Source organism: Halopseudomonas yangmingensis, assembly GCF_900114825.1.
Classification (GTDB): domain Bacteria; phylum Pseudomonadota; class Gammaproteobacteria; order Pseudomonadales; family Pseudomonadaceae; genus Halopseudomonas; species Halopseudomonas yangmingensis.
This window is the reverse complement of record NZ_FOUI01000013.1, coordinates 56,551-102,993: the sequence shown is the minus strand read 5'-3', so window position 1 is coordinate 102,993 and position 46,443 is coordinate 56,551. Positions and strand designations below refer to the sequence as shown.

Here is a 46,443-nt window from a genome sequence, read left to right as displayed (position 1 = left end):
TGTTGTGGCATCCGGCACGCTTTCGATGGAGAGATCGATACCAACGAAATCACGCATCGCCTGACTGTCGTAAATCGCATCCTCAAGGGCCTCATCAGCCAGGCCGTACCACTGCTGCAAGAAGTAGATTCGCAGCATGCGTGCCAGTGGAGTCGGTGGACGGCCACGCTTGCCGGCAGCGTCTGGGTAATACGAGGGCGACAGGGCATCCAGCAGGCGCTGCCAGGGCAGCAGTACATTCATCTCGGCCAGGAAGCGTTCCCGGCGGGTAACCTTTTTCTTGTTCTGATGCTCGGCTTGGGCGAAGGTAATCTGCTTCATCTAATTGCTTGGCTGAGGCAGTGGCAGTGTCTGGTGATTATACTCAGGGCTGCGTAATCAGGCAGAGGGCTGATTTGTGCAGCGTTTCCATAATGGTCACATATATGGCCCATCAAAAATGTTGCCCTGGCTAAGGAAATAGGAAGTCATATGACAGAGTGGATTAATGTTCGGTCAACTGCTATTCGGCGCATTGGCTACGATGCCAGCACCATGCGCATGTACATAGATTTTGAGGATAGTGACCCTGTTTACACTTTTTGTCGGGTCCCAGAGAGAGTCTTCCGCGATTTTGTTAGGGCTCGCTCTATTGGCCAGTACTACCATCAACACATAAAGAATCGTTACGATTGTTGAGCGCAAGGGCGTTTAACAATCGGCTGTTGTCGCCCCTTCGGGGCTGGGACGGCCTTTCCGCCGCTGCGCGGCTACAAGTCCGCCCCAAAGCCGGGCGTTATGTTTCTTGACAGCACCTGTTAACCGGTGCTATTAATAGCATCGAATCGTTGGCTAGGTAATCACTATGCAAGTGAAATTTTCCGAGGATGTCATTCCTCTATCAGACCTGAAGATCAATCCTGGCAAGGTGGTTGGTCGAGCGCAGGATACGCATCGCCCGATCCTGCTTACCAGTCGTGGCCGTGGTGTGGCTGTTGTGCAGGGGCTCGAGGATTATGAGAGAGCTGCCGAGGAGATGCGGTTTGTAAAGGCGGTGGCGCAGGGGCTTTTGGATGTTCGCGAGGGCAACACCATATCGTTGGAGGATGCTAGGAAATCGTTGGGTATAAAGTAAATGGAATTACGCATCTCACAGTCTGCTCTTGAGGACTTACAGGCTATTCAGGGCTATTACAAAGAGCAGGATGTGCCACACATCGGTGATGATTTCGTGGCTGCTATCCTGGAGCACAGTGAAATGCTTCGAGTCCACCCTGATGCTGGCCGAGTTGTTCCTGAATTCAATATGGATCATATTCGCGAATTGATTCATGCGCCGTTTCGAGTTGTCTATCTCAGGCAGGCTAAAGAGGTTGTGCTCATACGAGTCTGGCGTAGTGAGAGGCAGCTCGAATTACCAGTAAACGAAACATAACCAAGCCATGCACCGGATGCCAAACCCTCCGCTTCGCTGCGGTTTTGTCACCGGTGATGGCGAGCGTTAGGGCTGGTCGTAGTGCCCCCCGATGGCGAATATGTAAATGGACTTCTCGTCGAATCGATATATAAGCCGATCTTTCTGTGAAATCCGTTTTGACCAGAGGCTAGTGAGGTTGTGCTTGAGTGGCTCGGGCTTACCCAATCCCGATGACGGATCATCAGACCGGAGCATGTCTTTGAGAAGTTTGCATAAGGCTTTGTGTAGACGCTTGTCCTTTTCACGCATAGCCTCATACGCTTCCCAGGTATTGCCCTCAAATACCAGTGATCTCATTCATTTGCTCGTCAGTCGGTTTGTATCCTTGTCCTTGGGCATGGGTTTCAAGGGAGTCGGCAATCTGCTGCATGAGGCTCTTGCTTTGAAGAACGTGAAGGGTTTCCTGCTCGCGCTCCCAGTCTTCGGCGCTCAATACGACAAATGCCTCACCTGCTCGTCGAGTCACCTTGAGGGGCTCATGCCTGCTAACTGCTTGCTCTACAAGGGTTTTCAGGTTGTCCCTGAATTGGTTTACGCTGACTGTATCCATGGTCGTTCTCTTCTGTACGGAAATCCCGTACCATTTTATAGCAAAGGCCCTAACAAGGCCAAGCACGGCGACAGCTTCTCCGTTGCGGCTTCGCCACTACTACAAAGCTGCGCGTGTTGGCATCTTGCCTGCCCTTATGAGATGTCGTACTCTTTGATGTACATTAAAGAGTACATAGGTGGTTGCCATGTCTAGAGTTCGTGTCGATGAAGATATCCGCCCTCTGTCTGAATTCCGGGCAGGCGTAGCCACGTTTGTAAAACAGATCCATGAAACCGGTCGTCCTATGGTTCTGACACAGAGAGGGCGCGGAGTTGCTGTACTGGTGAATGTTCACGAGTACGAGAAGATGCAGCAACGTCTGGAGATACTGGAAGAAGTATATAAGGCGGAAGAGCAGATAGCCTCAGGGGATGGCATTGCGCATGAGGACGCGAAGGCTCGGGTTCTGAGCGGTCTGGCCCTATGAGGATAGTTTGGTCCCCGCTTGCGCTCGAGCGTGTCGAGGATATTGCTCGGTATATTTCAGAAGACAACCCGGATGCTGCGGTACAGCGGGTCGATGATTTATTTTCCACGGTCGAGCGGCTAGCTGATTTCCCTAAAAGTGGACGTATGGTTCCCGAGGTGGGGTCGCCTCGCATCAGGGAGCTGATATTCGGAACGTATCGGGTTATTTACAGCGCCAAAGATCAGGTAGATATCCTGACTGTGCGTCGCAGTCGTCAATTGCTGCGGATGTCCGAGCTCGGTGATGACGAAACATAACCATCGGCTGCACGGCGACCGATTTTCCGCCGCTCGGTGGCTCGAAACCGGCGCGTGAGCCGGGCGTTATGCAGTCATTGTCACGCCTCGTTGACAAGCGTCACGTGACGCAATACACTTTGTTTCATGATCAAATCCTTCGCTGACAAACGAACCCAAGAACTCTACTCCAAGGGCAAGTCAAAGAAATTTCCTGCGGATGTTGCACCGAGAGCCGCTAGAAAACTTGAATACGTGGACCTGGCCTTACAGCTTGAGGATTTGAAAGTGCCGCCCGGCAACCGCCTTCACCCACTGTCGGGAAACAGGCAGGGGCAGCACGCAATTTCAATCAATGATCAGTGGCGTATCTGTTTTCGTTTTGAAGATGGCGATGCATATGAAGTCGAAGTGTGTGACTACCACTGAGTGAGGTGATGACTATGGCTATTCTTAATACTGCCGGTATGCAGCGCAAACCGACTCATCCTGGCGAAATGCTGAGGGAAGACTTTCTTCCGGACTATGGCCTTACCGTTTCGGGGTTGGCTGAATCTCTGGGTGTCTCTCGTCAGTCAGTTAATGAGTTACTACGCGAGCGCCGTGCTGTAAGTCCTGAAATGGCGCTCCGGCTTGCGCGTTTGTTTGGTAATTCGCCGGAATTCTGGCTCAACGCACAGCGGTCTGTTGATCTTTGGGCTGCGGCGCAGTCAGTCAAGGAAGAAGTGGATCGAATCAAGCCGCTACATGCTGCATAACCAAGCCGTGCACCGGATGCTAAAACCTCCGCTTCGCTCCGGCTTTATCACCGGTGACGGCAGGCGTTACGCGAAAACGTCCGTCTTGACGTACGTTCCTGAAGGCGTACACTTGGTTAAAAGCTAAATACGCAAGAGGTTCGTCATGGCCGGAATCACCGCCACTGAGGCGCGCAGTAACCTTTACCGATTGATTGACGAGACTGCTGAGTCCCATCAACCAATCGTCATCATGGGCAAGCGAAACAAGGCTGTTCTGATCTCCGAGGATGACTGGTCCGCTATTCAGGAAACGCTTTACCTACTCTCCGTACCGGGTATGCGAGAGTCTATTCGTGAGGGTATGGATACTCCCGTGGATGAGTGCGATGAGGAGCTTAACTGGTGACATGGATGTTGGTTTACACCAAACAAGCCCAGAAGGATGCAAAGAAGCTGGCCTCCAGCGGCCTCAAGCAAAAAGCCCAAGAGTTGTTAGCACTCATTGCAGAAGATCCGTACCGCAAGCCACCCCCGTTTGAGAAGCTGATTGGTGATCTTGCGGGTGCGTATTCACGCCGCATCAATATCCAGCACCGTCTGGTGTACCAGGTACTCGAAGACGAGAAATTGGTAAAAGTCATCCGTCTCTGGAGCCACTATGAATGATGCATAACCAGGCGCTGTTGCCGGACAGTTTCTCCACCGCTTTGCGGTTACAAAATTGCCTCAAAGCTCTACGTTGAGGCTGTAGAAAAACTCCCCCCTGCTAGGATGGCAGCAGACCAACAAGGAGTGTTGCATGGCTCGCTTCAAGCCCTACGTTTCACGTCAGCACAGCCTGCTGGTGATTAACTACTGTCAATGGCTGTGGATGTGCCCGGGAAATGGGTTTTTCTACAGCCTCGTTAGGGCTGATCGTAGTGACCGCCGATGGCGAATATGTAAACGGACTTCTCGTCGAATCGATATATAAGTCGATCTTTCTGTGAAATCCGTTTTGACCAGTGGCCATTAAGGTTGTGCTTAAGTGGCTCGGGCTTACCCAATCCCGGTGACTGATCATCAGACCCGAGCAGGTCTTTGAGAGGTCTGCATAAGGCCACTACAGTTGGCCTCTTGACTATAGAGTTATCTCTACAGTTTAGCATCTCTCATGGTGATCACATTATCGAGAGAGGGGCGATGCCATGAGAGTATTTGTGACCGGCGCGACCGGTTTTGTGGGGGGGTATGTGCTTACGGCGCTGACACGTGAGCAGCATGAGGTGGTCGTTCTGATGCGCCGACCAGCAGCGCTGGAGCAGCTGCGGACCAGGGTGTACCGGCGTGCGGGAGCTTACGAAGCCAGTAAGCTGGAAGGGGCGCTTAAAGTAGGATCACTGGCGGCGCGGGATGGGTTGGATTATGTGGAAGTACAGTCGGGCACCGTCGCCGGCCACAGCCTGAGCGGGGAGCTGGCAGCAGGTCAGTCTCTGCGCGGCCTGATTGATAACCTGGTGGCTGGTCGGCTGGCTCGGGTACCGGGTATGCCCCAGTTGATGCGGACAGCGCCGGAATCACTTCATTTCATCCAGACTGCACGTTTTGATACGAGCGTTCTTGAGGGCTTTGTGCGGAGCCAGAATTTGCCCTGGCCTGACATGCAGGATGTAATCAGGCGAACGGCTGAATACTGGCTCAGAACTCCCCCTTCCTGTGCCTGAAGGGATCATCCCGAGCAGATTTTTGTCAGGCACTCAGGCTGTCGATCGCCGGTAACTGCCCGTGCATGGCCGCCACCACCTCGCCAATCACCAGCACCGCCGGGCTTTGCAGGTTGAAGGCGCTGGCTGCCGTGCATAGCTGATCCAGCCGGCAGCTGTGCTGACGCTGCTGCGGCAGGCTGGCGCGCTCGATCATCGCCACCGGGGTGGCTGCCGGCATGCCACCTTGCAGCAGTCCCTGCTGGATTTCCGCAAGGCGTGCCACGCCCATATAGACCACCAGGGTGGTGCCGCCCTGGGCCAGTGCCTGCCAGTTCAGCGAGCTGTCGTCACGGGTATGCGCGGTGACCAGGGTCACGCCACGGCTGATGTCGCGCAGGGTCAGCGGAATACCGCACTGGGTGGCGCCGGCCAGCCCGGCGGTGATGCCGTTGACTATTTCGCAGCCGACGCTGCGCTCGATCAGCCACGCGGCCTCTTCACCGGCACGGCCGAAGATGCACGGGTCGCCGCCCTTCAGGCGCACCAGTCGCTTGCCCTGGCGGGCGTAACGCAGCATCAGCCGGTTGATGAACGCCTGCGGGGTAGAGCGGCAGCCGCCGCGCTTGCCGACGCGGATGATGCGCGCCTGCGGGCAGTGTTCGAGCAATTGCGGGTTGACCAGATCATCCAGCAGGACCACTTCGGCCTGCGCCAGCAGGCGTGCGGCTTTCAGGGTGATCAGTTCGGGGTCGCCGGGGCCGGCGCCGAGCAGCCATACCTGGGTATTCATGGTGCCTCCTGGGTGGCGGCCTGTGCCGCCTGCTGATGTCTGTCTACCAGCTGGCGGATTTCCGCCAGGCAGGAACCGCAGCCGTTGCCACAGCGCAGTTCGCGTTGCAGGCCGGGCAGGTCAAGGCCGCGCTGCAGGCCGGCGTGAATGGCGCTCTGGCGCACGTCCATGCAGCTGCACAGGGTGCGATCTGGCTCTGTGCGGGCGCCACCGGGTGGGCTGGAGAAGGGCGCGAGGAACCAGCGGCGCAGTTCGCTATCGGCCTCGCCGCTCTGCCAGGCGGCCAGCAGCCAGTCGGCGGCCAGGGTTTCGCCGCTCAGACGAATGGCCTGGATGCGCTGCTGCTCGATGCGGACCCGTTTGCCGATAGCTCGTCGCGGATCGTCATAGGCGAGTACCGGGCCCTGGTCAACCCCCAGCAGCCGGTCGATCTGCTCCAGCCAGTCGCTGTCTGCGGCGCTGGCATGCGCGGCGCGGACCACCAGTGCCGGGCGTTCGTTGCCACTTAGGGCAAAGGCGGCGTAGTCGAGGGAGTCGAACAGCGGGCGCAGGGCGCTGAAGCGCTGCTGCACATCGCCCTCGACCAGCAGAAAGCACGACCAGGGCAAGTCAACCGGGTCCAGGCGAATGGCACTCTGCTTGAGTTCCGGCTGTTTTGACAGCGGGTCAAAGGCTGGCTGGGTCAGCACATTGATACCGAGGCCCTTGAGAAAACGGTCGCCCCAGTGCATCGGCAGGAATGCCTGCCCGGAGGCCACGGCGGGGTCGCCGTGCAGTGGCAGGACCAGATTGCCGCGACGGCTGCTGACCCGCATCAGTTGGCCTTCACGCAGGCGGCGGCTGGTCATGTCCGCCGGATTCAGGTGCAGCTGCGCGCGGTCAACGCTGCCGAACAGCCGGGCGACGGTGCCGGTGCGGGTCATGCCGTGCCACTGGTCGCGCAGGCGTCCGGTATTCAGCAGCAGCGGATAGCGTGCTTCGCGCTTTTCCCGTGGTGGCTGGTAGTGTTCGGCCACAAAGCGGGCACGGCCATCGGCACTGGGGAACTGTGCATCCGTGTACAGCCTAGGTTTGCCTGCTTCGGCACCCGCCGGGAATGGCCATTGCTGCGGGCCGAGGCGGTCGATCAGTGCATGGCTGATGCCGCTGCAGTCGAGGTCGCGGCCGGCGGTAAGGCCCTTGTATTCGTCGTAGATCTGCGCCGGGTTGTCGAAGGCAAACAGGCTGCGCTGGCCGGGGCGCAACTGCTTTTCCAGGCGTTGCGCCAGGTCGCCGGCAATCCGCCAGTCCGGGCGGGCTTCGCCGGGGGGCGCGATGGCAGCGCGCACATGGCTGATACGGCGCTCGGAATTGGTCACCATGCCGTCCTTCTCGCCCCAGCTGGCGGCGGGCAGCAGCAGGTCGGCAAACTGGCAGGTTTCGCTGGTGGCGAAGGCTTCCTGCACCACCACAAAGGGGCAAATGGCCAGCGCCTGTTGCACCAGCTGCTGGTCCGGCAGTGACTGCGCCGGGTTGCTGCAGGCGATCCACAGGGCCTTGATACGCCCGTTGCGCACCGCCTCAAACAGTTCTATGGCGCTGAGTCCCGGGCGCTCCGGCAGTGCCGGGATACCCCAGTAGTCAGCTACTTCGTGCAGGTGCTGGAGGTTGCCGGCGTCGCGGTGGCCGGGCAGCAGGTTGGCCAGGGTGCCGGTTTCGCGGCCACCCATGGCGTTGGGCTGGCCGGTCAGGGAGAACGGGCCGCTGCCGGGTTTGCCGATCTGTCCGGTGGCCAGGTGCAGGTTGATCAGGGCATTGTTCTTGGCGCTGCCGGCGGTCGACTGGTTGAGCCCCATGCACCACAGCGAGAGCAGGCGCGGGGCGCTGCCGATCAGCCGTGCGGCCTGTTGCAGGTCGTCCTGGTGAATTCCGCACAACTCGCTGACCATGGTCGGGGTGTAGTCGCGCACCAGTGCCTTGAGGGCGTCAAAGCCCTCTGTGTGTTGCTCGATAAACTCACGGTCGATCCAGCCTTCCCACAGCAGTATGTGCAGGATGCCGTGGAACAGCGCGACATCGGTGCCCGGTTGCAGTGCCAGGTGCAGGTCGGCCAGTTCGCAGGTTTCGCTGCGCCGTGGATCAATCACGATCACGCGCATCTCAGGGCGGCTGGATTTGGCCTCGCGCAGACGGCCAAACAGCACCGGATGGGCATTCGCCATGTTGCTGCCGGCAATCAGTACGCAGTCGCTCTGTTCGATGTCCTCGTAGCTGCACGGCGGAGCGTCGGCACCCAGGCTGCGCTTGTAGCCGACCACCGCGCTGGACATGCACAGCCGCGAGTTGCTGTCGATGTTGTGGGTGCCTACCAGTGCCCGTGCCAGCTTGTTGAATACGTAGTAGTCCTCGGTCAGCAACTGGCCGGAGACGTAGAAGGCCACGCTGTCAGGGCCGTGCTCGGCAATGCTGCGACCTATCACCTCGGCGGCGTGGTCGAGGGCGCTGTCCCAGTCGATGCGGCTGCGCGCCAGGCCCTTGCCCAGGCGCAGTTGCGGATGCAGCAGGCGCGCCGCCGGGTCGCTGCTCTGGTGCAGGCTGGCGCCCTTGCTGCACAGCCGGCCAAGGTTGGCCGGGTGCTGCGGGTCACCGCTGACGCCGAGAATGCGCTGCTGGTCATGCTCGATCAGCACGCCGCAACCGACGCCGCAGTAACAGCAGGTGGAGGCAGTGGTTTGGGTCATGGCCGGCTCCCCGGGCAGGTGTATCGGTCAGGCGGTTTTGCGGATGCGTTCCAGTACCAGCTGCACCCGACCGTTCTCCACCCGGGTCGGGTAGCGGTGGGCGCAGCCGACATCCGGTGCCACTGCCTCGCCACTTTCCAGCTGGATCTGCCAGTTGTGCAGCGGGCAGGTCACCTGCCGGCCGTGAACTATGCCCTGGGACAGCGGCCCGCCCTTGTGCGGGCAGCGATCCTGCAGGGCAAACACCCCGTCATCGGCACTGCGAAACAGCGCTATGTCACCCAGCGGGCTGTCGATCACCCGCGAACCCAGTTGCGGAATATCTTCCAGGGCACAGACATCCAGCCAGTTCATACGCTTGCCTCCTCAATCTGCTTGACCGCAATGCGGCGGAATTCCTGTTTCAGTTCTGCTTTCTCGATGCGCTCTTTCCACGGGTCCTGTTCGAACGACAGGGCGTACAGCAGGCGCTCGTGCAGGGCCTTGCGCTGTGCCGCATCGGCCAGTACGGCGGCCTTGATGTGCTCCATGCCGACCCGCTGCATGTAGTGCACGGTGCGTTCCAGGTAGAAGGCTTCCTCGCGGTACAGCTGCAGGAAGGCCAGGCTGTACTCCATCACCTCTTCAGCGGTCTGCACCTTGACGAAGAATTCACCGGCCTCGGTCTTGATGCCCCCATTGCCGCCGATGTACAGCTCCCAGCCGGAGTCCACACCGATGATGCCGACATCCTTGATACCCGCTTCGGCGCAGTTGCGCGGGCAGCCGGAAACCGCCAGCTTGACCTTGTGCGGTGACCACATGTTGAACAGCGCGTGTTCCAGGTCGATGCCCATCTGCGTCGAGTTCTGCGTGCCAAAGCGGCAGAACTCGCTGCCGACGCAGGTTTTCACAGTGCGGATGGATTTGCCGTAGGCATGTCCGGAGGGCATGTCCAGATCCTTCCAGACGCTCGGCAGGTCTTCCTTTTTGATGCCCAGCAGGTCGATGCGCTGACCGCCGGTGACCTTGACCATCGGCACCTGGTACTTGTCGGCGACATCGGCAATGCGGCGCAGCTCGGCGGCGTTGGTAATGCCGCCCCACATGCGCGGGATTACCGAGTAGGTGCCGTCCTTCTGGATGTTGGCGTGGGCGCGCTCGTTGATGAAACGCGACTGCGGATCATCCCTGGCCTCACCGGGCCAGGTGGAGATCAGGTAGTAGTTGAGTGCCGGGCGGCAGGTGGCACAGCCATTCGGCGTGCGCCAGTCCATAAAGGCCATGGCCTGCGGGATGCTGGTCAGATGGTGTTCGCGAATTGCCTTGCGCACCTGGCCGTGATTCAGGTCGGTGCAGCCACACACGGGCTTTTCGCTCTTTGGCTTGACGTCGGCGGCGCCGCCCACGGTATTGATCAGGATCTGTTCGACCAGTCCCACGCAGGAGCCGCAGGAGCTGCCGGCCTTGGTGTGCTTCTTGATGTCGTCGACGCTGAACAGTCCCTGTTCCTGGATGGCCTTGACGATGGTGCCCTTGCACACGCCGTTGCAGCCACAGACTTCCATGCTGTCGGGCATGTTGGCGGTCTTGCTCTGGCCCTGGTGGCCGACATCGCCAATGCTGTTTTCACCAAACATCAGGTGATCACGGATTTCGCGCACATTCTGGCGTTCCTTGACCATGCGGAAATACCAGCCGCCATCGGCGGTGTCGCCATACAGGCAGGCGCCGACCAGCACGTCATCCTTGATCACCAGTTTCTTGTAGACGCCGCCGATCGGGTCGGACAGGGTGATCAGCTCGCTGCCGTCATCGCCCATAAACTCGCCGGCGGAGAACAGGTCGATGCCGGTGACCTTGAGCTTGGTCGAGGTGACCGAGCCGAGGTAGCGGCCATAGCCGAGCATCGCCAGGTGATTGGCACAGACCTTGGCCTGTTCAAACAGCGGAGCCACCAGGCCGTAGGCAGTGCCACGGTGGTTGACGCACTCGCCAACCGCATAGATGCGCGGGTCGAAGGTCTGCAGGGTGTCGTTGACCAGGATGCCGCGGTTGCAGGCCAGACCGGCGCTCTCTGCCAGTTCGGTATTCGGGCGGATGCCGGCGGCCATTACCACCAGATCGGCGGGGATCACGTTGCCGTCATTGAATTTCACCGCGCACACGCGGCCATCGCCATTGTCCAGCAGTTCGCTGGTGAACTGCGGCAGCAGGAACTTCAGGCCACGCTCCTCCAGGGATTGCTGCAGCAGCTGGCCGGCGGTGCGGTCGAGCTGGCGTTCCAGCAGCCACTCGCCGATATGCACCACGGTCACGTCCATGCCGCGCAGCTTGAGGCCGTTGGCAGCCTCCAGGCCGAGCAGGCCGCCGCCGATGACTACCGCATGCTTGTGGGTTTTGGCGGTTTCCATCATGGTTTCGGTGTCGGCGATGTCGCGGTAACCGATCACCCCGTCCAGGTCCTTGCCGGGAATCGGCAGGATGAACGGGTTGGAGCCGGTGGCCAGCAGCAGGCGATCATACTCGGCCTCGGTGCCGTCATCGGCAATCACCTTGCGGGCACGGCGGTCTACCTTCACCACCTTGCGACCGGTATGCAGGGTGATGTGGTTTTCCTCGTACCAGGACAGCGGGTTGAGGATGATTTCCTCGAAGGCCTGCTCGCCGGCCAGTACCGGCGACAGCAGGATGCGGTTGTAGTTGGGATGCGGCTCGGCGCCGAATACCGTGATGTCGTACATGTCCGGTGCCAGCTTGAGCAGCTCTTCCAGGGTGCGTACCCCGGCCATGCCGTTACCTACCATTACCAGTTTGAGTTTTTGCATCCTGGGCTCCATCGTCTTGGGCGTTTGACCTGCGCGTCAGCCGTTGCTGACTGCTCTGTGCGGGGCTGCGCGACGCGCGTTGTCTTGCCTGTAGCAGAAACCGTGCCATAAAAAAATAGTCTTGTATTTCAGGTGGTTACGCGAGTGCTGGATGGAGGTGTGCACCTGTCTGCAGCATGCCCGCACCCTGTTGGTGCGGCTCAGTAGAGCAATGCAACCAGCAGTAGCAGGTTGAGCAGCAGTGCCAGCATTGCAATGCTGCGCCAGAGCGTCAAAGGATCGCGCTCGATCAACGGGCGAGGGGTGTCGATGGATGAATGCTCGGCACGCTGCAGATCCAGCAGCCATTCTTCGCAGGTCTGGTAGCGGCGCTCGGGGTTCGGGTCGATGGCTCGCAGCAAGGAGCGTGACAACCAGTCAGGCAGATCCGGTCGGTAGCGCCCGGGGGGCTTGGGCAGGCCGAAGCGGGGGCGCTGGAAGGGCTCTATGTCGCCATGCGGGAAGTGTCCGACCAGCAGCCGGTACAGGGTTACGCCGAGGGCGTGGATGTCCTGCTGTGGCTGTGGTTCGACGCCGCTATATTGCTCAGGCGCATGGTAGCCGGGGGTGCCGGGCAGGCCGCCGGAATCAACCGGCGACAGACCGGGACAGAAGGCCAGACCAAAGTCCAGCAGGCGCAGTACGCCGTCCTCTCCCAGATGCAGGTTTTCCGGTTTCAGGTCTCGATGCAGCAGGTTGCGGCGGTGCAGATGCGCAACGGCGCTAATCAGCGGCGGCGCCAGTTGCCGGAATTCGGCAAGCGACCAGAGTCCTTGCCTGGCCATGCGCTCGGCCAGTGTGCAGCCGGCATACTCGCGCTGAACAAAGTACAGGTGCTGGCGGTCGGGAAGAGTGGCCAGTTCCGGCACGGTCGGCCCCTGAACCCGGCGCATGAACCACTCTTCAAGCAGCAGTGCCCGGGCGGCACTGGTGTCGCCGGCCAGCGCTGGCGGCAATGTCTTCAGTAGCCACCGCACGCCCTCGGCATCGCTGACCCGGTAGATCAGTGACTGCCTGGACTGGTGCATTAGGTGCAGAACCCCCCAGCCTTCGAACACGTGTCCTTCGCGCAATGCCGGTGCTACCGGGAGTTGCGCGGCCTGCAGGGTGGCGTCATCGGCCAGCGTCTGCGGTACTTGTTCGACCTGCACCAGCAAGGCACTCAGATTATCGTCACTGCCGGCCTGCAGGGCTTCGTCAAGCAGTGTCTGGCAGCAGCCACTGACTGGGTGTGTGGTTAGCAGCTGTCTGATCCGGCTGTCAGGCAGCCAGCCCCAGACTCCGTCGCTGAGTAGCAGCAGGCGGTCATTGGTGGCCAGCTCCAGGCATTGATAATCGGCCAGCGGCTGTTCATCCAGCCCCAGTGCCCGTTTCAGCACATGACGCATGCCTGCCTGTTGCCAGACGTGCTCGCTGGTGAGTCGCTGCAACTGCCCTTCGCGCAGCAGATAGGCCCGGCAGTCGCCAATATGGGTCAGCCAGACGTGCCGGCCGCGCAGCACCAGTGCTGTGAGGGTCGTCAGCAGTGATTGACCGTGGGCCTGGCTGCGCAGCCAGCGGTTATGTGCCGCCAGCAGGCGGTCCATGGCCTGTTGTGGTGTCCAGGTTTCCGGGGTGGCGTAGTAATCCATCGCCAGCGCCTGCAGGGTCGAGCGTGCCGCCAGACCACCATCGGCACACTGGCTTACGCCGTCGGCAATCGCCAGTAAATGCCCCTTGCTGGCCGCCAGCCAGGGCGCCGGAGTAACCACCCGTATGGCGTCCTGGTTATCAGGTCGACGGCCGGTGCTGCTGGCTTCATCGATGGTCAGTTGCAGGGGCATGTTCAGACGCGCGCCGAGGTCATGGCAGCCGACCCCCAGGTGGTACGCCAGCGCTGTTTGACGCTGCCAAGGCCGAACAGTGCGAGCAGGCCGAGCAGGGCAAACAGCCAGAGCCCCAACTGATAGTCACCGGTCTGCTGCTTGATGGTGCCAAGGCCGGCGGCCAGCAGAAAGCCGCCAATCCCGCCAGCCATACCGATCAGGCCGGTCATTACTCCGATTTCCTGGCGAAAGCGTTGCGGCACCAACTGGAATACCGACCCATTGCCGGTGCCCAGCGCCAGCATGGCGGCAACAAACAGGGTTAGTGCCAGCACCGGGCTGGGCAGGTTGAAGCCGACCAGGGCAATGCACAGGGCAGCAATACAGTACATCCATAGCAGCGAGCGGATGCCGCCAATACGGTCGGCCAAGGCACCACCCAGCGGGCGCATCACGCTGCCGGCCAGTACGCAGGCGGCAGTGTAGTAACCGGCCATCACCGGATCCAGGGCGTACTGGTCGCTGAAGTAGCCGGGAAGGGCGCTGGCCAGTCCGATAAAACCGCCGAAGGTGATGCTGTAAAAAAACATGAACCACCAGCTGTCACGGTCATTCAGGGCTGTCAGATAGTCACGTGGCGATTTTGGCTTGGCACGCTGTGGTGCATTGCGTGCCAGCAGGATGAAAATCAGCAGGGTCGCGACCAGGGGTATCAGCGCCAGCCCGAAGACATTTTGCCAGCCAAACAGGTAAGCCAGTCCCGGCGCGAACAGTGCTGCCAGTACCGTGCCTGAATTACCGGCACCGGCAATACCCATCGCCTTGCCCTGGTGTTCCGGCGGATACCATTGCGAGGCCAATGGCAGCGACACCGCAAAGGCAGCACCGGCAAAGCCCAGCCCCAAGCCCAGCAGCAAGGTGTGCTGATAGCTGTTGATGCCCAGTTGCCAGGCCAGCAGCAGGGTCACAATAACTATTAGCTGGCCAATAATGCCGGCGGTTTTCGGGGACAGCAGATCAGCAACAAAGCCCATCAGCAGACGCAGGATGGCACCGGCGAGGATCGGTGTGGCGACCATCATGCCCCGTTCCTGTGCAGTCAGGTCCAGATCGGTGGCAATCTGCACCGCAAGAGGGCCAAGCACGTACCAAACCATAAAGCTGAGATCAAAGTAGAGAAAGGCGGCAAACAGGGTGGGCGTGTGCCCGGCTTTCCAGAAACTGGAGGACATGGCGGGGTTCCTTGAGCGTTTTCGATAAACGAGCAGTCGAACTGCCGGATTTTTGCAGCCACCAACGGGAAGGCTGCAGCCGGTCAGACTCAAGGGCGTTTGCAAGGGGCGTGCCGGGAGTGCGCTTTCAGCGCACGATCAGCACCGAACGTTTCGACTGCTGCACCACGCGCATGGCGTTGGTGCCGATCAGAAATTCCTCGATTTTCTTGCGTTTGTGCGAGGCCATGACGATCAGGTCGGCATCGATCTTGTTGGAAATGCGCAGGATCGCCTCCCAGGGTTTGCCGTCAGCGACAATCCGCTGCACCTTGATGTCCTTTGGCACGTTGTCGCGCACAAAGGTCTTCATACCTTCGCTGATCTCTTTCTTTACCCGTTCGGCAAACTCCTTGGGGAAGAAGCCGCCGACCAGCGGCATGCCGAAGTTCGGCAGTACCGTCAGCAGGTGTAGCGAGGCGCCGTGGTCCTGGCACAGTTGCAGGGCGGCGGGCAGGGCCTTGTTCCACGATGCCTTGTGGTTCAGGTCAATCGGCAGCAGGATGCGCTGGTACATGGCAACTCCTCTTCAGCGGGTGACGTGACGGCGCGCGCGCCGGCGCACTGCCTGCAGGCCAACTACCAGCGCCAGCAGGGCAAAGCCCGGTATCCACATCCATTCCTTGGCCCAGCGGTCGACCGGGGCCATCACTGCAACGATGTGCTGGTCAAACTGGAAGCCCAGGTCGGCGGCCAGGCTGCCGAAGGCGACCATGTCGACCAGCATCCGCTCGCCATCCTCAATCAGCTCCAGCCCCAGATTGTCCAGCCGCTGCGGGCCATCGGCGCCATCCGGGACCGGCACCAGCAGGAAGAAACTGCGCGGGTTGCCGACCTCGTCCTCGCCATCCACCTGCATGCGCAGGTAGCTGTCCTGCTCGACCTGCCCCAGCACCTCGACCAGCTGGGTGGGCGGGATCGACTGGTAGGGATCATGCAGGCGGTCCATCCAGAAGCCGGGGCGGAACAGGGTGAAGGCCACCAGCAGCAACAGCAGGCTTTCGTACCAGCGGCTGCGTAGCAGCAGCCAGCCCTGGGTGGCGGCGGCGAAGATCAGCATGGCGATGGTGGCCACCACGAATACCAGCAGGCCGTGCCAGAAATCCACATTGATCAGCAGCAGGTCGGTATTGAAGATAAACAGGAACGGCAGGGCGGCGGTGCGCAGGCTGTAGTAGAACGCCTGGAAGCCGGTGCGGATAGGGTCGCCGCCGGAGACCGCAGCAGCGGCAAAGGAAGCCAGGCCAACCGGTGGGGTGACATCGGCCATGATGCCGAAATAGAACACGAACAGGTGCACGGCAATCAGCGGCACTATCAGGCCGTTCTGCTGACCAAGGGCGACAATCACCGGTGCCAGCAGCGCCGATACCACAATGTAGTTGGCGGTGGTCGGCAGGCCCATGCCGAGAATCAGGCTGAGTACGGCGGTCAGCACCAGCATCAGCAGCAGGTTGCCCATCGACAGCATTTCCACCAGATCGGCCAGCACCAGGCCAACGCCGGTCTGCGATACGGCGCCGACAATGATGCCGGCGGTGGCGGTGGCAATGCCTATCCCTATCATGTTGCGCGCGCCGGCCACCAGCCCTTGCCAGAGGTCGTCCAGACCACGCAGCAGCTGTGCCGGGATATCGGACTGGCCGCGCAGCAGGGCGCTGATCGGCCGCTGGGTAAGCATGATCACCATCATCAGCACGGTGGCCCAGAAGGCCGACAGGCCGGGCGACAGCCGCTCGACCATCAGGCACCAGACCAGCACCACCACCGGCAACAGGAAATGCAGACCGGAGAGCAGGGTGGGTCGGGTCTGCGGCAGACTGAGCACCGGCGAGTCCGGGTCATCCAGTTCCAGTTCCGGCTGGCTGGCGCCAATCTTCAGCAGCGCCAGATAGACCACCAGCAGTGCAGCGCCAACCACCCATCCGGCGCTGGCGCCGAGCAGTGGCTTGAGCCAGCCAAGCCCGTAGTACACGGCAAACGACAGCGCCATCAGCAGGATCAGGCCAGTCAGGAAACCGATCAGTTTGCGCAGCAGTGGACGCGGCGGGTTGCTGCTCTGCAGACCCTGCATGCCGGCCTTGAGCGCCTCCAGATGAACGATGTAGATCAGCGCGATATAGGAAATCAGCGCTGGCAGAAAGGCGTGCCTGATCACCTCGACATAGCTGATGCCGACATACTCGACCATCAGGAAGGCTGCAGCGCCCATCACCGGCGGCATGATCTGGCCATTCACCGAGGACGCCACCTCGACCGCGCCGGCCTTTTCGGCGGAAAAGCCGACCCGTTTCATCATCGGAATGGTGAAGGTGCCGGTGGTCACTGTGTTGGCGATCGACGAGCCGGAAATCAGTCCGGTCATCCCCGAGGCCACCACGGCGGCCTTGGCCGGGCCGCCCCGGTAATGTCCGAGCAGCGAAAAGGCGACCTTGATGAAATAGTTGCCGGCGCCGGCCTTGTCCAGCAGCGAACCGAACAGCACAAACAGGAACACGAAACTGGTGGAGACGCCGAGGGCGATGCCGAACACCCCCTGGGTGGTCAGCCACTGGTGGCTGGTCAGGGCATTCAGGCTGACGCCACGGTGCGCCAGAATGCCTGGCATCCAGGGGCCGGCCAGCGAGTACACCAGAAACACCAGTGCCACCAGCATCAGCGGTGGGCCAAGGGCGCGGCGGGTGGCTTCCAGCAACAGCAGCAGACCGGCAATGGCCACCGCTATGTCAAGGCTGGTCGGGGTGCCCGGTCGCTGGGCCAGCTCGGCATAGAACAGATACAGGTAGCCGGCGCAGAAGGCCCCACCCAGGGCCAGCAGCCAGTCGGCCAACGGGATGCGATCACGCGGCGAGCGACGGAATGCCGGGTAGGCCATAAAGCCGAGAAACACCGCGAAGGCCAGATGGATGGAGCGTGCCTCGCTGCTGTGAAATACCCCAAAGCCGAGCATGAACGGCAGGGGTGACGCTATCCACAGCTGGAACAGTGACCAGAGCGCGGCTATCCCTACCAGCAGCTTGCCGGGAAAGCCGGCTGGCCGCCTGGCGCCGGTGTCGCTGCTGGCGACCAGGTCTTCCAGTTCGCTGTCGAGCGGGTCACGGCTGTCCCCTGGGCTGCTCATTGTGGCCCCTTGATGCCTGACGCTGAAGACCGGCCCCATGACGAGGCCGGTGTGGGAGGGAGTCTGTCGGGCCGGATTACTCTATCCAGCCACGCTCCCGGTAGTAGCGCTGGGCGCCATCATGCAGCGGAATCGACAAGCCTTCACTGATCATCTGCTCTTCCTTCAGTGTGGCAAAGGCCGGGTGCAGACGCTTGAAGCGCTCGAAGTTGTCGAATACCGCCTTCACTGTCTGGTAGGCCGCCTCCTCGCTGGTGGCGGTGGAGGACACCAGGGTGGCGCGCATGCCGAAGGTCTCGACGTCCTGGTCATTGCCGCGGTAGATGCCACCGGGGATCACCGCCTTGGTGTAGTAAGGATAGGTTTCGATCAGCTGGTCGATGGCCGGGCCGCTGACCGAGACCACTACCGAATCCACTGTGGTAGTGGCTTCCTGGATTGAGCCATTCGGATGGCCGACCACATAGACCATGGCGTCGATGTTGTTGTCGCCGAGGGCTGAAGCCTGTTCGGCGGCGCCCAGCTCGGAAGCCATGGCAAAGTCGCCGCGACTCCAGCCCAGCGCGTTCATCACCACATCCATGGTGTCGCGTTGGCCGGAGCCGGGGTTGCCGATGTTTACCCGTTTGCCCTTGAGGTCTTCAACGGTGCGGATATTGGCATCACGCCGGGCCACCACGGTGAGTGGCTCGCCATGCAGGGCGAATAGCGCGCGCAACTCACCGTAGGCGCCGTTGGCCTCGAAGTTCTCGATGCCCTGGAACGCCTTGTACTGGATATCCGATTGCACGATGCCCATGTTGAAGTCGCCGCTGCGGATGCCGTTGACGTTGGCCACCGAGCCGCCACTGGATGGCGCGTTGCAGCGGATGCCGTGCTCGTTGCTGTTGCGATTGAGCAGCCGGCAGACCGACTGGCCGACCACGTAGTACACGCCAGTCTGGCCGCCGGTGCCGATGGTCAGAAAGCTCTGCTGGGCAACGGCCGGGGTGGCGATCAGCGAGGCAGCGCCAAGGGCGGCGGAAAACAGCAGGGCAAGCGGGGTTGCTTTCATTGTTCAAGGACTCCTTGCAGGTGGCAGATTCAAGGCAGTAAATCTGCCTGAATTGCATCGTTCAGGGCCGCGCGCGGCCTGAAATAGCCGTGCCGGACAAGTCCGGCACGCATGGGTACACCTAAAGAAAATAGTCGCTGATGGCGTTCAGGGCAAACCTGCAATGCTCAGACCGGTGGCCAGCCGCCCATTTCCTGCCAGCGATTGACGATGCCGCAGAACAGTTCGGCGGTCTTTTCGGTGTCGTAACGCGCCGAATGCGCTTCGCGGCCATCAAACTCGATACCGGCGGCCGAGCAGGCCTTGGCCAGTACCGTCTGACCGTAGGCCAGGCCGGCCAGGGTCGCGGTATCGAAGCAGGAGAACGGGTGGAAGGGGTTGCGCTTGATCTGCGTGCGTTCGACTGCCGCATTGACGAAGCCCAGGTCGAAAAAGGCATTGTGCCCGACCAGTACCGCGCGCTTGCAGCCGGCAGACTTCACTGCCTTGCGCACATGCTTGAAAATCTCGCCGATGGCTTCCTGCTCGCTGACCGCCATGCGCAACGGGTGGTTCAGGCGGATGCCGGTGAAGTCCAGTGCGGCCTGCTCGATATTGGCCCCCTCGAACGGTTCGACCCGGAAGAACCAGGTCTGGTCGGGATAGACGAAGCCCTGCTCATCCATGGCGATGGTGGTGGCGGCAATTTCCAGCAGGGCGTCGGTGGCGGCATTGAAGCCGCCGGTCTCGACGTCCACCACGACTGGCAGAAAACCGCGAAAACGGTAGGCCATCGGCGGTTTATGGCCCTTGTGCAGGGGCTCATCGTGCTGGTCAATATCGTCGTCGTAGTCAAATTCGCTCACGGGCGATCCTTGTATCAGATGGCTGGCCTACTGAACCCGCCAGTGGATAGTCTCTCCAGCGCGCAAGGGTACCACCACATGCTCGCCCAGCGGCAGGTGATCCGGCACCTGCCAGCCATCGCGCAGCAGGGTGATCTGGTCAGTGTTGCGCGGCAGGCCGTAAAAATCCGGGCCGTTGAAGCTGGCAAAGGCCTCCAGTTTGTCGAGTACGCCAAGCTCGTCGAACACCTCGGCATACAGTTCGATGGCGGCGTGCGCGCTGTAGCAGCCGGCACAGCCGCAAGCGGCTTCCTTGGCATGGCGGGCGTGCGGCGCCGAGTCGGTGCCAAGGAAAAACTTTGTCGAGCCGGATACCACCGCATCGCGCAGGGCCTGCTGGTGGCGGCTGCGCTTGAGAATCGGCAGGCAGTAAAAGTGCGGGCGCACTCCACCCACCAACAGGTGGTTGCGGTTGTACATCAGGTGCTGCGGGGTGATGGTGGCGCCGATCTGCTTGCCGCTACTGCGCACGAAATCCACCGCATCGGCGGTGGTGATGTGCTCGAACACTACCTTCAGGGTCGGGAAGCGTTCGACCACCCGGACCAGTTGCTGGTCGATAAAGGCCTTCTCGCGGTCGAAGATATCCACCTCGGCATGTGTCACCTCGCCATGCACCAGCAGCGGCATGCCGACCTCGGCCATCGCCTCCAGTGCCGGAAAGATGTTGTCCAGCGCGGTGACGCCGGATTGCGAGTTGGTGGTGGCGCCGGCCGGATACAGCTTGGCGGCAATCGCCTGACCCTGACGCCAGGCGCTGCGGATGATCTCGGGCGTGGTCTGGTCGGTGAGGTACAGCACCATCAACGGCTGAAAGCGGTTGCCAGCGGGGCGGGCAGCCAGTATTCGTGCCTTGTAGGCATCGGCCTGGGCGCCGTCGCGTACCGGGGGCACCAGATTGGGCATGACAATGGCTCGGGCGAACACCCGGCTGGCGTCGGCCACGGTATGCGGCAGCAGATCGGCATCGCGCAGGTGAATGTGCCAGTCGTCGGGACGGGTCAGAACAAGACGGTCGGTCATGGGAGTCTTCCGGGCAGGGACAATAGCGCCAATGCTACCGTAAACGACGCTGAAGTGCCGCTCTGGCATGCCGGCGGTTTGTGGAAGATGGCTAATACAGGGCAGGCAGGCCCTAAAGTTTTATCCGGATTGGCCGATTCAGGCTGAGACGGCTCCGTGGCCTGCAGTCGCGGAGAACAGATGGTCAACGACGAAACGGTGGACTCCAAGTGCGGGCAAAACCCTTCCTGATCGGATTGCTGCTGACTGGGCTGTCGCTGGTGCTGCCGGCACAGGCGGTCACCTTTCAGACGCGTATGGAAAACGTCAGCTGGGACGTTACGGGTGACCAGTTCGAGTGTCGTCTGAGTCAGACCATTGAAGGTTACGGCGAAGCGGTATTTGTACGCCGTGCCGGTGAGCGCCCAACCTTTCGTCTGAATGCCCTGCACAACCCCATGAGCCCGGGGCAGGCACAGGTCTGGAATGAGGCCCCGTTATGGCGTCCGGGCACCAACGCGCAACTGGTCGGTCAGGCGCAGGTGCGAGAGGGTTCTTTGGTGATGACGTTGCCGGAGCAGCCGACCGCCCGCCTGCTGGCCGGGTTGTCTGCCGGATTGCTGCCGACCGTGCAGCGGTCCAGTTGGGGTAATGCGCAAGAGCCGGTTCGCGTAGTGGTTTCCAGTGTCGGTTATAACGACGCCTGGGAGCGCTTTCGTAGCTGCTTTGCCGGTTTGCTGCCGATGAATTTCGATCAGGTCTCCAACAGTGTGATCAGCTTTGCCAGCGGTGGCAGCCAGTTAACCGGCGAGGCGCGCACTGTGCTGGATGCGGTGCTGGCCTACTTCAAGGCCGATGATCAGATCAAGGGCATCCAGCTGGATGGGCATTCGGACAATCAGGGCAACCGGCTGGATAACCGCGAACTGTCGCGCCAGCGCGCTCTGGCCGTGCAGAGTTATCTGGTTGAGCGGGGTGTCCCCGAGGACCTGTTTACCATCCGTTTTCACGGGGAACGCTATCCGGTCGCCAACAACCGCACGGCGGACGGACGGGCGCAGAATCGCCGGGTAGGTTTGCGACTTGATCGGGAGTAACCGCCCGGCCCTGTGAATTGCCGGTGCCGGGCGTTAGAATGTGCGCTTTGACCGCCGCCACGAGCGCGGCGGATGTCATCTACCTAGGGAGCGCGCAATGTCTGACGTAAAGAAAGTCGTTCTGGCCTATTCCGGCGGTCTGGACACCTCGGTGATCCTCAAGTGGCTGGAGGATACCTACCAGTGCGAGGTGGTGACCTTCACCGCCGACCTGGGGCAGGGCGAGGAGCTGGAGCCGGCGCGCGCCAAGGCCCAGCAACTGGGCGTCAAGGAAATCTATATCGAAGATCTGCGCGAAGAGTTCGTGCGCGATTTCGTGTTCCCGATGTTCCGTGCCAACACTGTGTATGAGGGCGAGTACCTGCTGGGTACCTCGATTGCCCGCCCGCTGATCGCCAAGCGCCTGATTGAAATTGCCAATGAAACCGGCGCCGACGCCATCTCCCATGGCGCTACCGGCAAGGGCAACGACCAGGTACGTTTCGAGCTGGGCGCCTATGCGCTGAAGCCGGGTGTGAAGGTGATTGCGCCCTGGCGTGAATGGGATCTGCTGTCGCGCGAGAAGCTGATGGATTATGCCGAGAAGCACAACATCCCGATCGAGCGTCACGGCAAGAAGAAGTCCCCCTATTCGATGGACGCCAACCTGCTGCACATCTCCTACGAGGGCGGCGTGCTGGAGGATACCTGGACCGAGCACGAAGAGGATATGTGGCGCTGGACCAAGTCGCCGGAAGACGCGCCCAACACCCCGACCTATATCGAACTGAGCTACCAGAATGGCGATATCGTCGCCATCGATGGCAAGCCGATGAGTCCGGCCACCGTGCTGGCCTGGCTGAACAAGGTTGGCGGCGAGAACGGTATTGGCCGTCTGGACATCGTCGAGAACCGGTTTGTCGGCATGAAGTCGCGTGGCTGCTACGAAACCCCCGGCGGCACCATCATGCTCAAGGCGCACCGGGCCATCGAGTCGATCACTCTCGATCGCGAGGTGGCGCACCTGAAGGACAGCCTGATGCCGAAGTACGCCGAGCTGATCTACAACGGCTTCTGGTGGAGCCCGGAGCGGGTCATGCTGCAGCAGATGATCGATGCCTCGCAGCTGAATGTGAACGGCGTGGTGCGTCTGAAGCTGTACAAGGGTAATGTCATCGTGGTTGGCCGCAAGTCCGACGATTCGCTGTTCGACGCCAACATCGCCACCTTCGAGGACGATGCCGGCGCCTACGATCAGGCTGATGCGGCAGGTTTCATCAAGCTGAACGCCCTGCGCATGCGCATCGCTGCCGGCAAGGGACGCAAGCTGCTGTAACCACCGTAAAAACCGCTGAAGGTCTGAGGCCGAAAGGTGGCATCCTGTGCAATATGACAGGCTGCCTTCCGGCCTTCAGCTTTCAGCCCTCCGAAGGAGGCGTTATGCGTATTCTGCATACCATGCTGCGGGTCGGTGATCTGGAAAAGTCCATTGCCTTCTACACTGAAGTCATGGGCATGACCCTGCTGCGGCGCAAGGATTATCCCGAAGGCCGCTTTACCCTGGCCTTTGTCGGTTACGGCAACGAAGCCGATCAGGCAGTGCTGGAGCTGACCCACAACTGGGATACCGCGCACTACGAGCTGGGTACTGGCTACGGCCATATCGCTATCGAGGTGCAGGATGTGCGGCTGGCCTGCGAACAGATCCGCGCCTCCGGTGGCAAGGTGGTGCGCGAGCCTGGTCCGATGAAGCACGGCACGCGCATGCTGGCGTTTGTTGAGGACCCTGACGGTTATCGCATCGAATTGCTCGGCAGTTGACGGTTTACCGTTGCCGGTCAGCGGGGAGGGAGAATGCTCTGGGCGCTGTTGCTGATAGTGCTGGCGGTAACCTTCATCACTACCCTGATGCTCTGGCATCGTGGCCGTCGTGAACGGGTCTTGCGCCGGCGGATGGCTATCGAGCATATCCGCCTGCTGCGCCGGTTGATCGAACATCTGCAACAGCATCGCGGGCTTACCTATGGCATCGGCAGCGGCGAGCACGGGCTTGAAAGCCGGCGCTGGGCTGTGCGCCAGCAGTTGCACAGCTTGTTCGACGAGGCAAGCGGACTGGCATGGGGCCTGGTGTCCCCGGATGACTGGCTGATTCTGCTGGGTGACTGGGAGGCGCTGCGCGAGACCTGTGATGAAGGGCAGCCTGATGCGGTGATGCAGCAACACTGCCAGCTGGTTGCCCGGCTGATTCGCCATGTCGCAGAAATGGCCAGACGCTACGATCTGGTCGATCAGGGACGCCTTCTTGCCCCGCCCAGCGGACTCTGGCTGAACATGCTGGAAAATACCGAGTTGATGGGGCAGGCGCGTGCTTTGGGAACGGCGTTTGCCGCCAGGCGGGTTAAAGAGACGGTTATTCGAGAGAGTCTGCAGCAGTTGTATCAATCCATCAGCCAGCAGGCCTATCTGCCTCTGGCTGCAGTGGATTCTGACCCTCAACTGGCCGGCTTGCTCAGTGGCAAGGTACAGATTGCCGAAGAAGCGCTGGATCGCTACCTGGAGTCGATCGAACGGCTGTTATCCGGCCAGATGCAGCGTGATGAGGGCGGAACGGCCTATTACCTGGGCGCCACCGAGGCAATAGGCGCGCATATGCTGCTGGTTGATCTTCTGCTCGAGCACCTGCGTCAGCAACCCTGAGGGTTACTGGCTGATACCCCGGATCTGCCGCGCCATGTCGGCCGCATACAGGTCTGTCATCCCGGCAATAAAATCTATCACCCGCAAATAACTGGCATACAGGCTCCAGTCGGCCTGGGGTGCATTGTTGGCCAGCAGGTCAAGGATGCGCCGGTGCTTGAAGCTCAGGTGCTTACCGGCATGCAGGCCGTTAACCGCCCCGCAGAAGGCATCCAGCAACACCTCGAGGGTGCTGTAGGCGCCGATCTCGTGCAGGGTCTTGCGCTTGTCCTGGAAAATTCGCTGGCGTGCCAGCTGCTTGGCCTGCTCTACGCAGGCCGCGGCGGTCGGCTGCATGTGGCTGACCAGATCACCCTGCAGGGTGCCGGCCAGCAGTGCCGGTTGTTGCTGGATAAAGGCCGCGGCGGCAGCATTCACCAGGTGCTCGATGGCCTTGCCGCGCAGAATGGCCAGCTTGCGCCGGGTCGAGTCCTGCGGGCCCAGCTGGCGATAGGTTTCCGGCAGGTCGTCGCCGACCAGATCAAGCAGCAGGCGTTCGACTTCGTCGTAGCGCAGCAGCTCCATTTCCAGGCCGTCTTCCAGATCGATCAGCCCGTAGCAGATGTCATCCGCCGCCTCGACCAGATACACCAGCGGATGCCGGCCCCAGCGCTGCTGACCCTGGGCCGGCAATTGCAGCTTGTCGGCAATCTGCGCCAGCAATGGCGCTTCGGCCTGGTAGCAGCCGAACTTGTGCGCCTTGCCACCGTCGGCGGCGGCATGCCGGGCGGTCCACGGGTACTTGAGGAAGGCGCCGAGGGTGGCGTAGGTCAGGCGCATGCCGCCGTCAAAGCGGTGATACTCCAGCTGGGTCAGAACCCGGAAGCCCTGGGCGTTGCCCTCGAAGTTCAGGAAATCGTCGCGCTCGGCATCGCTGAGTGGATCCAGCAGGCCGCGTCCGGCGGCCTGGCGGAACCAGTGGCGGATGGCATCCTCGCCGGAGTGGCCGTAGGGCGGATTGCCGATATCGTGGGCCAGACAGGCGGCCTGTACGATAACGCCCATGTCGGCCGGCTCGCTCCAGGCCGGCAGGGTGCCGCGCAGCAGCTCGGCGACACGCATGCCCAGTGAGCGGCCGACACAGCTGACCTCAAGGCTGTGGGTCAGGCGCGTGTGGATATGGTCATTGCTGGATACCGGGTGGACCTGGGTTTTCTTGCCGAGGCGACGGAATGCATCGGAGAAAATCACCCGGTCATGGTCCTTGTGAAAGGGCGTACGGCCCAGTTCGTCGCTGCTGGCGACCGGTTTGCCCAGTCGCTCGCGGCACAGCAGTGTTTCCCAATCCATGCAGTTCTCCCTCGATAGTGAGCCGAGTATGTGGCAGCTGCCCGGCACTGACAATGCTGCGCCCGGGCAAAGCGGGTACAATGGTGCTCTTTTGTCGAGGTACTCTGCGCATGTCATCTCTGCCCCCGTTGACCCTCTACGGCACCCTGGCCTGCCACCTGTGCGACGCCGCCCTGCAGGTGCTGCAACCCCTGCTGGCGGATGGCTTGCAGGTGCAGGAAGTGGATATCAGTGAGGATGCGCAGCTGCTGGAGCGCTACCAGTTGCGCATCCCGGTGTTGCGTCGCATGGATACCGGTGCCGAACTGGATTTCCCCTTCGATCTGCCGGCGCTGATGGATTGGCTGGCGGATTGTTTGCAGGAGGGTGCCTGAGATGGCCATGAAGGTTATGCCGTTCTGGCAGCGCAAGGCGCTGGATCAGCTGAGCAACGAGGAGTGGGAGTCGCTCTGTGACGGTTGCGGGTTGTGCTGCCTGCAGAAGCTCGAGGATGCCGACGATGCCAGTTCGATCTATTACACGCGGATTGCCTGCCGGCTGCTGGATCGCCAGACCTGCCGTTGCAGCAATTATCCGCAGCGGCGTGATTTTGTGCCTGATTGCATCCGCCTGACACCCGCCGAGGCCCGTGAATTCGCCTGGCTGCCTCCCACCTGTGGCTATCGGCTGGTGGCCGAGGGCAAGGATCTGCCACCCTGGCACCCGCTGGTCTGCGGTGATCCGGAGGCGGTGCACGCCGCCGGCATTTCCCAGCGCGGTCAGATGCTGGCGGAGGAGGCGGTGGATCCGGATGACTGGGAAGATCACATTATCTTCCGCGTCGGCTGATACCCGGTTACAGCGGTTGCCTGTGCAAACAGCGGGTATTTCCCTAGAATCAAACCCCTTTGTAGATCGCTGGCCACAAGGATTGCAGTGTTTGCCCAGTTGTCAGTGCCCGGTTCCGGACACGCCGCAAGTACATCCCTGTAGGCTCGCGCCCAGCCATCCCTGGCTGGGCACGGTCCGCAACCGGGCACTGACAACCGGGCTTGATGCTCTGCTGCATTGGTCAGCTTCTCTTATAAACCCCACCGGAGGCCCCATGGACCGTTTTATCGAGATGCTGCGCAATATCAGTCCCGAGGTGTATCAGAGCCTCAAGCAGGCGGTGGAGCTGGGCAAATGGCCGGATGGCCGCAAGCTCAGCCGTGAGCAGAAAGCCATGTGCCTGCAGGCGATGATTGCCTGGGAGGCGGACAACCTGCCGGAGGAGCAGCGTACCGGCTATATGGGCAAGGCCGAGTGTGCCTCGAAGAGCCAGCCTGACCCGGCTGCAGAACTCTACCACCCGGCCAACGGCAGTCTGCACTGATGGCTGTACTGAGCGGCAGCGTCAGCAAGCTGGTGGGTGAGCTGGATGCCCCGGTGCGCTACAGCCTGCCGATCGGTGATCAGTACCTGTCGCTGAACGACTGTCTGGGCAAGACCCTGCGCTTGCAGGCGCTGGGTGACATCCATTGCACGCATTGCGGGCGCCGCACCAAAAAGAGCTTCAATCAGGGCTATTGCTACCCCTGCTTCAGCAAGCTGGCGCAGTGCGACAGCTGCATCATGAGCCCGGAGAAATGCCATTACGAGCAGGGTACCTGCCGTGAACCGGGCTGGGGCGAGCAGTTCTGCATGACCGATCATATTGTCTATCTGGCCAACTCCTCCGGGCTCAAGGTCGGCATTACCCGGGCGACCCAGGTGCCGACGCGCTGGATCGATCAGGGTGCCAGTCAGGCATTGCCGATTCTGCGTGTCGCCACCCGTCAGCAATCCGGGCTGGTCGAGGACCTGCTGCGTCAGCAGGTGGCGGACAAGACCAACTGGCGGGCCTTGCTCAAGGGTGAGCCGGCGCCGCTGAATATGCTGGCCGAGCGCGATCGCCTGCTGGACAACGCCGAAGCGGGCATCGTTGCCCTGCAACAACGCTTCGGCCTGCAGGCCATCCAGTTGCTGGGTAACGCCGAGCCGCTGGAGATCCGTTATCCGGTACTGGAGTATGCCGCCAGGCCGCAGTCGGCCAACCTGGACAAGGAACCACTGCTGGAAGGCACGCTGCTGGGCATCAAGGGCCAGTATCTGCTGCTCGATACCGCTGTCATCAATATTCGCAAGTACACGGCCTACAGTGTGTCGGTCAGTGTCAGCTGAGGAACCACCATGTGTACTGAACAACCGAAGACCATCTACCTCAAGGATTACCAGCAGCCGGACTACTGGATCGATGAGACCCACCTGACCTTCGAGCTGTTCGAGGACCATGCGCTGGTGCATAGCCGGCTAATGCTGCGCCTGAATTCGGACGTTATGGATTCCCGCCTTCGCGGGAATGACGTGGATATGAGCGGGGATGCCGGTGGCGTGTCAGGTCATGGCCGCGTCGTCATCCCCGGCGCAGGCCGGGGATCCAGTCCGCTGCCGCCGCTGGTACTGGACGGTCAGCAGGTGCAGTTGTTGAGCGTTGCGCTGGATGACCAGCCGCTGGCCGAAGGCGACTATCGGGTGGATGCCCATAGTCTGACCCTGCACCCGAGCAGCGCACAGTTCGAGCTGGCCATCAGCACCCGTATCGAGCCGCAGAACAACACGGCGCTGGAGGGGCTGTACAAGTCTGGCGGCATGTTCTGCACCCAGTGCGAGGCCGAGGGCTTTCGCAAGATCACCTATTATCTGGATCGCCCGGATGTGATGAGCCGCTTTACCACCACGCTGATTGCTGACAAGGGTGACTATCCGGTACTGCTGTCCAACGGCAACCTGATCGCCTCCGGTGAGCATGAGGCGGGTCGCCACTGGGCAACCTGGGAAGACCCGTTCCCCAAACCGGCTTATCTGTTCGCCCTGGTCGCCGGTGATCTGGTGCTGATCCAGGACAGTTTCACCACCATGAGCGGGCGCACGATCGACCTGCGCATCTATGTCGAGTCGGAGAACCGCGAACAGTGCGGGCATGCGATGGACAGCCTGAAACGCTCGATGCGCTGGGACGAGGAGGTCTATGGTCGCGAATATGACCTGGACATCTTTATGATCGTTGCGGTCAACGACTTCAATATGGGTGCCATGGAGAACAAGGGGTTGAATATCTTCAACTCCAGTTGCGTACTGGCCCACCCGGATACCGCCACCGATCTTGCCTTCCAGCGGGTCGAGGCGGTGGTTGCGCATGAATACTTCCACAACTGGTCGGGCAACCGCGTCACCTGCCGTGACTGGTTCCAGTTGTCGCTGAAGGAAGGCTTCACCGTGTTCCGCGATGCCGAGTTCAGCGCCGACATGAACTCGCGCACGGTCAAGCGCATAGAGGATGTAACCTTCCTGCGGGCCAACCAGTTCGCCGAGGATGCCGGCCCGATGGCCCACCCGGTGCGCCCGGATTCCTTTATCGAAATTTCCAACTTCTACACCCTGACGGTCTACGAGAAGGGTGCCGAAGTGGTGCGCATGCTGCACACCCTGTGTGGGGCCGAGGGTTTTCGCAAGGGCACCGACCTGTACTTTGAGCGGCACGACGGTCAGGCAGTCACCTGTGATGATTTCATCAAGGCGCTGGAAGAGGCCAATGGCCTGGATTTCACCCAGTTCAAGCGCTGGTACAGTCAGGCTGGCACCCCGCGGCTGGAGGTTCACGGTCATTGGGATGCGGCCAGCGGGCAGTTCAGCCTGCTGTGCAGACAAAGCTGCCCGGCGACGCCGGGGCAGAGCGAAAAGCTGCCCTTTGTGATTCCGCTGCGTATGGCGCTACTGGACAGTCAGGGCCGTGAAATGCCACTGCAACTGCTGGGCGAGACAGTTTCGCGCGGCAGTGAGACGGTACTGGCGGTGACCGAGGCCGAGCAGGTGTTCACCTTTGCCGGTCTTGCCGAGGAGCCACTGCCCTCGCTGCTGCGCGGCTTTTCTGCACCGGTCAAGCTGAGCTACCCCTACAGTCGCGATGACCGGGTGTTTCTGGCCATGCATGACCCCGATGGCTTCAACCGCTGGGAAGCCTGTCAGGCGCTGGCGGTGGATGTGATGCAGGGACTGGTGCAGATTCAACAGGCTGGTCGACCGCTGTTGCCGGACCAGCGACTGATCGAGGTCTATCGCAGCCTGCTGGCGGATGACAGTCTGGACCCGGCGATGGTCGCCGAGATGCTGCGTCTGCCATCCGAAGCCTATCTGGTCGAGCTGGCCGAGGTGGCGGATATCGACGCGATTCACCAGGTTCGTGAGGGGCTGCGCCGGGCGCTGGCCGAGGCGCTGCGGGCAGACATGCTGCGAGTCTGGCGACGTTTGCAGATTGCCGTGGCCGGCCCGTTCAGCGCCAGTGCCGAGGCGGTGGCACGGCGTAGCCTGAAGAATACCCTGCTGGGCTATCTGATGCTGGATGCTGCCGATGACATGCTGGCCGCTTGTGTGCGCCAGTTTGTCGAGGCCGACAACATGACCGATCGCCAGGCGGCGCTGGTGGCGTTGGTCAATTCGCCCTTCGAGGAGCAGAAGCAGGCGGCGCTGGCGCAGTTCGCCGAGCGTTGGCAGGGCTATCCGCTGGTGATGGACCAGTGGTTCAGCGTACAGGCCTGCTGTTCGCTGCCCGGCGCACTGGAGCGGGTCGAGGCACTGATGGCGCATCCGGCGTTCAATCTGCGTAACCCGAACAAGGTGCGTGCGCTGATCGGTGCCTTTGCCAACCAGAATCTGATCGGTTTCCACCGTGGCGATGGTGCCGGCTATCGATTCCTCGCCGAGCGCATCATCGAGCTGAATACGCTGAATCCGCAGATTGCCTCGCGCCTGTGTACACCGCTGACCCGCTGGCGCAAGTTCGATACAGCGCGCCAGCCGCTGATGCGCGAACAGCTACAACGCATCATGGTGCTGGAGGGTTTGTCGCCGGATGTGTACGAGGTGGTCAGCAAGTCGCTGGAGTGAGTAATGCGTATTTGCCTGATGGTGTGCCGTACAGAAGGTTGAATCAGGATTCGTTTTTTCAGCTCCAAAGTCTGTTCATCGCATGGCAGACGATGCTGTCAACGGCTGGTTATCACTCGAATGATTAACAAAAGATAACGGCGGCCCGTTGGCAGCATTGTCAAAACCCCGTTAGTATTGGGCAGTCTGCGTGCCGCCCGGCAGCCCCCTGCGGGGTGTGTGCGGCGCAACAACACGTATCTCCTGCAACCTGCAGGATACCTATAAGAATAAGGGGGAAAGGTGTATGCGCGAGCCCACTGAGCGGCACGCTCCATCCTTGGCTCAGTCAAGCCTGTCATGCAAGCCATGTAACGGACGTATTTCGACACTCTCACGTCGACTCATCACAACGCTGGGCCTGGCCACTTCGCTGGCCTGTCTGCCTGCTGCTGTGGTTCAGGCTCAAGGCCTCAATGTCGATGTCGAGCCTGCAATGATGTCGCCGCTGTCCAGCCGCACGCTGCTGCTGGATGTAGCCAAAGTCGGCGAGCGACTGGTTGCCGTTGGCACCCGTGGCCATATCGTGTTGTCTGACGACAACGGCAAAACCTGGACCCAGTCCCCCTCACCGGTGCGCCAGATACTGACTTCAGTGTATTTCGTTGACGAAAAGCACGGTTGGGCGGTAGGTCACGATTCGCTGATCCTGCATAGCAATAATGGTGGTCAGAGCTGGGTTATTCAGTATCGCGACCCGACCCTGGATGATCCCGAAGAAGTCGAAGAACTGCTTGAGCGTCCGTTGATGGATGTCTGGTTCCGTGATGCCAGTACCGGCTTTGCCGTGGGTGCCTATGGTTTGATGCTGCGTACCGATGATGGCGGCGAAACCTGGGATGACGTCTCTTTCGACGTTGATAACCCGGATGGATTCCACTACAGCGCGCTGGCGGCTATCCCTCGTACCGGCCTGTTCCTGGTTGGCGAGATGGGCACCATGTACCGCTCCGCTGATTTCGGCGACAGCTGGGAAACCATTGAAGACCTGCCCTATGACGGCTCCCTGTTCGGTGTAACCGGCACCAGCCGTGCCGGCGAGGTATTTGCCTGGGGTCTGCGTGGCAATATGTTCCGTTCGACTGATTTCGGCGACAGCTGGGAGCAGGTCGAGCTCAATACACCCGGCAATGGCCCGCTTGAGGCTACCCTGTCCGGTGGACACTATTCGCCTGATGGCCGCCTGGTGGTGGTCGGACTGGGTGGCGCCGTGGCGGTGAGCAATGATGCTGGCCGCAGCTTCGAAGTGGTCGTACGCAGCGACCGGCAAGCGCTGGCCAATGCCAAGCCGCTGGCAGATGGCAGCCTGCTGCTGCTCGGTCAGCGTGGAGCCCAGCGTGCTGACGCCCAGGGCCTGCCCGCAGCCAACTGACAACAATACCAAGCGCCAGGAGAAACTGGATGTCCAAGCATCATCAGGAAACCGCGCCATTCGTCGAGCGGTTGATTTTTACCAACAGAAGTTTCGTGCTGCTGTTGTTCTCCCTGCTGACCCTGTTTTTTGCCTACCAGGCGGCCCAGGTCAAGCCGGATACCAGCTTCGAGAAGATGATTCCTCTCAAGCACCCCTATATCGTCAACATGATCGAGCACCAGGATGACCTGGCCAACCTCGGCAACTCCATTCGTATTGCGGTGGCCATCAAGGATGGCGATATTTTCTCCACCGAGTACATGGAAGCGCTGAAAAAGATCAACGACGAAGTGTTCTTCCTGCCCGGCGTTGACCGCTCCAACATGCGCTCGCTGTGGACGCCCAACGTGCGCTGGACGGCGGTAACGGAATACGGTTTCGATGGTGGCCCTGTGGCCAACCAGCCTTCCTATGTCACCGAAGACCAGCTGGAAGAGCTGCGTGAGAACGTACTCAAGTCTGGTGAAATCGGTCGACTGGTGGCTAACAACTTCAAGTCGTCGATCATTGAAGTGCCGCTGCAGGAAACCTATCCGAATCCGGAAAACCAGAGCGAGCAGATCCGGCTCGACTACGGCGAATTCTCGCGTCTGCTGGAAGCAAAAATCCGCGATGAGTTCCAGACGGACAACATCAGCATCCATATCGTCGGTTTTGCCAAGAAGGTCGGTGACCTGATCGAAGGTATCATCAAGGTAGTGCTGTTCTTCGGTGGCGCGCTGCTGATCACCTTTGTCCTGCTGCTGTTGTTTACCCGCTGCCTGAAGAGTTCGCTGACCACTCTGGTGTGCTCGGTGATTGCGGTGGTTTGGCAGTTGGGCCTGCTGCGCACCATGGGCTTTGGTCTGGATCCCTACTCGATCCTGGTGCCCTTCCTGGTATTCGCCATCGGTATCTCGCACGGCGTACAGATCATCAACGCCATGGCCGTTGAGGCGATCACCGCACATGATGCCAACAGCGCTGCCCGGCGCGCCTTCCGCTCGCTGTACATTCCGGGCATCGTGGCGCTGGTATCGGATGCCGTGGGCTTCATGACCCTGCTGCTGATCGAGATCGAGGTAATCCGCGAGCTCGGTATTGCTGCCTCGGTGGGTGTGGGTGTGATCATCCTGACCAACCTGATCCTGCTGCCGATCCTGATGTCCTATATCGGTATCAGTCGCCGTGCGATCGAGCGCAAGCGCGAGCAGTCTTCGCGTCCACAGACCACCTGGTTGCTGGTGTCCAAGTTTGCCCATCCGACCGTGGCGCCGATTTCCGTGGTGCTGGCCATTCTGGCCTTCGCCTTCGGTATCTGGCACGGCCAGAAGGTGCAGATCGGTGACCTTGATCCGGGTGCGCCGGAGTTGCGTGCTGACTCCCGTTACAACCTGGACAATGATTTCATCATCAGCAATTACTCGACCAGTTCCGATGTGCTGGTAGTGATGGTCAAAACGCCGAGCGAGATGTGCTCTGCCCACGAAACCATGGATACCATCGATCAGCTGGAATGGAAGATGGTTAACGTGGAGGGTGTGCAGTCGGCCGTGTCGCTGGTGACCGTCGCCAAACAGGTCATCATGGGCAACAACGAGGGCAACCTGAAGTGGCAGGGCCTGTCGCGTAACCAGGACAACCTGAACAACGCGATCAGCCGTGCACCGTCCGGCATGTTCAACTCGGACTGCTCGCTGGCCCCGGTTATGGTGTTCCTCAACGACCACAAGGCAGACACCCTCAAGCGTGCTACCGACGCAGTTGAAGAGTTTGCTGCCCAATACAACACCGAGACCATGGAGTTCAAGCTGGCTGCCGGTAATGCCGGTATCGAAGCGGCAACCAACGTGGTGATTGAGAAGTCGCAGACCAAGATGTTGCTGACCGTGTATGCGGTGGTGATATTGATGTGTCTGGTTACTTTCCGCTCAATCCGTGCGGTGCTCTGTATCATCATCCCGCTGGCGCTGACGTCGGTCCTGGCCAACGCGCTGATGGCGTTCCTCGGTATTGGCGTCAAGGTGGCAACCCTGCCGGTAATCGCGCTGGGTGTGGGTATCGGTGTTGACTATGGCATCTATATCTACAGTCGACTGGAGACCTACTTGCGTCAGGGCCTGCCGCTGCAGGAAGCCTACTATGAAACCCTGAAGACCACCGGTAAGGCGGTAACCTTCACCGGCTTCACCCTGGCAATCGGCGTGGCGACCTGGATCTTCTCGGCCATCAAGTTCCAGGCTGACATGGGTATCCTGCTGACCTTCATGTTCCTCTGGAACATGTTTGGAGCCCTGTGGCTGCTGCCAGCCCTGGCGCGTTTCCTGATTCGTCCGGAAAAACTGCGTCAGTAAGGTTGTAGTCCAGTAAAAAGGCCGCCTGAGCAATCAGGCGGCCTTTTTTAGTTGCAAGCGGCAAGCGGCAGGCAACAAGTTAGAGAGAGGCGTAGCTAGAGAGAGAGGCGGAGTCCGCTGGCTTGGGCGGTCAGCAGCGTCATGCTGTCCCAGGCGTCGCCGGGTTGCTGGCCCTTGATCTGTTCGTCGGCCTGCTGAGCCAGTTGCAGCCAGTTTTCCCAGTATTCAGCCGGGTGTCTGGCCAGAGCCTTGGCGAGCAGTGGCTTGCGCTTGTCCCATATTGGCGGGCGCTGGCTGGAGAATACCCGCTCCTGCGGGATGCCGCGGGAGAGCTCGTGGGCCATTGCTGCGAGGCTACGCAGTTCCCGGCCCAATGCCCAAAGCACGACCGGTGCCGCCACGCCTTCGCTGCGAAGCCCCTGAAGAATGCGCAGGGCATGTGCCGGCTGACCCTGTAGCAGGGCATCTATCAGGTTGAATACGTCAAAGCGGGCGCTGTCGGCTACCTGCTGGGTAACAGCTTCGAGTTCAAGCACATTGCTGGTGCTGAACAGTCGCAGCTTTTCGATTTCTTGTGCCGCAGCCAGCAGGTTGCCCTCGACCCGGTTCACCAGCAGCTCTATCACCTCGGGTGAGGCCTGTAACCCCGCACTGCCCAGCCGGTTGCGTATCCATTCAGGCAGTTGACTGGCATCAACCGGCCATATCTGCACAAAACGGCTGCATTGATGCTCGATCAGGCTCTTGGCCCACTTGGTTTTCTGGGTGCTGGCGTCCAGTTTGGGCAGGTTGATCAGCAGGTAGGTGTCCTGCGGCGGCTGCTCAAGCCATTCCAGCAGGGCGCGGTTACCCTGGTCGCCGGGTTTTCCTGAAGGTATACGCAGCTCGATAAGTCGCTGCGAGGCAAACAAGGACAGGCTGTGGCCCGCGCTGTGCAGTCGGCCCCAATCAAAATGCTGGTCAACGTCATATACTTCGCGTTCCTCGCAACCGGCCTTGCGGCAGGCTGCGCGGATGCTGTCGCTGGCTTCGGCGCACAACAGCGGCTCATCGCCACTGACTATCCAGACTGGCGCCAGAGGTTGTTCCAACTGGCGCTGTAACTGGTTCTGCGCGGTCTTCATGGCCTAGCGGCTGGCTTCGGCGTCACGCTGACGGCGTTGCAGTTCCTGCTCATCCAGGCGTGACAAGCGCAGGTTAAGCTGCTGCAGCAGGTCGTTACGCATTTCCCGGCGCAACATCTGCTCTTCCTCGTCTACCGCAGTGAAGTTGTTGCCATCAACCAGCAGTATGCGTTGGACCGACAGCTGGTCGGGGCCGAGCAGCACGTCGCCCTGAGTGTTTGACAGGGCGTAGCGCACCACCAGTTCCAGCTCGCGCTCGGTCGTGCTGTTGCGGTTGGCCCGTGCCAGGGTACGGCTGTTCCAGCGTTCCTCGATCAACTGCAGATGCCAGGGCGCTGCACTACCAAGCTGTACGCCGTCGTTGCGCAGACGTTCACGCAGCTGCTCGGCCAGTTCGCTATGGCTATCCTGGCTGACTACGTGGAGTTGCCGGAGATTGACCTCGTTGACCGCAGTGCCCCGCAACTGAAAGCCGCAGCCGGCAATTGCCAGGCTCAGACCCAGGGCAGCAATGGCTGGCAGTTGACGCAGTCTGGTGGTTGTCATGGATCCTTTCCTGTTCAGTTGGCGACTATGTTGACCAGTTTGCCCGGCACCACAATCACCTTGCGGATGCTCAGGCCTTCGGTAAAGCGCAGTACATTTTCGTTGGCGCGTGCTATGGCCTCAACCTCTTCACGGCTGGCACTGGCGGCCACCTCGATATGACCGCGCAGCTTGCCGTTAACCTGGATAACCAGTTGCAGGCTGTCCTGTACCAGTGCCGATTCATCGACCTGTGGCCACTGGGCATCAATTACCTGGTCGCTGTGACCCAGTGCCTGCCACAGGGTATGGCTGATGTGCGGGGTGATCGGCGCCAGCAGCAGGGTTACGGTTTCCAGGCCTTCCTGCAGCAGAGCGCGGTCGTCAGCGTGGTTCTGGTCGATTTTTTCGAGCACGTTCATCAGGGTCATCACGGCGGCGATGGCGGTGTTGAACTTGTGGTGCTGGCCGATATCCTGGCCAGCCTGACGGATCGCCAGATGGATGGCGCGGCGCACGGCCTTTTGTGCATCGTTCAGGCCGGACAGTTCAAGGGCAGCCGGCAAACCCGCGCTGATATGCTGCTGGGCCAGACGCCAGACCCGGCGCAGGAAGCGCTGGGCGCCCTCGACCCCGGAGTCCGACCATTCCAGACTCATGTCCGGCGGCGAGGCAAACATCATGAACAGGCGACAGGTATCGGCGCCGTACTGGTCGATCATTGCCTGCGGGTCCACGCCGTTGTTCTTCGATTTTGACATCTTTTCGGTGCCGCCGATTTCCACCGGCTGGCCGTCGCTCTTCAGGCGGGCGCTGATGACCTTGCCCTTGGCGTCGCGCTCGATCTCGACATCCGCCGGGTTGAACCAGCTCTTGCTGCCGTTCTGTTCCAGACGGAAATAGGTGTCGGCCAACACCATGCCCTGGGTCAGCAGGTTCTTGAACGGCTCGTTGGAGCTGACCAGGCCTTCGTCGCGCATCAATTTGTGGAAGAAGCGGGCGTACAGCAAGTGCAGGATGGCGTGCTCGATACCGCCGATGTATTGGTCAACCGGCAGCCAGTGGTTGGCGGCGGCAGGGTCGACCATGCCCTGGTCATACTGGGGGCTGGCGTACCGGGCGTAGTACCAGGAGGACTCGACAAAGGTGTCCATGGTATCGGTTTCGCGGCGGGCGTCGCTGCCGCACTTCGGACACTGGCACTGGTAGAACTCCGGCATGCGCGCCAGCGGGCTGCCGGCGCCGTCCGGTACCACATCCTCCGGCAACACCACCGGGAGCTGGTCATCCGGCACCGGTACGTCACCGCAGTTGTCGCAATGGATGATCGGGATCGGGCAGCCCCAGTAGCGCTGGCGGCTGATTCCCCAGTCACGCAGGCGATACTGTACCCGCGGCTGACCCAGCTGCTTCTGCTGCAGCACCTCACCAATTGCAGTAAAAGCACTGTCGTAGTCCAGGCCATCAAACTCCTCGGAATTGATCAGCTCGCCCTTTTCCGCATAGGCATCCTGCCAGGGAGCAGGGGTGTGATCACCGGCCGAGGTACGGATTACCGGTTTGATCGGCAGGTTGTACTTGCCGGCAAACTCGAAGTCGCGCTGGTCATGTGCCGGTACGGCCATCACCGCCCCTTCGCCGTAACCCATCAGCACATAGTTGGCGACCCACACCGGCAGTTTCTCGCCGGTCAGCGGATGCAGCACGAACAGCGAGGTGGGAACGCCTTTCTTTTCCTGGGTGGCGATGTCGGCCTCAGCCACGCCGCCACGCTTGCATTCATCAATAAAGGCCTGCAGGCGCGGGTTTCCGTCGGCGGCGAGCGTTGCCAGCGGGTGCTCGGCGGCCACCGCGACATAGGTGGCGCCCATCAGGGTGTCGGGGCGGGTAGTGAATACCTTGAGCTTGCCTTCGCTGCCGATGCTGGCGACATCCCAGGGGAAGTGCACTTCCATCCCGGTGGATTTGCCGATCCAGTTGCGCTGCATGGTCTTGACCTGCTCCGGCCAGCCGGTCAGTTCATCCAGCGAGCTGAGCAGTTCCTCCGCATAATCGGTGATGCGGAAGTAGTACATGGGGATTTCGCGCTTCTCGATCAGCGCACCGCTGCGCCAGCCGCGACCATCAATCACCTGCTCATTGGCCAGCACTGTCTGGTCAACCGGGTCCCAGTTCACCGTGCCGTTCTTGCGGTAAATGATGCCCTTCTCGAACAGGCGGGTGAACAGCCACTGCTCCCAGCGGTAGTAGTCAGGCTTGCAGGTGGCGATCTCGCGGGACCAGTCGATGGCCAGGCCCAGGCTTTTGAGCTGGGTGCGCATGTAGTCGATGTTCGAATAGGTCCAGGTGGCCGGTGCCACCTGATTGTTCATCGCGGCATTTTCCGCCGGCATGCCAAAGGCATCCCAGCCCATCGGTTGCAGTACATTCTTGCCCTGCATGCGCTGGTAACGGGCGATTACGTCGCCAATGGTGTAGTTGCGCACATGCCCCATGTGCAGCTTGCCGCTGGGGTAGGGGAACATCGACAGGCAGTAGTAGGTGTCCTTGCCGGGAGTTTCCTCGACACGGAAGGCCTGGCTGTTGTCCCAGTCGGTCTGGGCGGCGGATTCTATTTCGCGGGGGGCGTACTGTTCTTGCATGGCGTGGGATGTTTTGTCTGCACGTGGCTGAAAAGAAAGGTAATGCGCGAGGATACACCACCGGGCACGGCACAGGTAGTCGTATGCCGTTCGTCGCCCGACAGAGGAGCTATGGCGACGGGCGTCTATGCTGTGGATGAAAGCATGCAGTCTTGCTGGAGAACCCTGATGCAGCTACCACATTCGACATCGTTGTACCGTCGGGAGCAGGACTCTTCCTACGGTCGCCTGTTGCGCCGCCTTGACCGGGCACTGGACATGGCCAGAACCAGGGAATGGCTGGCAGGCCAGACAGGGACGTTGACCGAACTGGAACTGGACGGCCTGAGCGCCGATGATCTGCAGTTACTCTGGCGTATCCTGCAGACACTGGACGACGGCAGCTTCAGCCTGTCACTGCTGCTGCCGTCTTCCCAGCCAGCCGGCTGACAGCAGCGCCAACGCCAGCAGCAAGACAGGCAGGCTTCCCCAGCGCAGCCAGGGTGTCAGACCCTGGCGTGGTTCCACTTGGCCCTGCAGCACATCAATGCGAAATTGCGGCAGTTCTGCGCTGATGCGACCCTTGTGGTCGATCAGCGCGGTAACCCCGTTGTTGGTGCCGCGAATCATCCAGCGCCCGCTTTCCAGGGCACGCATACGGGCCATTTGCAGATGCTGCAGCGGGCCGATCGAGGCGCCGAACCAGGTATCGTTGCTGATGGTGATCAGCAGTTCACTGTTGGCTGCCAGGCGCGCGGCAAAGTCCGGATAGACCACTTCGTAGCAGATATAGGGTGCCAGCCGGTAGCCCGCGGCATGCAGTGGTGACTGATCAGCGCCGCCACGGGAAAAACTCGACATGGGCAGGTCGAAAAACGCGATCAGGCCGCGCAGCCAGTCCTCCAGCGGCACGTACTCACCAAAGGGCACCAGCTTGTGTTTCAGATACAGGCCGGGCTGGCTGCCAGCGACCATGATGCCGTTGTAGATCAGCAGTCGTCCGTCGGCAGCGCGATCATCCACCGGTATTCCGGTGATCAGTGTGGTGCCCTGTTGTTCCAGGTTGCCGGCAATCGCCTGAACAAAGTCCAGTGACTGGCTGAGCAGCACCGGTACCGCTGTTTCCGACCAGACCATAAGGTCGGTAGGTTGTGCTGCATAGCTGAGGTCGCGGTAACGCCGCAGGGTCTCGTCGATGTGCTGCGGGTCCCACTTGCGTGATTGCGACACATCGGCCTGGATCAGGGTGACACTGAGTGGCTCGCCGGCCGGGCGGGTCCAGTCGATGGCTTGCAGGGCCCAGCCACCGCCCCACAGCACGACCAGCAGTGTGACCGCGCCCAGTGCGTCGCTGCGCCTCTGCCAGACCTGACGTTCTGCCAGCAGACAGGCGACCAGGACACTGATCAGACTGAGCAGCCAGACGCCGCCCAGCGGCGCCCAGCCGGCCAGCCAGCTGTCGGTATGGGCATAGCCCAGGTGCAGCCAGGGAAAGCCGGTAAGGAACCAGCTGCGGAACATTTCCTGCAACAGCCACAGACCGGCAAAGGCGCCTGCGGATAGCCAGCCGGCCCGGGCTGGTCGTAACCAGCGTGCCCACAGCCAGGCGCTGCCGGCGACCAGTAGCGCCAGTCCGGCGACAAAGCCGGCGGTCAGCAGTCCAGCCAGCAGCGGCGGGGCGTCGCCATGCACATGCATGCTGACATACACCCAGTGCACACCGCCGGCAAACTGGCCCATACCCCATAGCCAGCCGCGCAACAGTGCCTGGCGCGGATTCAGGGCACGCAGGCCAAGGTAGAGCAGGGCAATGCCCAGCAGGCTGAACGGCCACAGGCCGAAGGGCGCCAGCCCCAGGGTGGTCAGGGCGCCAGCCAGCAGGGCCAGCAGGTGGCCCGGCCAGCCGGGGCCGAGCAGGCGGTTGGCAAGGCTGTGTGGCAGCATGTTCATTGAATCACTGATTGATCAGGGTGATACGCAGCAGGTGTACCCGGCGGCTGTCGGCATTCAGCACGCGGATGCGCAGCCCTTGCAGTTCAACTACCTCGTTGCGCTTGGGCAGATGACCGAAGGCGTTGGCCACCAGGCCGCCGACGGTATCGAACTCCTCGTCGGAGAAGCCGCTGTCGAAATGCTCGTTGAAGTCCTCGATCGGGGTCAGCCCTTTGACCAGGAAGTCGCCGCTGGGTAGTGGCTTGATAAAGCTGTCGTCATCCACATCGTGTTCATCTTCGATGTCGCCGACGATCTGTTCCAGTACGTCCTCGATGGTCACCAGCCCCGATACCCCACCATACTCATCGATGACGATGGCCATATGGTTGCGGTTGGCACGGAACTCGCGAAGCAGCACGTTGAGGCGTTTGGATTCCGGTACGAAGGTGGCCGGGCGCAGCACTTCCTTGAGGTTGAAACGCTCGCAGTCGGCTTCCAGCACCAGCGGCAGCAGGTCCTTGGCCAACAGTATGCCGAGTACCTCGTCGATGCTTTCGCCGATCACCGGATAGCGCGAGTGCGCGGCCTCGATCACTGCCGGCAGGAATTCGCGCGGGCTCTGGCAGGCCTTGATAGTGGTCATCTGTGAGCGCGGCACCATTATGTCGCGCACCTGCATGTCAGACACCTGCAGTGCGCCCTCGATGATGCTCAGTGCCTCGATATCCAGAACTTCGTTCTGGTGAGCCTCGCGCAGGACATCGAGCAGTTCCTGGCGATTCTGGGGTTCGTGGACAAAGGCCTGGGCAAGTCGTTCCAGCCAGGATCTCTGTCCGCTGCTCGATCGATCTTCACTCATGGGTGGCTGACTCTTCGTGGTTGGCATAGGGGTCGGGGAAGCCCAGCTCGGCCAGCAGGCGAACTTCCAGAGCTTCCATGACGTCGGCGTCGGCATCCTCGATGTGGTCGTAATCCAGCAGGTGCAGGCATCCGTGAATCACCATATGGGCCCAGTGTGCCTCGGGTAGCTTGTGCTGCTCGGCGGCTTCTTGGTTGACCACCGGCACGCAGATGACCAGATCGCCAAGCAGCGGGATATCGAGCTCCGGGGGCAACTCGGCAGGGAAGGACAGCACGTTGGTCGGCTGGTCCTTGCCGCGGTAATCGCGATTCAGCGTGCGGCTTTCCTCGGCATCTACCAGGCGGATGGTCAGTTCCTGTCCGGGTTTTTCACGCAGGGCCAGACTGGCCCAGCGTATGAAGCTCTCGTCGTCCGGCTGCGGTGTCAGCTCGCAGGCGCGCTGGATATCCAGATCAAGCGTCATCGCGTTGCCCCCGGCGTTCCTCGCGGGCCTGTTCCTGGGCCAGATCGAAGCGGTCGTAGGCCTCGACGATGCGCTGAACCAGCGGGTGGCGCACCACATCCTTGGACTTGAAGTGAGTAAAGCCGATGCCGTTGACACCCTTCAGTACATCGATCACATGCAGCAGGCCGGAACGGGTGCCGCGCGGCAGGTCGACCTGGGTGGTGTCGCCGGTAATCACCGCAGTAGAGCCGAAGCCGATACGGGTGAGGAACATCTTCATCTGCTCGACCGTGGTGTTCTGGCTCTCGTCGAGAATGATAAAGCTGTTGTTCAGGGTGCGCCCGCGCATGTAGGCCAGCGGCGCGACCTCGATGACCTGCCGCTCGATCAGCTTGGCCACCTGCTCGAAACCGAGCATTTCATACAGGGCGTCATACAGGGGGCGCAGGTAGGGATCGATCTTTTGCGACAGGTCGCCGGGCAGGAAGCCGAGCTTTTCGCCGGCCTCGACGGCCGGGCGTACCAGCAGGATGCGGCGGATCTGCTCGCGTTCCAGCGCATCCACCGCACAGGCCACCGCCAGATAGGTTTTGCCGGTGCCGGCCGGGCCGATGCCGAAATTGATGTCGTGGTCGAGAATCGAGCGCACGTACTTCTGCTGGTTCGGGCCGCGCGGCTGGATGGTCATGCGCTTGGTGCGCAGCACCAGCGGCTTGTGCGGATCCTGGTCGTGCAGTGCGTCGCTGAGGTTTTCCAGTCCCGATTCCTGCAGGAACAGGTGCACGGTTTCCGGGGTCAGCTCGGCACTGCCGCGGGTTTCGCGGTACAGCTGGCGCAGTACCGCCTCGGCCGACTGGGTCAGCGACTTGTCGCCGATCAGTTCGAACTGGTTGCCGCGGTTGCGTACTTCGATGCCCAGGCGCTTGCCGATCTGCAGCAGGTGCTCGTCAAACTGGCCACAGAGGCTGGCCAGACGCCGGGAATCAACGGGTTCTATGGTGAAGCTGTGTATGTGCAGTGATGCGTTCAAGGGGGATCGGATCGCCATGTGGCTGCAAAGTAAGGAGGAAAGGATAGCCTGACAGCAGCGTGCTGCATAGCCGCCGGTAGCAGCGGCCAGGCAGTCGTGCTTGAGGACTCAGGCAGGCATGTCAGCACTGGCGGATGCCAGCTGGCCACGCAGGGAGTGCGGCAGTGCTTCGACGATTTCGACATCAACGAACTGGCCGATCAGGCCCGGGTTGTCACTGCGGAAATTGACTACCCGGTTGTGTTCGGTGCGCCCCTGCAGCATGCCTGGGTCCTTCTTCGAGAAGTCGGTCACCAGAATGCGCTGGGTGCTGCCAACCATCCGCCGGCTATTTTCGAAGCCCTGCTGGTTAAGGCGCTGCTGGAGGATCTGCAGGCGCTGCTTCTTCACCTCCATCGGCGTGTCATCGGCCAGTTCGGCGGCCGGCGTGCCGGGGCGCGCGCTGTAGATGAACGAATAGGAGAAGTCGAAACCGACGTCCTCGATCAGTTTCATGGTCTGCTCGAAATCGCGGTCGGTTTCACCGGGGAAGCCGACAATGAAGTCTGAACTGATCACGATGTCCGGCACCGCTGCCTTCAGACGGCGGATGCGTGACTTGTATTCCAGCGCGGTGTGGTTGCGCTTCATTCCAGCCAGCACCCGGTCCGAGCCCGACTGCACCGGCAGGTGCAGGTATTTCACCAGCTTGGGGATCTCGGCGTGGGCCTGGATGATCGCATCGGAAAATTCCAGCGGATGGCTGGTGGTATAGCGGATGCGCTCGATACCGTCGATCGCCGCCACCGCATGCAGCAGGTCGGCAAAGTCGTGCTCGTCAAAGCGGTAGCCATTGACGTTCTGGCCGAGCAGGGTGATCTCGCGCACACCGTTCTCGGCCAGATGGCGGATCTCTGCCAGTACATCCTCGATCGGCCGGCTGACTTCCTCGCCACGGGTATAGGGCACCACACAGAAACTGCAATACTTGCTGCAGCCTTCCATCACCGAGACAAAGGCGGTCGGCCCGTCAACCCGGGGTTCCGGCAGGCGGTCGAACTTCTCGATTTCCGGGAAGGACACATCCACCTGGGCCTGACCGGTGCTGCGCGCCGCGTCGATCATTTCCGGCAGGCGGTGCAAGGTCTGCGGACCGAACACCACGTCCACATACTTGGCACGGTCACGGATCGCCGAGCCTTCCTGACTGGCGACGCAACCGCCTACACCAATGATCAGTTCGGGATTCTTGTCCTTCAGCGGTCGCCAGCGGCCCAGCTCGGAAAATACCTTTTCCTGGGCCTTTTCGCGGATCGAGCAGGTGTTCAGCAGGATGACGTCGGCTTCATCCGGATTGTCTGTCAGCTCCATGGCCTGATGCTCACCGAGCAGATCAGCCATGCGCGAGCTGTCGTACTCGTTCATCTGGCAGCCGTGGGTCTGGATATAAAGTTTCTTGGTCATGGGCCTGATGCTGTGCTGGCGGAAAAGGCCAGATTATACAGGGCGAGTGGGCACAAGCCAGCAGCTATGAGCAGGGTTGTTATCGACATTGTTATCTTATAACATCGCGTCCGATTTGATTCTGACCCCAGACCAAGAGGCTGCCATGCTGACTACATCTGCTCGTTATCTTTCCCCTCTCGCGCTGGCCGTACTGCTCGCTGTACCGGTGCAGGCCAGTGCCCAATCGACTTCCGGTATCCGCATTGGCGATGTGGAGTTCGATGCTTCGCTGACCCTGGACGGCATCTTTGCCCGCCGTTATTCCGGCAAGGAGTCCGAGCCGGCAGGTTTTGCCCATGGCCATGACGAGGACCATGACCATGGACACGGCCATGCGCTGGAAAACGGCTTCAACGCCGGCCACTCGGAAATTGCCCTGCGCGCGCGGACCGATCTGTTTGATGCAGTACTGACGCTGGGCTTTGATGACGAAGATATTGAAGTTGAGGAAGCCTATCTGGCCAGTCGCGCCTTGCCGGCCGGTTTGCGCCTGAAGGCGGGCAAGTTCCTTTCCGATATTGGCTATATCAACAGTCGCCACGAACACGACTGGTCCTTTATCGAGCGCCCACTGGTCAACCAGTACCTGTTTGGTGACCATGGCTTGCTGGATCGCGGTGTGCAGCTGAGCTACACAGCGCCGACCAGTAATTATCTGAGCCTGGGTCTGGAGCTGCTGCAGGGTGAGGGAGAAGGGCTGGATCGCTACGACTCGGGCGCACAGTCCAAGCGCAAGAGCGGCCCGCGGCTGGTTGTCGCGCATGCCAAGTATGGCCCGCAGCTGGGCGATAGCCATGCCCTGCAGCTGGGTGTTTCCGGTGGTGTGTCGCGCCAGCATGCACGGGTGGATGATCATGGTCATCACAATCATTACATCGAGGGTGACGCCTGGTTTGCCGGTACCGACCTGATGTATCGCTATGATGCCGGGCGTCCGGGTGCCCAGGGCAACTGGCGCGTGGGTGGTGAGTACTATTACACCGAGCGCGATGTCGGCGCTGGCGGCTCCAACCGGGCCAACTGGGCGAGCTTTACCGAGAAGCAGGATGGCGCTTACCTCGAGGCGGTGTATGGGTTTGCCCCGCGCTGGGAAGCCGGCGTGCGCGCTGAGGCGCTGGGCCTGACCAACCGCGTTGTACATTTCCATCCGCGTGAGCTGGGCAAGGAAGACACCTCTTACCGCTACAGTGCACAGATCACCATGCGTCCGCGCGAGACGCTGTTCCTGCGTGCGCAACTGACCCGTGAGGACTTTGCCGGTGAGCATGACCATGGTCACGGCGGGCATGGTCATGGCGACAGCTGGATATTTATGTTGCAACTGAATGCCCTGTTTGGCAGCCATCCGGCCCACCGCTTCTGAGGGGGGCAAGCCATGTCTGCACTGCGTTTTTTTCTGGTGCTGGGACTGCTGCTGTCAGGGTCTGTTCTGGCGCAACCCCTGCAGCTGGTTGCTACTACCGCGTCCATGGGGGTAATTGCGCGGGTGGTCGCCGGTGATGAGGCGCAGTTGCAGGTGCTGGTGCCGGCGGACCGCGATGCCCATGCGCTGCACGCGCGCCCCGGGATGATCGCCAGCCTGCGGCGTGCCGATATGCTGCTCTCGGTGGGGGCACAGCTGGAGGAGGGCTGGCTGCCGGCCGCGCTGGATGCTGCAGCCAACCCGCGTTTGCGGGTTGGCCAGCCAGCACATTTTGTCGCTGCCGATGCCCTGCACCTGCGCGGCACGCGCTTTGATCCGGCGCTTGGTGGGCATGTGCACGGGCAAGGCAATCCGCATTTCAACCTGTCGCCGCAGCGCATGGGCGAGGTCGCCACTGCCTTTGCCGAGCGTCTGGCGGCTCTGCGCCCGGCGCAGGCGCCAGCGTTTCGGCAACGCGCCAGCGGGTTTGCCGAGCAACTGCAGGGTCACA

48 protein-coding genes (1 of these 48 only partly in view) are annotated in these 46,443 nt (G+C 61.1%); 24 read left to right on the top strand and 24 right to left on the bottom strand.

Annotation, left to right across the window (positions count from 1 at the left end):
- A partial coding sequence (locus BMZ23_RS11825) for a transposase (protein ID WP_143069593.1) occupies nucleotides 1-321 on the bottom strand: 321 nt, incomplete at its 3' end.
- 150 nt (nucleotides 322-471) lie between these two features.
- On the opposite strand from BMZ23_RS11825, the gene BMZ23_RS15385 reads away from it, so the two are divergent.
- The 3 genes from BMZ23_RS15385 (at nucleotide 472) to BMZ23_RS11810 (ending at nucleotide 1,414) form a co-directional block, all read left to right on the top strand.
- Complete coding sequence (locus BMZ23_RS15385; RefSeq protein WP_093477503.1) at nucleotides 472-678, top strand: KTSC domain-containing protein; 207 nt, start codon at nucleotides 472-474, stop codon at nucleotides 676-678.
- 166 nt (nucleotides 679-844) lie between these two features.
- Nucleotides 845-1,114, top strand: a complete 270-nt coding sequence (locus BMZ23_RS11815; RefSeq protein ID WP_036514856.1) for a type II toxin-antitoxin system Phd/YefM family antitoxin — start codon at nucleotides 845-847, stop codon at nucleotides 1,112-1,114.
- Entirely contained in the window at nucleotides 1,115-1,414 is a 300-nt protein-coding gene (locus BMZ23_RS11810; RefSeq protein ID WP_093477498.1) for a type II toxin-antitoxin system RelE/ParE family toxin, read from the top strand.
- Between the two features lie 66 nt (nucleotides 1,415-1,480).
- On the opposite strand, the gene BMZ23_RS11805 is transcribed toward BMZ23_RS11810, so the two are convergent.
- Together BMZ23_RS11805 and BMZ23_RS11800 are read right to left on the bottom strand one after the other, a co-directional pair.
- Entirely contained in the window at nucleotides 1,481-1,705 is a 225-nt protein-coding gene (locus BMZ23_RS11805; RefSeq protein ID WP_245748212.1) for a Txe/YoeB family addiction module toxin, read from the bottom strand.
- Between the two features lie 28 nt (nucleotides 1,706-1,733).
- Nucleotides 1,734-2,006 carry a type II toxin-antitoxin system Phd/YefM family antitoxin gene (locus BMZ23_RS11800; protein ID WP_093477550.1) on the bottom strand — a complete coding sequence of 91 codons (273 nt, stop codon included), beginning with the start codon at nucleotides 2,004-2,006 and terminating at the stop codon, nucleotides 1,734-1,736.
- Nucleotides 2,007-2,193: 187 nt separating this feature from the next.
- On the opposite strand from BMZ23_RS11800, the gene BMZ23_RS11795 reads away from it, so the two are divergent.
- The 6 genes from BMZ23_RS11795 to BMZ23_RS11770 all read left to right on the top strand — a co-directional run bounded on the left by BMZ23_RS11795 (nucleotide 2,194) and on the right by BMZ23_RS11770 (nucleotide 4,159).
- Entirely contained in the window at nucleotides 2,194-2,475 is a 282-nt protein-coding gene (locus BMZ23_RS11795; protein ID WP_093477549.1) for a type II toxin-antitoxin system Phd/YefM family antitoxin, read from the top strand.
- Nucleotides 2,472-2,774, top strand: a complete 303-nt coding sequence (locus BMZ23_RS11790; protein ID WP_093477493.1) for a type II toxin-antitoxin system RelE/ParE family toxin — start codon at nucleotides 2,472-2,474, stop codon at nucleotides 2,772-2,774. The genes BMZ23_RS11795 and BMZ23_RS11790 overlap by 4 nt, the downstream gene beginning before the upstream one ends.
- A 126-nt stretch (nucleotides 2,775-2,900) precedes the next feature.
- Nucleotides 2,901-3,182, top strand: a complete 282-nt coding sequence (locus BMZ23_RS11785; RefSeq protein WP_093477488.1) for a type II toxin-antitoxin system RelE/ParE family toxin — start codon at nucleotides 2,901-2,903, stop codon at nucleotides 3,180-3,182.
- A gap of 14 nt (nucleotides 3,183-3,196) precedes the next feature.
- The gene (locus tag BMZ23_RS11780; protein ID WP_093477548.1) at nucleotides 3,197-3,511 is read left to right on the top strand and encodes a HigA family addiction module antitoxin; all 315 of its coding nucleotides are present in this window, start codon (nucleotides 3,197-3,199) and stop codon (nucleotides 3,509-3,511) included.
- Nucleotides 3,512-3,656: 145 nt separating this feature from the next.
- Nucleotides 3,657-3,899, top strand: a complete 243-nt coding sequence (locus tag BMZ23_RS11775) for a type II toxin-antitoxin system Phd/YefM family antitoxin (protein WP_093477486.1) — start codon at nucleotides 3,657-3,659, stop codon at nucleotides 3,897-3,899.
- On the top strand, nucleotides 3,896-4,159 hold the full coding sequence (locus BMZ23_RS11770; RefSeq protein WP_093477485.1) for a Txe/YoeB family addiction module toxin: 264 nt from the start codon (nucleotides 3,896-3,898) through the stop codon (nucleotides 4,157-4,159). The genes BMZ23_RS11775 and BMZ23_RS11770 overlap by 4 nt, the downstream gene beginning before the upstream one ends.
- Before the next feature lie 239 nt (nucleotides 4,160-4,398).
- On the opposite strand, the gene BMZ23_RS15295 is transcribed toward BMZ23_RS11770, so the two are convergent.
- Nucleotides 4,399-4,641, bottom strand: coding sequence for a type II toxin-antitoxin system YoeB family toxin (locus BMZ23_RS15295; protein ID WP_093477484.1), 243 nt, complete (start codon nucleotides 4,639-4,641; stop codon nucleotides 4,399-4,401).
- Between the two features lie 39 nt (nucleotides 4,642-4,680).
- Between BMZ23_RS15295 and BMZ23_RS11760 the strand changes: the two genes are divergently transcribed.
- A complete protein-coding gene (locus tag BMZ23_RS11760) occupies nucleotides 4,681-5,196 on the top strand; it encodes an NAD-dependent epimerase/dehydratase family protein (protein ID WP_093477483.1) in 516 nt (171 codons plus the stop codon).
- A 25-nt stretch (nucleotides 5,197-5,221) separates the two neighbouring features.
- Here BMZ23_RS11760 and cobA read toward each other — a convergent pair whose 3' ends face one another.
- The 11 genes from cobA to pyrC form a co-directional block, all read right to left on the bottom strand.
- Nucleotides 5,222-5,968: a uroporphyrinogen-III C-methyltransferase gene (cobA, locus tag BMZ23_RS11755; RefSeq protein ID WP_093477482.1), complete on the bottom strand. Its 747-nt coding sequence runs from the start codon at nucleotides 5,966-5,968 to the stop codon at nucleotides 5,222-5,224.
- Nucleotides 5,965-8,688 (bottom strand): nitrate reductase, encoded by a 2,724-nt coding sequence (locus BMZ23_RS11750; RefSeq protein WP_093477478.1) that lies wholly within the window; start codon nucleotides 8,686-8,688, stop codon nucleotides 5,965-5,967. Before BMZ23_RS11750 ends, cobA begins: the two co-directional genes overlap by 4 nt.
- A 27-nt stretch (nucleotides 8,689-8,715) precedes the next feature.
- A complete protein-coding gene (gene nirD / locus BMZ23_RS11745) occupies nucleotides 8,716-9,042 on the bottom strand; it encodes a nitrite reductase small subunit NirD (protein WP_093477475.1) in 327 nt (108 codons plus the stop codon).
- Nucleotides 9,039-11,495 (bottom strand): nitrite reductase large subunit NirB, encoded by a 2,457-nt coding sequence (gene nirB, locus BMZ23_RS11740; protein WP_093477473.1) that lies wholly within the window; start codon nucleotides 11,493-11,495, stop codon nucleotides 9,039-9,041. The genes nirD and nirB overlap by 4 nt, the downstream gene beginning before the upstream one ends.
- A 200-nt stretch (nucleotides 11,496-11,695) precedes the next feature.
- Nucleotides 11,696-13,357 carry a bifunctional protein-serine/threonine kinase/phosphatase gene (locus BMZ23_RS11735; protein ID WP_093477462.1) on the bottom strand — a complete coding sequence of 554 codons (1,662 nt, stop codon included), beginning with the start codon at nucleotides 13,355-13,357 and terminating at the stop codon, nucleotides 11,696-11,698.
- Nucleotides 13,358-13,359: 2 nt separating this feature from the next.
- Entirely contained in the window at nucleotides 13,360-14,571 is a 1,212-nt protein-coding gene (locus BMZ23_RS11730; RefSeq protein ID WP_093477460.1) for an MFS transporter, read from the bottom strand.
- Between the two features lie 127 nt (nucleotides 14,572-14,698).
- Nucleotides 14,699-15,127: a universal stress protein gene (locus tag BMZ23_RS11725; RefSeq protein ID WP_093477457.1), complete on the bottom strand. Its 429-nt coding sequence runs from the start codon at nucleotides 15,125-15,127 to the stop codon at nucleotides 14,699-14,701.
- A gap of 12 nt (nucleotides 15,128-15,139) precedes the next feature.
- A complete protein-coding gene (locus BMZ23_RS11720) occupies nucleotides 15,140-17,731 on the bottom strand; it encodes a TRAP transporter permease (RefSeq protein ID WP_093477449.1) in 2,592 nt (863 codons plus the stop codon).
- Between the two features lie 76 nt (nucleotides 17,732-17,807).
- The gene (locus BMZ23_RS11715) at nucleotides 17,808-18,785 is read right to left on the bottom strand and encodes a TAXI family TRAP transporter solute-binding subunit (RefSeq protein WP_093477434.1); all 978 of its coding nucleotides are present in this window, start codon (nucleotides 18,783-18,785) and stop codon (nucleotides 17,808-17,810) included.
- Nucleotides 18,786-18,952: 167 nt separating this feature from the next.
- Nucleotides 18,953-19,558, bottom strand: coding sequence for a ribonuclease T (rnt, locus tag BMZ23_RS11710; protein WP_425431694.1), 606 nt, complete (start codon nucleotides 19,556-19,558; stop codon nucleotides 18,953-18,955).
- A 99-nt stretch (nucleotides 19,559-19,657) separates the two neighbouring features.
- Nucleotides 19,658-20,692 (bottom strand): dihydroorotase, encoded by a 1,035-nt coding sequence (gene pyrC / locus BMZ23_RS11705; protein ID WP_093477422.1) that lies wholly within the window; start codon nucleotides 20,690-20,692, stop codon nucleotides 19,658-19,660.
- Nucleotides 20,693-20,901: 209 nt separating this feature from the next.
- Between pyrC and BMZ23_RS11700 the strand changes: the two genes are divergently transcribed.
- The 4 genes from BMZ23_RS11700 to BMZ23_RS11685 all read left to right on the top strand — a co-directional run bounded on the left by BMZ23_RS11700 (nucleotide 20,902) and on the right by BMZ23_RS11685 (nucleotide 24,444).
- Entirely contained in the window at nucleotides 20,902-21,768 is an 867-nt protein-coding gene (locus BMZ23_RS11700) for a flagellar protein MotY (RefSeq protein WP_093477401.1), read from the top strand.
- 97 nt (nucleotides 21,769-21,865) lie between these two features.
- The gene (locus BMZ23_RS11695) at nucleotides 21,866-23,083 is read left to right on the top strand and encodes an argininosuccinate synthase (RefSeq protein WP_093477378.1); all 1,218 of its coding nucleotides are present in this window, start codon (nucleotides 21,866-21,868) and stop codon (nucleotides 23,081-23,083) included.
- Between the two features lie 104 nt (nucleotides 23,084-23,187).
- Nucleotides 23,188-23,568, top strand: a complete 381-nt coding sequence (gloA, locus tag BMZ23_RS11690) for a lactoylglutathione lyase (protein ID WP_093477375.1) — start codon at nucleotides 23,188-23,190, stop codon at nucleotides 23,566-23,568.
- A 33-nt stretch (nucleotides 23,569-23,601) separates the two neighbouring features.
- Nucleotides 23,602-24,444 carry a nitrate- and nitrite sensing domain-containing protein gene (locus tag BMZ23_RS11685; protein ID WP_093477373.1) on the top strand — a complete coding sequence of 281 codons (843 nt, stop codon included), beginning with the start codon at nucleotides 23,602-23,604 and terminating at the stop codon, nucleotides 24,442-24,444.
- Between the two features lie 3 nt (nucleotides 24,445-24,447).
- Here BMZ23_RS11685 and BMZ23_RS11680 read toward each other — a convergent pair whose 3' ends face one another.
- Nucleotides 24,448-25,773 (bottom strand): deoxyguanosinetriphosphate triphosphohydrolase, encoded by a 1,326-nt coding sequence (locus BMZ23_RS11680; protein WP_093477371.1) that lies wholly within the window; start codon nucleotides 25,771-25,773, stop codon nucleotides 24,448-24,450.
- 110 nt (nucleotides 25,774-25,883) lie between these two features.
- Between BMZ23_RS11680 and BMZ23_RS11675 the strand changes: the two genes are divergently transcribed.
- From BMZ23_RS11675 to BMZ23_RS11645, 7 genes are all read left to right on the top strand, one after another.
- On the top strand, nucleotides 25,884-26,147 hold the full coding sequence (locus BMZ23_RS11675; protein WP_425431692.1) for a glutaredoxin family protein: 264 nt from the start codon (nucleotides 25,884-25,886) through the stop codon (nucleotides 26,145-26,147).
- A gap of 1 nt (nucleotide 26,148) precedes the next feature.
- A complete protein-coding gene (locus BMZ23_RS11670; protein ID WP_093477368.1) occupies nucleotides 26,149-26,601 on the top strand; it encodes a YcgN family cysteine cluster protein in 453 nt (150 codons plus the stop codon).
- Between the two features lie 256 nt (nucleotides 26,602-26,857).
- On the top strand, nucleotides 26,858-27,127 hold the full coding sequence (locus BMZ23_RS11665) for a YeaC family protein (protein ID WP_093477355.1): 270 nt from the start codon (nucleotides 26,858-26,860) through the stop codon (nucleotides 27,125-27,127).
- Nucleotides 27,127-27,954 (top strand): DUF2797 domain-containing protein, encoded by an 828-nt coding sequence (locus tag BMZ23_RS11660; RefSeq protein WP_093477352.1) that lies wholly within the window; start codon nucleotides 27,127-27,129, stop codon nucleotides 27,952-27,954. The genes BMZ23_RS11665 and BMZ23_RS11660 overlap by 1 nt, the downstream gene beginning before the upstream one ends.
- Before the next feature lie 9 nt (nucleotides 27,955-27,963).
- Complete coding sequence (gene pepN / locus BMZ23_RS11655; RefSeq protein WP_093477350.1) at nucleotides 27,964-30,717, top strand: aminopeptidase N; 2,754 nt, start codon at nucleotides 27,964-27,966, stop codon at nucleotides 30,715-30,717.
- 475 nt (nucleotides 30,718-31,192) lie between these two features.
- Entirely contained in the window at nucleotides 31,193-32,128 is a 936-nt protein-coding gene (locus BMZ23_RS11650) for a WD40/YVTN/BNR-like repeat-containing protein (protein WP_245748208.1), read from the top strand.
- A gap of 29 nt (nucleotides 32,129-32,157) precedes the next feature.
- The gene (locus BMZ23_RS11645; protein WP_093477346.1) at nucleotides 32,158-34,503 is read left to right on the top strand and encodes an efflux RND transporter permease subunit; all 2,346 of its coding nucleotides are present in this window, start codon (nucleotides 32,158-32,160) and stop codon (nucleotides 34,501-34,503) included.
- 95 nt (nucleotides 34,504-34,598) lie between these two features.
- Here the strand turns inward: BMZ23_RS11645 and holA are convergent, their stop codons facing one another.
- Genes holA through leuS form a run of 3 tightly spaced genes read right to left on the bottom strand, consistent with a single transcriptional unit; the run spans nucleotide 34,599 to nucleotide 38,794 of the window.
- Nucleotides 34,599-35,627, bottom strand: a complete 1,029-nt coding sequence (gene holA, locus BMZ23_RS11640) for a DNA polymerase III subunit delta (protein WP_093477344.1) — start codon at nucleotides 35,625-35,627, stop codon at nucleotides 34,599-34,601.
- Nucleotides 35,628-35,630: 3 nt separating this feature from the next.
- Nucleotides 35,631-36,173, bottom strand: a complete 543-nt coding sequence (locus BMZ23_RS11635; RefSeq protein WP_093477341.1) for an LPS-assembly lipoprotein LptE — start codon at nucleotides 36,171-36,173, stop codon at nucleotides 35,631-35,633.
- 14 nt (nucleotides 36,174-36,187) lie between these two features.
- Nucleotides 36,188-38,794 carry a leucine--tRNA ligase gene (gene leuS / locus BMZ23_RS11630; RefSeq protein ID WP_093477339.1) on the bottom strand — a complete coding sequence of 869 codons (2,607 nt, stop codon included), beginning with the start codon at nucleotides 38,792-38,794 and terminating at the stop codon, nucleotides 36,188-36,190.
- A gap of 168 nt (nucleotides 38,795-38,962) precedes the next feature.
- Between leuS and BMZ23_RS11625 the strand changes: the two genes are divergently transcribed.
- Nucleotides 38,963-39,223 (top strand): hypothetical protein, encoded by a 261-nt coding sequence (locus BMZ23_RS11625; RefSeq protein WP_093477333.1) that lies wholly within the window; start codon nucleotides 38,963-38,965, stop codon nucleotides 39,221-39,223.
- Here the strand turns inward: BMZ23_RS11625 and lnt are convergent.
- From lnt to miaB, 5 genes are all read right to left on the bottom strand, one after another.
- Nucleotides 39,188-40,717, bottom strand: a complete 1,530-nt coding sequence (gene lnt, locus BMZ23_RS11620) for an apolipoprotein N-acyltransferase (RefSeq protein WP_093477543.1) — start codon at nucleotides 40,715-40,717, stop codon at nucleotides 39,188-39,190. The two genes, BMZ23_RS11625 and lnt, sit on opposite strands and share 36 nt — an antisense overlap.
- 10 nt (nucleotides 40,718-40,727) lie before the next feature.
- Complete coding sequence (locus tag BMZ23_RS11615) at nucleotides 40,728-41,567, bottom strand: CorC family transporter (RefSeq protein ID WP_093477332.1); 840 nt, start codon at nucleotides 41,565-41,567, stop codon at nucleotides 40,728-40,730.
- Nucleotides 41,560-42,033 (bottom strand): rRNA maturation RNase YbeY, encoded by a 474-nt coding sequence (gene ybeY / locus BMZ23_RS11610; RefSeq protein WP_093477323.1) that lies wholly within the window; start codon nucleotides 42,031-42,033, stop codon nucleotides 41,560-41,562. Before ybeY ends, BMZ23_RS11615 begins: the two co-directional genes overlap by 8 nt.
- Nucleotides 42,023-43,063: a PhoH family protein gene (locus tag BMZ23_RS11605; protein WP_425431691.1), complete on the bottom strand. Its 1,041-nt coding sequence runs from the start codon at nucleotides 43,061-43,063 to the stop codon at nucleotides 42,023-42,025. The genes ybeY and BMZ23_RS11605 overlap by 11 nt, the downstream gene beginning before the upstream one ends.
- Before the next feature lie 90 nt (nucleotides 43,064-43,153).
- Nucleotides 43,154-44,488, bottom strand: coding sequence for a tRNA (N6-isopentenyl adenosine(37)-C2)-methylthiotransferase MiaB (gene miaB, locus BMZ23_RS11600; RefSeq protein WP_093477322.1), 1,335 nt, complete (start codon nucleotides 44,486-44,488; stop codon nucleotides 43,154-43,156).
- A 145-nt stretch (nucleotides 44,489-44,633) separates the two neighbouring features.
- Here miaB and BMZ23_RS11595 point away from each other — a divergent pair, with 145 nt between their 5' ends.
- Together BMZ23_RS11595 and BMZ23_RS11590 are read left to right on the top strand one after the other, a co-directional pair.
- A complete protein-coding gene (locus BMZ23_RS11595) occupies nucleotides 44,634-45,893 on the top strand; it encodes an outer membrane beta-barrel protein (protein WP_093477321.1) in 1,260 nt (419 codons plus the stop codon).
- A gap of 12 nt (nucleotides 45,894-45,905) precedes the next feature.
- Nucleotides 45,906-46,443, top strand: the 5' portion of a protein-coding gene (locus BMZ23_RS11590; RefSeq protein ID WP_093477320.1) for a metal ABC transporter substrate-binding protein. Its footprint extends 341 nt past the window's final position; the window shows 538 of its 879 coding nt (coding positions 1-538); it begins with the start codon at nucleotides 45,906-45,908; its stop codon lies off the right edge, out of view.

What these genes read in the sequence shown, in the direction of transcription:
- BMZ23_RS11670 (WP_093477368.1), top strand. Translation starts at nt 26,149, where the DNA reads ATGGCCATGAAGGTTATGCCGTTCTGGCAGCGCAAGGCGCTGGATCAG.
- BMZ23_RS11625 (WP_093477333.1), top strand. Translation starts at nt 38,963, where the DNA reads ATGCAGCTACCACATTCGACATCGTTGTACCGTCGGGAGCAGGACTCT.
- BMZ23_RS11635 (WP_093477341.1), bottom strand. Translation starts at nt 36,173, where the DNA reads ATGACAACCACCAGACTGCGTCAACTGCCAGCCATTGCTGCCCTGGGT.
- BMZ23_RS11695 (WP_093477378.1), top strand. Translation starts at nt 21,866, where the DNA reads ATGTCTGACGTAAAGAAAGTCGTTCTGGCCTATTCCGGCGGTCTGGAC.
- BMZ23_RS11595 (WP_093477321.1), top strand. Translation starts at nt 44,634, where the DNA reads ATGCTGACTACATCTGCTCGTTATCTTTCCCCTCTCGCGCTGGCCGTA.
- lnt (WP_093477543.1), bottom strand. Translation starts at nt 40,717, where the DNA reads ATGCTGCCACACAGCCTTGCCAACCGCCTGCTCGGCCCCGGCTGGCCG.
- BMZ23_RS11795 (WP_093477549.1), top strand. Translation starts at nt 2,194, where the DNA reads ATGTCTAGAGTTCGTGTCGATGAAGATATCCGCCCTCTGTCTGAATTC.
- miaB (WP_093477322.1), bottom strand. Translation starts at nt 44,488, where the DNA reads ATGACCAAGAAACTTTATATCCAGACCCACGGCTGCCAGATGAACGAG.
- cobA (WP_093477482.1), bottom strand. Translation starts at nt 5,968, where the DNA reads ATGAATACCCAGGTATGGCTGCTCGGCGCCGGCCCCGGCGACCCCGAA.
- BMZ23_RS11685 (WP_093477373.1), top strand. Translation starts at nt 23,602, where the DNA reads ATGCTCTGGGCGCTGTTGCTGATAGTGCTGGCGGTAACCTTCATCACT.
- BMZ23_RS11720 (WP_093477449.1), bottom strand. Translation starts at nt 17,731, where the DNA reads ATGAGCAGCCCAGGGGACAGCCGTGACCCGCTCGACAGCGAACTGGAA.
- ybeY (WP_093477323.1), bottom strand. Translation starts at nt 42,033, where the DNA reads ATGACGCTTGATCTGGATATCCAGCGCGCCTGCGAGCTGACACCGCAG.
- BMZ23_RS11665 (WP_093477355.1), top strand. Translation starts at nt 26,858, where the DNA reads ATGGACCGTTTTATCGAGATGCTGCGCAATATCAGTCCCGAGGTGTAT.
- BMZ23_RS11735 (WP_093477462.1), bottom strand. Translation starts at nt 13,357, where the DNA reads ATGCCCCTGCAACTGACCATCGATGAAGCCAGCAGCACCGGCCGTCGA.
- nirB (WP_093477473.1), bottom strand. Translation starts at nt 11,495, where the DNA reads ATGCAAAAACTCAAACTGGTAATGGTAGGTAACGGCATGGCCGGGGTA.
- BMZ23_RS11675 (WP_425431692.1), top strand. Translation starts at nt 25,884, where the DNA reads ATGTCATCTCTGCCCCCGTTGACCCTCTACGGCACCCTGGCCTGCCAC.
- BMZ23_RS15385 (WP_093477503.1), top strand. Translation starts at nt 472, where the DNA reads ATGACAGAGTGGATTAATGTTCGGTCAACTGCTATTCGGCGCATTGGC.
- BMZ23_RS11680 (WP_093477371.1), bottom strand. Translation starts at nt 25,773, where the DNA reads ATGGATTGGGAAACACTGCTGTGCCGCGAGCGACTGGGCAAACCGGTC.
- BMZ23_RS11760 (WP_093477483.1), top strand. Translation starts at nt 4,681, where the DNA reads ATGAGAGTATTTGTGACCGGCGCGACCGGTTTTGTGGGGGGGTATGTG.
- BMZ23_RS11730 (WP_093477460.1), bottom strand. Translation starts at nt 14,571, where the DNA reads ATGTCCTCCAGTTTCTGGAAAGCCGGGCACACGCCCACCCTGTTTGCC.
- rnt (WP_425431694.1), bottom strand. Translation starts at nt 19,558, where the DNA reads ATGGCCTACCGTTTTCGCGGTTTTCTGCCAGTCGTGGTGGACGTCGAG.
- BMZ23_RS11715 (WP_093477434.1), bottom strand. Translation starts at nt 18,785, where the DNA reads ATGAAAGCAACCCCGCTTGCCCTGCTGTTTTCCGCCGCCCTTGGCGCT.
- pepN (WP_093477350.1), top strand. Translation starts at nt 27,964, where the DNA reads ATGTGTACTGAACAACCGAAGACCATCTACCTCAAGGATTACCAGCAG.
- holA (WP_093477344.1), bottom strand. Translation starts at nt 35,627, where the DNA reads ATGAAGACCGCGCAGAACCAGTTACAGCGCCAGTTGGAACAACCTCTG.
- BMZ23_RS11780 (WP_093477548.1), top strand. Translation starts at nt 3,197, where the DNA reads ATGGCTATTCTTAATACTGCCGGTATGCAGCGCAAACCGACTCATCCT.
- nirD (WP_093477475.1), bottom strand. Translation starts at nt 9,042, where the DNA reads ATGAACTGGCTGGATGTCTGTGCCCTGGAAGATATTCCGCAACTGGGT.
- BMZ23_RS11660 (WP_093477352.1), top strand. Translation starts at nt 27,127, where the DNA reads ATGGCTGTACTGAGCGGCAGCGTCAGCAAGCTGGTGGGTGAGCTGGAT.
- leuS (WP_093477339.1), bottom strand. Translation starts at nt 38,794, where the DNA reads ATGCAAGAACAGTACGCCCCCCGCGAAATAGAATCCGCCGCCCAGACC.
- BMZ23_RS11800 (WP_093477550.1), bottom strand. Translation starts at nt 2,006, where the DNA reads ATGGATACAGTCAGCGTAAACCAATTCAGGGACAACCTGAAAACCCTT.
- BMZ23_RS11645 (WP_093477346.1), top strand. Translation starts at nt 32,158, where the DNA reads ATGTCCAAGCATCATCAGGAAACCGCGCCATTCGTCGAGCGGTTGATT.
- BMZ23_RS11750 (WP_093477478.1), bottom strand. Translation starts at nt 8,688, where the DNA reads ATGACCCAAACCACTGCCTCCACCTGCTGTTACTGCGGCGTCGGTTGC.
- BMZ23_RS11815 (WP_036514856.1), top strand. Translation starts at nt 845, where the DNA reads ATGCAAGTGAAATTTTCCGAGGATGTCATTCCTCTATCAGACCTGAAG.
- BMZ23_RS11810 (WP_093477498.1), top strand. Translation starts at nt 1,115, where the DNA reads ATGGAATTACGCATCTCACAGTCTGCTCTTGAGGACTTACAGGCTATT.
- BMZ23_RS11605 (WP_425431691.1), bottom strand. Translation starts at nt 43,063, where the DNA reads ATGGCGATCCGATCCCCCTTGAACGCATCACTGCACATACACAGCTTC.
- BMZ23_RS11785 (WP_093477488.1), top strand. Translation starts at nt 2,901, where the DNA reads ATGATCAAATCCTTCGCTGACAAACGAACCCAAGAACTCTACTCCAAG.
- BMZ23_RS11775 (WP_093477486.1), top strand. Translation starts at nt 3,657, where the DNA reads ATGGCCGGAATCACCGCCACTGAGGCGCGCAGTAACCTTTACCGATTG.
- gloA (WP_093477375.1), top strand. Translation starts at nt 23,188, where the DNA reads ATGCGTATTCTGCATACCATGCTGCGGGTCGGTGATCTGGAAAAGTCC.
- BMZ23_RS11725 (WP_093477457.1), bottom strand. Translation starts at nt 15,127, where the DNA reads ATGTACCAGCGCATCCTGCTGCCGATTGACCTGAACCACAAGGCATCG.
- pyrC (WP_093477422.1), bottom strand. Translation starts at nt 20,692, where the DNA reads ATGACCGACCGTCTTGTTCTGACCCGTCCCGACGACTGGCACATTCAC.
- BMZ23_RS15295 (WP_093477484.1), bottom strand. Translation starts at nt 4,641, where the DNA reads ATGCTAAACTGTAGAGATAACTCTATAGTCAAGAGGCCAACTGTAGTG.
- BMZ23_RS11650 (WP_245748208.1), top strand. Translation starts at nt 31,193, where the DNA reads ATGATGTCGCCGCTGTCCAGCCGCACGCTGCTGCTGGATGTAGCCAAA.
- BMZ23_RS11805 (WP_245748212.1), bottom strand. Translation starts at nt 1,705, where the DNA reads ATGCGTGAAAAGGACAAGCGTCTACACAAAGCCTTATGCAAACTTCTC.
- BMZ23_RS11790 (WP_093477493.1), top strand. Translation starts at nt 2,472, where the DNA reads ATGAGGATAGTTTGGTCCCCGCTTGCGCTCGAGCGTGTCGAGGATATT.
- BMZ23_RS11615 (WP_093477332.1), bottom strand. Translation starts at nt 41,567, where the DNA reads ATGAGTGAAGATCGATCGAGCAGCGGACAGAGATCCTGGCTGGAACGA.